This is a genomic window from Inquilinus sp. YAF38, assembly GCF_052113205.1.
Taxonomy (GTDB): Bacteria; Pseudomonadota; Alphaproteobacteria; order DSM-16000; family Inquilinaceae; genus Inquilinus.
On sequence record NZ_JBFRCU010000064.1, the window covers coordinates 1 to 43,468 of the forward strand.

At 67.9% G+C, this 43,468-nt stretch carries 38 protein-coding genes and 3 pseudogenes; 19 read left to right on the forward strand and 22 right to left on the reverse strand.

Features of this window, described 5'->3' with window-relative positions; translation table 11 throughout:
• Nucleotides 1-215, reverse strand: a pseudogene (locus AB4Z01_RS24510) (hypothetical protein); the annotation flags it as partial.
• 164 nt (nucleotides 216-379) lie between these two features.
• On the opposite strand from AB4Z01_RS24510, the gene AB4Z01_RS24515 reads away from it, so the two are divergent.
• The 5 genes and pseudogenes from AB4Z01_RS24515 to AB4Z01_RS24535 all read left to right on the forward strand — a co-directional run bounded on the left by AB4Z01_RS24515 (nucleotide 380) and on the right by AB4Z01_RS24535 (nucleotide 6,413).
• Nucleotides 380-859 carry a hypothetical protein gene (locus AB4Z01_RS24515; protein WP_441698452.1) on the forward strand — a complete coding sequence of 160 codons (480 nt, stop codon included), beginning with the start codon at nucleotides 380-382 and terminating at the stop codon, nucleotides 857-859.
• A gap of 34 nt (nucleotides 860-893) precedes the next feature.
• A complete protein-coding gene (mgrA, locus tag AB4Z01_RS24520) occupies nucleotides 894-1,937 on the forward strand; it encodes an L-glyceraldehyde 3-phosphate reductase (protein ID WP_441698454.1) in 1,044 nt (347 codons plus the stop codon).
• 169 nt (nucleotides 1,938-2,106) lie between these two features.
• Nucleotides 2,107-2,408: pseudogene (locus AB4Z01_RS24525) on the forward strand (Tn3 family transposase).
• Entirely contained in the window at nucleotides 2,405-5,137 is a 2,733-nt protein-coding gene (locus AB4Z01_RS24530) for a DEAD/DEAH box helicase (RefSeq protein WP_441698456.1), read from the forward strand. The pseudogene AB4Z01_RS24525 and the gene AB4Z01_RS24530 overlap by 4 nt, the downstream one beginning before the upstream one ends.
• A 4-nt stretch (nucleotides 5,138-5,141) precedes the next feature.
• A complete protein-coding gene (locus AB4Z01_RS24535) occupies nucleotides 5,142-6,413 on the forward strand; it encodes an SWIM zinc finger family protein (protein ID WP_441698458.1) in 1,272 nt (423 codons plus the stop codon).
• Nucleotides 6,414-6,473: 60 nt separating this feature from the next.
• On the opposite strand, the gene AB4Z01_RS24540 is transcribed toward AB4Z01_RS24535, so the two are convergent.
• The 5 genes from AB4Z01_RS24540 to AB4Z01_RS24560 form a co-directional block, all read right to left on the reverse strand.
• Nucleotides 6,474-7,907, reverse strand: a complete 1,434-nt coding sequence (locus AB4Z01_RS24540; RefSeq protein WP_441698460.1) for a glycoside hydrolase family 15 protein — start codon at nucleotides 7,905-7,907, stop codon at nucleotides 6,474-6,476.
• Nucleotides 7,908-8,052: 145 nt separating this feature from the next.
• Complete coding sequence (locus AB4Z01_RS24545; RefSeq protein ID WP_441698462.1) at nucleotides 8,053-9,345, reverse strand: glucoamylase family protein; 1,293 nt, start codon at nucleotides 9,343-9,345, stop codon at nucleotides 8,053-8,055.
• Complete coding sequence (locus tag AB4Z01_RS24550) at nucleotides 9,342-11,195, reverse strand: ABC transporter ATP-binding protein/permease (protein ID WP_441698464.1); 1,854 nt, start codon at nucleotides 11,193-11,195, stop codon at nucleotides 9,342-9,344. Before AB4Z01_RS24550 ends, AB4Z01_RS24545 begins: the two co-directional genes overlap by 4 nt.
• A 627-nt stretch (nucleotides 11,196-11,822) precedes the next feature.
• Complete coding sequence (locus AB4Z01_RS24555) at nucleotides 11,823-12,755, reverse strand: 3-keto-5-aminohexanoate cleavage protein (RefSeq protein WP_441698466.1); 933 nt, start codon at nucleotides 12,753-12,755, stop codon at nucleotides 11,823-11,825.
• Between the two features lie 17 nt (nucleotides 12,756-12,772).
• Nucleotides 12,773-13,717, reverse strand: a complete 945-nt coding sequence (locus tag AB4Z01_RS24560; RefSeq protein WP_441698468.1) for a 3-hydroxyacyl-CoA dehydrogenase — start codon at nucleotides 13,715-13,717, stop codon at nucleotides 12,773-12,775.
• A 145-nt stretch (nucleotides 13,718-13,862) separates the two neighbouring features.
• Here AB4Z01_RS24560 and AB4Z01_RS24565 point away from each other — a divergent pair, with 145 nt between their 5' ends.
• Together AB4Z01_RS24565 and AB4Z01_RS24570 are read left to right on the forward strand one after the other, a co-directional pair.
• Nucleotides 13,863-14,639 carry an SDR family oxidoreductase gene (locus AB4Z01_RS24565; protein ID WP_441698470.1) on the forward strand — a complete coding sequence of 259 codons (777 nt, stop codon included), beginning with the start codon at nucleotides 13,863-13,865 and terminating at the stop codon, nucleotides 14,637-14,639.
• A 179-nt stretch (nucleotides 14,640-14,818) separates the two neighbouring features.
• Entirely contained in the window at nucleotides 14,819-16,543 is a 1,725-nt protein-coding gene (locus AB4Z01_RS24570) for a DUF4344 domain-containing metallopeptidase (protein WP_441698472.1), read from the forward strand.
• Nucleotides 16,544-16,550: 7 nt separating this feature from the next.
• Here the strand turns inward: AB4Z01_RS24570 and AB4Z01_RS24575 are convergent, their stop codons facing one another.
• Nucleotides 16,551-17,450 (reverse strand): LysR substrate-binding domain-containing protein, encoded by a 900-nt coding sequence (locus AB4Z01_RS24575; RefSeq protein ID WP_441698474.1) that lies wholly within the window; start codon nucleotides 17,448-17,450, stop codon nucleotides 16,551-16,553.
• Nucleotides 17,451-17,553: 103 nt separating this feature from the next.
• On the opposite strand from AB4Z01_RS24575, the gene AB4Z01_RS24580 reads away from it, so the two are divergent.
• Genes AB4Z01_RS24580 through AB4Z01_RS24595 form a run of 4 tightly spaced genes read left to right on the forward strand, consistent with a single transcriptional unit; the run spans nucleotide 17,554 to nucleotide 19,916 of the window.
• Nucleotides 17,554-17,955 (forward strand): tautomerase family protein, encoded by a 402-nt coding sequence (locus tag AB4Z01_RS24580; protein ID WP_441698476.1) that lies wholly within the window; start codon nucleotides 17,554-17,556, stop codon nucleotides 17,953-17,955.
• Nucleotides 17,952-18,359, forward strand: a complete 408-nt coding sequence (locus AB4Z01_RS24585) for a cupin domain-containing protein (RefSeq protein WP_441698478.1) — start codon at nucleotides 17,952-17,954, stop codon at nucleotides 18,357-18,359. Before AB4Z01_RS24580 ends, AB4Z01_RS24585 begins: the two co-directional genes overlap by 4 nt.
• An 18-nt stretch (nucleotides 18,360-18,377) precedes the next feature.
• Nucleotides 18,378-18,956 carry a DUF4865 family protein gene (locus tag AB4Z01_RS24590; RefSeq protein WP_441698480.1) on the forward strand — a complete coding sequence of 193 codons (579 nt, stop codon included), beginning with the start codon at nucleotides 18,378-18,380 and terminating at the stop codon, nucleotides 18,954-18,956.
• 39 nt (nucleotides 18,957-18,995) lie between these two features.
• Complete coding sequence (locus AB4Z01_RS24595; RefSeq protein WP_441698482.1) at nucleotides 18,996-19,916, forward strand: response regulator; 921 nt, start codon at nucleotides 18,996-18,998, stop codon at nucleotides 19,914-19,916.
• Nucleotides 19,917-19,926: 10 nt separating this feature from the next.
• Here the strand turns inward: AB4Z01_RS24595 and AB4Z01_RS24600 are convergent, their stop codons facing one another.
• Nucleotides 19,927-20,433 (reverse strand): RNA polymerase sigma factor, encoded by a 507-nt coding sequence (locus tag AB4Z01_RS24600; protein ID WP_441698484.1) that lies wholly within the window; start codon nucleotides 20,431-20,433, stop codon nucleotides 19,927-19,929.
• A gap of 383 nt (nucleotides 20,434-20,816) precedes the next feature.
• Between AB4Z01_RS24600 and AB4Z01_RS24605 the strand changes: the two genes are divergently transcribed.
• Complete coding sequence (locus AB4Z01_RS24605; protein ID WP_441698486.1) at nucleotides 20,817-21,125, forward strand: hypothetical protein; 309 nt, start codon at nucleotides 20,817-20,819, stop codon at nucleotides 21,123-21,125.
• Between the two features lie 52 nt (nucleotides 21,126-21,177).
• Here AB4Z01_RS24605 and AB4Z01_RS24610 read toward each other — a convergent pair whose 3' ends face one another.
• A complete protein-coding gene (locus AB4Z01_RS24610; RefSeq protein WP_441698488.1) occupies nucleotides 21,178-23,592 on the reverse strand; it encodes a glucose/quinate/shikimate family membrane-bound PQQ-dependent dehydrogenase in 2,415 nt (804 codons plus the stop codon).
• 184 nt (nucleotides 23,593-23,776) lie between these two features.
• On the opposite strand from AB4Z01_RS24610, the gene AB4Z01_RS24615 reads away from it, so the two are divergent.
• Together AB4Z01_RS24615 and AB4Z01_RS24620 are read left to right on the forward strand one after the other, a co-directional pair.
• A complete protein-coding gene (locus AB4Z01_RS24615) occupies nucleotides 23,777-24,649 on the forward strand; it encodes a diacylglycerol/lipid kinase family protein (RefSeq protein ID WP_441698490.1) in 873 nt (290 codons plus the stop codon).
• The gene (locus tag AB4Z01_RS24620) at nucleotides 24,646-25,479 is read left to right on the forward strand and encodes an inositol monophosphatase family protein (protein WP_441698492.1); all 834 of its coding nucleotides are present in this window, start codon (nucleotides 24,646-24,648) and stop codon (nucleotides 25,477-25,479) included. Before AB4Z01_RS24615 ends, AB4Z01_RS24620 begins: the two co-directional genes overlap by 4 nt.
• 207 nt (nucleotides 25,480-25,686) lie before the next feature.
• Here the strand turns inward: AB4Z01_RS24620 and AB4Z01_RS24625 are convergent, their stop codons facing one another.
• Both AB4Z01_RS24625 and AB4Z01_RS24630 read right to left on the reverse strand, forming a co-directional pair.
• Nucleotides 25,687-26,052 (reverse strand): response regulator, encoded by a 366-nt coding sequence (locus AB4Z01_RS24625; protein ID WP_441698494.1) that lies wholly within the window; start codon nucleotides 26,050-26,052, stop codon nucleotides 25,687-25,689.
• Between the two features lie 108 nt (nucleotides 26,053-26,160).
• On the reverse strand, nucleotides 26,161-27,621 hold the full coding sequence (locus tag AB4Z01_RS24630) for a PAS domain S-box protein (RefSeq protein ID WP_441698496.1): 1,461 nt from the start codon (nucleotides 27,619-27,621) through the stop codon (nucleotides 26,161-26,163).
• 303 nt (nucleotides 27,622-27,924) lie between these two features.
• On the opposite strand from AB4Z01_RS24630, the gene AB4Z01_RS24635 reads away from it, so the two are divergent.
• The gene (locus AB4Z01_RS24635; protein ID WP_441698498.1) at nucleotides 27,925-29,061 is read left to right on the forward strand and encodes a helix-turn-helix domain-containing protein; all 1,137 of its coding nucleotides are present in this window, start codon (nucleotides 27,925-27,927) and stop codon (nucleotides 29,059-29,061) included.
• A gap of 78 nt (nucleotides 29,062-29,139) precedes the next feature.
• Here the strand turns inward: AB4Z01_RS24635 and AB4Z01_RS24640 are convergent, their stop codons facing one another.
• On the reverse strand, nucleotides 29,140-29,691 hold the full coding sequence (locus AB4Z01_RS24640; protein ID WP_441698499.1) for a DUF4142 domain-containing protein: 552 nt from the start codon (nucleotides 29,689-29,691) through the stop codon (nucleotides 29,140-29,142).
• 150 nt (nucleotides 29,692-29,841) lie between these two features.
• Between AB4Z01_RS24640 and AB4Z01_RS24645 the strand changes: the two genes are divergently transcribed.
• Nucleotides 29,842-30,030: a DUF3008 family protein gene (locus AB4Z01_RS24645; protein WP_429229262.1), complete on the forward strand. Its 189-nt coding sequence runs from the start codon at nucleotides 29,842-29,844 to the stop codon at nucleotides 30,028-30,030.
• 47 nt (nucleotides 30,031-30,077) lie between these two features.
• On the opposite strand, the gene AB4Z01_RS24650 is transcribed toward AB4Z01_RS24645, so the two are convergent.
• The 3 genes from AB4Z01_RS24650 to AB4Z01_RS24660 all read right to left on the reverse strand — a co-directional run bounded on the left by AB4Z01_RS24650 (nucleotide 30,078) and on the right by AB4Z01_RS24660 (nucleotide 32,668).
• Nucleotides 30,078-30,302, reverse strand: coding sequence for a hypothetical protein (locus AB4Z01_RS24650; protein WP_441698500.1), 225 nt, complete (start codon nucleotides 30,300-30,302; stop codon nucleotides 30,078-30,080).
• Between the two features lie 72 nt (nucleotides 30,303-30,374).
• Nucleotides 30,375-30,671, reverse strand: a complete 297-nt coding sequence (locus AB4Z01_RS24655; protein WP_441698501.1) for a hypothetical protein — start codon at nucleotides 30,669-30,671, stop codon at nucleotides 30,375-30,377.
• Nucleotides 30,672-30,934: 263 nt separating this feature from the next.
• Nucleotides 30,935-32,668 carry an MFS transporter gene (locus AB4Z01_RS24660; protein ID WP_441698502.1) on the reverse strand — a complete coding sequence of 578 codons (1,734 nt, stop codon included), beginning with the start codon at nucleotides 32,666-32,668 and terminating at the stop codon, nucleotides 30,935-30,937.
• A 261-nt stretch (nucleotides 32,669-32,929) separates the two neighbouring features.
• Here AB4Z01_RS24660 and AB4Z01_RS24665 point away from each other — a divergent pair, with 261 nt between their 5' ends.
• On the forward strand, nucleotides 32,930-33,772 hold the full coding sequence (locus AB4Z01_RS24665; RefSeq protein ID WP_441698503.1) for a hypothetical protein: 843 nt from the start codon (nucleotides 32,930-32,932) through the stop codon (nucleotides 33,770-33,772).
• 101 nt (nucleotides 33,773-33,873) lie between these two features.
• Here the strand turns inward: AB4Z01_RS24665 and AB4Z01_RS24670 are convergent, their stop codons facing one another.
• Both AB4Z01_RS24670 and AB4Z01_RS24675 read right to left on the reverse strand, forming a co-directional pair.
• Nucleotides 33,874-34,221 carry a DUF3088 domain-containing protein gene (locus tag AB4Z01_RS24670; protein ID WP_441698504.1) on the reverse strand — a complete coding sequence of 116 codons (348 nt, stop codon included), beginning with the start codon at nucleotides 34,219-34,221 and terminating at the stop codon, nucleotides 33,874-33,876.
• A 10-nt stretch (nucleotides 34,222-34,231) separates the two neighbouring features.
• Entirely contained in the window at nucleotides 34,232-34,690 is a 459-nt protein-coding gene (locus tag AB4Z01_RS24675; RefSeq protein WP_441698505.1) for an Lrp/AsnC family transcriptional regulator, read from the reverse strand.
• Between the two features lie 138 nt (nucleotides 34,691-34,828).
• Here AB4Z01_RS24675 and alr point away from each other — a divergent pair, with 138 nt between their 5' ends.
• Nucleotides 34,829-35,974 (forward strand): alanine racemase, encoded by a 1,146-nt coding sequence (gene alr, locus AB4Z01_RS24680; RefSeq protein ID WP_441698506.1) that lies wholly within the window; start codon nucleotides 34,829-34,831, stop codon nucleotides 35,972-35,974.
• Nucleotides 35,971-37,296 (forward strand): D-amino acid dehydrogenase, encoded by a 1,326-nt coding sequence (locus tag AB4Z01_RS24685; RefSeq protein WP_441698507.1) that lies wholly within the window; start codon nucleotides 35,971-35,973, stop codon nucleotides 37,294-37,296. The genes alr and AB4Z01_RS24685 overlap by 4 nt, the downstream gene beginning before the upstream one ends.
• Nucleotide 37,297: 1 nt before the next feature.
• Here AB4Z01_RS24685 and AB4Z01_RS24690 read toward each other — a convergent pair whose 3' ends face one another.
• The 5 genes and pseudogenes from AB4Z01_RS24690 to AB4Z01_RS24710 all read right to left on the reverse strand — a co-directional run.
• Entirely contained in the window at nucleotides 37,298-38,830 is a 1,533-nt protein-coding gene (locus AB4Z01_RS24690; RefSeq protein ID WP_441698508.1) for a calcium-binding protein, read from the reverse strand.
• Between the two features lie 135 nt (nucleotides 38,831-38,965).
• Nucleotides 38,966-39,292, reverse strand: a complete 327-nt coding sequence (locus AB4Z01_RS24695; RefSeq protein ID WP_441698509.1) for a protealysin inhibitor emfourin — start codon at nucleotides 39,290-39,292, stop codon at nucleotides 38,966-38,968.
• A gap of 20 nt (nucleotides 39,293-39,312) precedes the next feature.
• Nucleotides 39,313-40,386, reverse strand: coding sequence for a M4 family metallopeptidase (locus tag AB4Z01_RS24700; protein ID WP_441698510.1), 1,074 nt, complete (start codon nucleotides 40,384-40,386; stop codon nucleotides 39,313-39,315).
• A gap of 68 nt (nucleotides 40,387-40,454) precedes the next feature.
• On the reverse strand, nucleotides 40,455-42,908 hold the full coding sequence (locus AB4Z01_RS24705; protein WP_441698511.1) for a hypothetical protein: 2,454 nt from the start codon (nucleotides 42,906-42,908) through the stop codon (nucleotides 40,455-40,457).
• A 269-nt stretch (nucleotides 42,909-43,177) separates the two neighbouring features.
• Nucleotides 43,178-43,468: pseudogene (locus AB4Z01_RS24710) on the reverse strand (glutamine--fructose-6-phosphate transaminase (isomerizing)); the annotation flags it as partial.

The window sequence follows — 43,468 nt, forward strand, 5'->3', positions numbered from 1 at the left end:
GGATTGGCGGCCTGGTTCGCGGCGGCGCGGTCGGCCAGCGCCAACTCGGTCTTCAGCTCGGCGATCTTGCGGTCCATGGCGTCCCGCAGCGTCTTCGAGGTGTGATTGCCGAGATGGACGCGCTTCTGCTCCAACTCCTGCAACTGCTTCTGCTTTTCCTCGCGGTTGCGGCGAATCGGGGCGCCGTCGGACCGCTGTCCGTCAAAAGAACGCATAACTGGCCCTACACTGGGTTTTCGAGAGGATGCCATGGGCACGGCCCGAGGCCGCACCGCATCCACGGAAGCGCTGGCCTAACCGATCCGGGGGCCATCGTGCAAGCTGGTATGTCGTCCATCCTCGCGCTAGGGTCGCTGCCTTACGACGGAGGGGCGGGGACGTGAAGCCATCGACACGCAGCTTGCGACTCTGGCGCGCCGCGGGCCTGGCGCTGCTGATCGGCCTGTTCGCCACGGTCCCGGCAGGGGCCGGCCCGAAGGACCACCGCTTCCGCATCACCGACGAACTCGGCCCCGACCAGGTCGAGGAGCTGATCGCGGTCGGCATCGACGGCCGCACCATCGGCGTCCTCCACGTCACCAAGGACGACCCGGTCGCCGAGCTGCAGGTCAAGGTGCCGGCCGGGCGGACGGTGCGCTACGAACTCTGCGGCTTCCTGGTCGTCCAGACGCCGGAGGGCGGCCGCCGCCAGCACCCGATCAACCACACCGGCACGATCGCGGATGCGGACGGGCGCGAGTTGCGCGCCTTCAACCAGAACAACGAGGTCTTCTACCTGCAGGACGGCGCGCCACAGGACGCCGGCGCAGCGAAGACCGCGATCGTCGGCACCGGGCAATGCGCCCAGCCGGTCGCCTGACGCCAAGACCACGATAGGTAGGACGGAAACAGCCATGCAGACGCCCTGGGTCGCCGATACGGCGCGCTACGAGACCGCCCGATTCCGCCGCTCCGGCCGCAGCGGGCTGCAGCTGCCGGAGATCTCGCTCGGCCTGTGGCAGAATTTCGGCGGGGTCGATCATGTCGAGACCGGACGCGCCGTGCTGCGCCGCGCCTTCGACCGCGGCGTCACCCATTTCGACTTGGCCAACAATTACGGCCCGCCCTACGGCTCGGCCGAGGAGAATTTCGGCCGCATCTTCGCCGCCGACTTCCGGCCCTATCGCGACGAGCTGCTGATCTCGACCAAGGCCGGCTACGACATGTGGCCGGGGCCCTACGGCAATTTCGGCTCGCGCAAATACCTGGTCGCCAGCCTGGACCAGAGCCTCAAGCGCATGGGGCTCGACTATGTCGACATCTTCTACTCGCACCGGCTCGACCCCGAGACGCCGCTGGAGGAGACGATGGGCGCGCTCGACCACGTCGTGCGCCAGGGCAAGGCGCTGTATGTCGGGATCTCCTCCTACTCGCCGGAGGCGACGCGCCAGGCCGCAGCGATCCTCAAGGATCTCGGCACGCCCTGCCTGATCCACCAGCCCTCCTATTCGATGCTCAACCGCTGGGTCGAGGACGGGCTGCTCGACACGCTGGAGGAGCTCGGCATCGGCTGCATCGCGTTCTCGCCGCTGGCGCAGGGCATGCTGACCTCGAAGTACCTCGACGGCGTGCCCGAGGATTCGCGGGCCAAGCGCGGCCGGTCGCTGCAGTCGAGGCTGCTGTCGGAGGGCAACATTGCCCGCATCCGCGAGCTCGACGGCATCGCCCGGCGCCGCGGCCAGACCCTGGCGCAGATGGCGCTGACCTGGGTGCTGCGCGACCCGCGCGTCACCTCGGCCCTGATCGGCGCCCGCTCGGTGGCCCAGCTCGACGACAGCCTCGACGCGCTGAAGGGCGCGCCGCTGACCGCCGAGGAGCTGGCGGAGATCGACCGGCACGCCCTCGACGGCGGCATCGACCTGTGGCGCGCCTCCTCGACCGCAAAGGCGGCGGGGTAGGGTAATGCGAACGTCGCTGGGATTCCGGCCACGCTGCCGACCGATCTGGGATGAGGTGGCCCGAGGCGGTGAGATCGGGAGCACGCGGTGAATCGGGATTTGGGTGCCGAAGCTCTGTCGCGCGGCGGACGAGGCGTTCCGCCGTGAGATCCACGACGGGCTGAACGTGGTGGAAAGCTGGAACAGCGCCAACGGCTTCATCTTCTCGGCAAGGGCGGCGAGATCGCCTCCAACCGCATGGAAGACCAGGAGATGGCCGTGCTGGCGCTGCACCCGCTGCGGAACTGCTTGGTCTATGTGAGCACGCTGATGCTGCAGCGGATCCTGTCTGAGCCCGGTTGGGAAGCGCGGCTGACGCCGGAGGACTGGCGCGGGCTGACGCCGCTGATCTACGTCCACATCAACCCCTATGGCCGATTCGACCCGGACCTCAGCCGCCGCATGGACTTCGAGCCGCGGATGGCAGCGTGACCGGCCATCCGTCCGACGGTCGGGCAGTGCCGATCAGCCTTCGCCTGACCCCACACGGCCATCTCATCGCGGAAGGCGCTGACGCAGCCGAGATCGCCGGCGCGTCCTCCATGGCGGCGCGCCTGGGCGAAGCGTTCGCCCAGGGCGCCGGACATGGCTTGCTGCGCCTCGGCGCGGGCGAGGTCGGCCAGCCCCTGCCACCAATCCTCGCGTGGTGGCGCGCCTTCGCAGCCCGCTATGTGACGGCACTCTGCCTGCACGCCGGAGGCGCGACGGAAGAGGCCTCGGTCTCAGCAGTCCTCGACGTTCCGGCGCCGGACGAGGCGGACCTCGGCACTCTGGTGCTGACAGCCCCGATGATGATCGGCGCCGAATACCTCACGCCGGAGGTGCTGCGGTCGCTCTGGGCCGAGATCGCCCAGGCGACGGCTGCCTGCCTCGCTGCCGCCGGCACCGACTTGCAGAGCTTCCTGAAGGCGCTCAACCCGGCCTGGAACCTGGTCGGCCGCGTGCATTTCAACCTGGCGGAGAACCGCAGCGATGCGGACAACCCCTTCGCCTTCATGGCCACCTACACCACCCACCTGTCGGCGCAGGCCAGGGCGCAGCACCTGCCGCTCGGCCAGGCCCTGCGCGAATACGCCGGCGCCGCCAACCGGGCCAAGCTGCTGTCACTGCTGCTGCCGGTGCAACGGGCCGCCGAGACCTGCTCCTGGCTCAAGCCGATGATCGACAGGGGGGAGATCTTCCATCCCCTGCGCTGGACACCGGGCGACGCCGCGCGCCTCCTCACCAGCGCCACCGACCTGGAACGAGCCGGGGTGGTGGTGCGCATGCCGGCCACCTGGCGCGCCGGACGCCCATCGCGGCCACAGGTTGCCGCCGTCGTCGGCAGCAACGCTCCTTCCGTGCTCGGCTTGGACGGCCTCCTGGACTTCACGGTCGAGATGACCCTCGGCGGCGAGACGCTGAGCGACCAGGAGATCGCCGCCCTGCTCGCCGGCACCGAAAGCCTCGTGCTGCTGCGCGGCCAGTGGGTCGAGGTCGACCGCGAGCGGCTTACCCGCACGCTGGACCGCTTCCAGGCGGCGGAGGCGCTGGCTCGGCGCGACGGCCTGACCTTCGCCATGGCGATGCGGATGCTGGCCGGCCTCCCCGCGGAGGAGACCCCCGACGACATCACCGCCGACTGGTCGCGCGTCACCGCCGGGCCATGGCTGGCCGCCGCCCTGCAGTCGCTGCGCGCTCCGAACGGCGGTGGAATCGATCCAGGCCCTGCGCTGCACGGCACCCTCAGGCCGTACCAGAAGGCCGGCGCCCAGTGGCTGCACCTGCTGTCCGGGCTCGGCCTCGGCGCCTGCCTGGCCGACGACATGGGGCTGGGCAAGACCATCCAGGTGCTGGCCCTTCTCCTGGCGCAGCGCCGGATGGCCGGCGCTGCTGCACCTCCTTGCCTCCTGGTGGCTCCCGCCTCGCTGCTGGCGAACTGGATGGCCGAGATCGAGCGTTTCGCTCCCAGCCTGACGGCAAGGATCCTGCATCCCTCGGCCATGACCGCCGAAGAGATGCGGCAGTTCTCTCCGGAGCAGAGCCAGGAGCTGGACCTGGCAATCACCAGCTACGGCACGCTCTTGCGCATGCCGATCCTGGTCGATATCGCCTGGCGGCTCGTCATCCTCGACGAGGCCCAGGCGATCAAGAACCCGAACGCCAAGCAGACACGGGCCGCCAAGGCCCTGAAGGCTCAGGCCCGGATCGCCCTGACCGGGACGCCGGTCGAGAACGATCTCGGCGACCTCTGGTCGATCTTCGATTTCATCAACCCGGGCCTCCTCGGCACCGCCAAACAGTTCGGCAAGGTCGCCGCCAAGCTCGCCGAACGCGACCACAACCCCTACGGCCCGCTGCGCGAGCTCGTCCGGCCCTACATCCTGCGGCGCATGAAGACGGACAAGTCGATCATCGCCGACCTGCCCGACAAGACCGAGGTCAAGGCCCATTGCCATCTCAGCCGCCGCCAGGCCGCGCTCTATGGCCAGGCGGTAGAGGATCTGGCCGAGACGCTGGAGGCCGCCGACGGCATCCAGCGCCGGGGTCTCGTCCTGGCGACGCTGATGCGCCTCAAGCAGATCTGCAACCACCCCTCGCAGTGGCTCCATGACGACGCCTGGGACGAGGCGGACAGCGGCAAGCTGGCCCGGCTGCGCGAGATTGCTGAAGCGGTGGCCGTCCGGCAGGAGAAGATGCTGGTCTTCACCCAGTTCCAGGAGGTCATCGCGCCGCTCGCGGCCTTCCTCGGCTCGGTGTTCGGCCGCGCCGGGCTCGTGCTGCACGGCGACACCGCCGTCGGCAAACGCAAGGATCTGGTCGCGACCTTCCAGGAGGATGAGACGGTGCCGTTCTTTGTCCTGTCGCTGAAGGCCGGAGGCTCCGGGCTGACCCTGACGGCGGCGTCGCATGTCGTGCATTTCGACCGCTGGTGGAACCCGGCGGTGGAGAACCAGGCCACCGACCGGGCCTTCCGCATCGGTCAGAACAGGAACGTCCTGGTGCACAAGTTCCTGTGCCGCGGCACCGTGGAGGAGAAGATCGACGCCATGATCGACGCCAAGCAGGGGCTCGCCGACGCTTTGCTGGCGAACACCAGGGAAATCACCCTGACCGAACTTTCCGACGACGCCCTCCTGCGGCTGGTCCGCCTCGACCTCGACGCCGCGATGAAGGACTGAGCCTATGTCGCGATACGACGACCACGGCGGCTGGGCCCCCTACGTCCCCGTCGCCGAGCGGCGCCGCAGGGCCGCCCGCGAGGTCGAGACGCTGCGCCGCAAGGGCCATCCCGTCGCGCCGGTGACGATCGAGGGTCGCCAGATCGCCACCACCTTCTGGGGCAAGGCCTGGTGTGACAACATGGAGAGCTATCACGACTTCGAGAGCCGCCTCCCCCGCGGTCGCACCTATGTGCGCAACGGCTCGGTGCTCGACCTGCAGATCGCCCGCGGCAAGGTCACTGCGCTGGTCAGCGGCTCGGAACTCTACCGCGTGGCCATCGCCATCACCGAGATCCCGAAGGCGAAGTGGGAGGCCATCCGCGCCGATTGCTCCACCGGCATCGACAGCCTGGTCGAGCTGCTACAGGGCCGCTTCTCCAAGGGCATCATGGAGCGCCTCTGCCGGCAGAATGCCGGGCTGTTCCCGAAGCCGACGGAGATCCGCCTCTCCTGCACCTGCCCGGACTATGCGTCGATGTGCAAGCACGTCGCCGCGGCGCTGTACGGCATCGGCGCCCGGCTCGATCACGCGCCGGAGCTGCTGTTCCAGCTGCGTGGCGTCGACGGCGGCGATCTGGTCGCCCAGGTCGACGCATCGTTGCCGATCTCGATCACGGACGTGACCGCCGACAAGGTGCTGGCCGCGGATGACCTCTCAGCGCTGTTCGGCCTCGACATGGCCGAGCAGCCGGCCGCGCCGCCAGAGCCGCCGTTCAAACGGCGCGAGCCCAACTCCCCGGCCCCGAAAGGTCGCCAGCCTGCCGCCAAGGCAAACCGGGCCAAGACGCCCGGCAATCCCGACACACCGTCCCTTATCCTCACTGTGGACGTATTCATCTCCGCTGCCGCGTCCAACGTCCTGGGCGTGGTGGTCGCCGATGGCGGCAGCCCCAAGCGCGACGTCACGACCACCCTGGAATTCGACTCGCAAACGCTCGGCGAGGCCCTGGCCCAGGCCCGGGAGTTTGTCGAACGCGGCATCGACGACCTGTTCGGCCCGCAATGGACGCGCTGGTTCCAAGCCTCTTATGGCTGGCAGCTCTCCGAGATCGGCTTCGATCCCGAGACGGGGCTGCACCTCCGTGAGCCGATCCCGCCAGATCCGTCAGCACAGCGGACGGTGGCCTCAGCACACCCAGCCATAAAGCCGCCGCGCAGAGCGCGCGCAAACGGTCGATTGAGCGACCAAAAACCCACCCCAGCAAAAACAAAGACAGCAAAAACAAAGACTTGATCCGCACACAAACCTGTCGCCAAATTGTGCTCAAAGGAAGAGGCAACGCAGTGCTGCTCGTCAGAGGCCGCTCGACGCTTGCCGCCGCGCCTGGACCGCAGTGATAAAGCCGGCATAGCTCCAGCCGAGATGCTTGGCCGAGGTCTGGGCGCCGGTGGCGCGGTCGAACTGTTCGGAGAGGGCACCGTCGGCCGGGGTAAAGACCTGGACCGTGGCCAGGAAGGCGTCGCCGCGGGCGATGAAGGCGGCGGCCAAGCGCCGGCTGCCGAGATCATCCGCCTGCGGTGGCTCGGCACCCAACACACGGGCAACGAAGCGGTGGTTGTCGGCAGTCAGAGCGAACTCCGTGCCGCCGGCCAGCGCCGCGGCCAGGCGATAGTGGAACTCCGCCGCCGCCAGGGTCGCGATGTACCAAGCGCCGCCGCCGTAGTAGCGGTCCTCACGATATCGACCCAGCGCCGGGGCCGGCCGCTCGGCATTGATCGGGAACAGGCCGGCGAACAGATCCTCCAGCGCAGCGAGCGTCGCCTGAGCCTTCGGGTCGAGCACGCTGTGCGGCTCGGAAGAGAGCCCGGCATGGAGCACGCCGAGGATCACGGCGATGTCGAGGTCGCGGTCCGGCACGCCGGACGCCGCCGGCAGCAGGCTGGCATAGGCACCGGCCTCGGGCCGCCAATGGCCGTCCGCCGCCGCAGCAAGCGCCGCCGAGGCCCCCCGGCACCGCTTGGCAGTCTCGGCGTCGCCTCGAGCCTCCAGCCACTCCGCGCCCCGACGCAGCGCCGCGCATTGCACGACGCCGGTGTAGTAGTCGTGGCCCAGGCTGTCCTCCCAGATCTCGAAGCTGGGCTCGGCGTGATGCGCCAGGACGAAGTCGAGGTCGATACGCAGCAGCGCGGCCGCCTCGTCCCGGACGTCCGGCTCCAGCACCCCGGCCTCCAGGCAGCGCAGCAGGGTCAGAGCCTGCAGCGCCGACCCGTCATGCTGCGGCCGTGACCAGTTCAGCGTGTCCAGCGTGCCGTCCGGATTGACCCGGACCTCGCCCCAGATCCGGTCGCCGGCGACGCCGCGCAGATCGGCCTCGGAGCGGACATGCTGCACGAAATCCGGGTCGACGCCCTGCTTTGGATCGCCGCGGGCCAGCACCGCGGCGCCGGTCAGCCCGCGCAAGCCGAGGCTGAAGCGGATGTAATCCCGGAGATGGCCAGCATCCGCGGCAGGCCGGGTGCCGTCGGCCACCAGGATCCGCAGCGCGTCCATCACCAGCGCCGAATCCCGAAACCAGTGGAAGAAATAGTCCGGGTCGGGGTCGTAGGCGCCCATCACCGCCGAGGCCACGACCGATCCCAGCCGCGGCACTATGCGCTGGCGGAAGGGTGGGCGCTCCTTCACCAGATGGGTGGCGGAGACGCCGAGCGTCAGGTTGCGGGCGGCGACAGCGTATTGCCGATCAAGCCAGCCAACCAATGAAGCTTCGCCCTTTCCATCGGATGTCATCGGTAGTCGTTCACTCCGGCTTCTAAAACCGTCATCGCGAGGAGCGGAGCGACGTGGCGATCCAGAGGATCGATCTCTGGATGGCCACGCCCCTTCGGGGCTCGCCATGACGATGGTGAGCGTAGAGCCTTGATGTTTGCCTCGGCTAGCGCTTGCCCAGATGCGGGCTCTCGAATCCGAGGGTGCGCAGGCCGCGCTGCACGTCCGGGTCGCTCATGAACAGCTTCCACAGCAGCCCGGTGCGGTGGTTCTCGATCATCACCACGATCGGGCCCTGGTCGATCGCCAGATAGGTGTCGGCCACCCAGTCGGCCTGTTCGGAGAAGGCGTCGACGAAGCCGTATTTGTCCCAGATCCGGTCTCCGAGCTTGTCATAGAAGTGCCGCAGCGCCCGCATCGACTGCTCGGGTGTGTAGGGCATCGCCGAGAGCGCCGCGGTCGGGGAGATGACGCCGAGGTCGTTGTCCGGCGCATGCGCCGAATAGCCGCCCGGGGTGTCGCTGGCCGTCAGGCCCCAGCAATCCGGCCCGTAGCCCTTGAAGCCGTTCGGGTTGCGGACGCAATGCTCGTGGTTGATCAGCGTGTGCCGGCGGTTCTGCTCCCAGTAGTCGGCGTACTGATCCTTCAGCCCGCGCGGGTCGAGGCCGAGAAAGGAGTAGTGGCTGAAGAACAGCGGCCCGCCATAGGGCATGCCTAGCGGCAGCTCGATGTCGTAGTAGCCGCGCTGGCTCAGGAAGTACCGGCCGACGGCCCAGCCGCGGTGATAGACCTCGGCATCGATGGCGTAGCGCGGCGAGGCGGCGGCCATGACATAGGTGATCAGGCACTCGTTCCAGCCGCGGATCTCATGGCCCAGGCCCCAGCCGTTGTTGGCGCCCCAGTGCCAGAACAGCACGTTCAGACCGCCGCGCGTGTACCAGCTCCACTCGGTCTCGTTCCACAGCCAGGCGATATGGTTGCGCAGCTCGGTCTCGTCGGCGGCATCGCGGTCGAAATAGCGGCGGGCGGTCAGCAGCCCCTGAAACAGGAAGGCGGTCTCGACCAGGTCGCCGCCATCGTCTTTGCGGCTGAACGAGACGGTGGCACCCGTGCGGCCGTCGAGGAAATGCGGGAACACGCCGTGATGCGATGTGGTGTGCTCGAGGTGGCGGACGATCGTCATCAGCCGCTCGACCGCGGCGGCACGATCGATCCAGCCGCGCTCGGCCGCGACGATGATGGCCATGATGCCGAAGCCGGAACCGCCGGTCGTCACCCAGTCGTTCGGCGCCTTGCCGGCGCGGTCGGTGCGGTCGGGGATCATGCCGCTGACCGGATGAGCCGCCTCCCAGAAGAAGCGGAAGGTCTGACGCTGCACGAGGTCGAGCAGGGCGTCGTCCGACAGCGCCGCGGCGCCCTTCTTGGAAGCGCGGCGGGCCGGTGCCGGTCGTTTGGTCATTCCATCGGGTCTCGGTGGTGGAGCAGGGGGGCGAAGCCGGCGGAGGAGGGGATGGCCCGCCGCGGCGGCCTGCCGATCGGGATCCGGCGCTCGCCCGTGACCTCGTCAGTCAGGTGCAGTCGCAGGACGCGGGTGTAGAAGCCGTTCTTGACCTCGCGCCGGGCGATGGTGATCACCGCCGTCTCCGGCAGCTCGCGCTCGAAGATCGACATCGCCGTCTTCCGCCGCTCCTCGTCCAGCGCGTCGACCATCTCGTCGATGAACACCCATTGCGGCTTATGCAGCAGCAGCCGGGCGAAGGTCAGGGTCTGCAGCTCATCGCTGGTCAGCTCCTTGTCCCAGTTCTTGACCTGGTCGAGCGAGACCTCGTGGTGCCCCATCTCGGTGCGGTTCAGCGCGGCGCAGATCTCGTCGTCGGTGAAGCTGGACGCGTCCATCGGATAGGTTAGGGCGTCGCGCAGCGGGCCGGGCGGCAAATAGGGCCGCTGCGGCAGGAACATGGTGCGGGCCTGAGGCGGCATCAGGATGCGGCCGGTGCCCCAGGGCCACAGCCCGGCGAAGGCGCGGAACAGCGTGCTCTTGCCGCCGCCGGTCCGGCCGACGATCAGCACGTGCTCGCCCGGCTTGATCTCGACCTGCTCGTCGTCCAGCACCGCCATGCCGCCGGCCGACAGCACGCCCAGCTTCTCGAAGCCCAGCGTGTCGCCGGCGCCCTCGGCGATCTCGATCTTGCGCGGCTCGCCGTTCATGGTCTCCAGCGTCACCAGCGTCTCGCGGAAGCTCATCACCCGCAGCAGCGTCGCCCGCCAGTCGGCCAGGTTGCTGAAATTGTCGACGAACCAGCGCAGCGCCTGCTGCACCTGGACGAAGGCGCCGACCGCCACCATCAGCTCGCCGAAGGTCAGGTCGCCGCCGAAATAGCCGGGCGAGGCAACCAGGATCGGGGCGACGATGGTGAACCAGCCATAGCCGGCGGTGACCCAGGTCAGGTTGGTGACGGCGCGGACATAGCGCAGCATCACCACGATGATCCGGTCGAGGTCGCCGTCCAGGCGCCGGCGCTCGTCCGCCTCGCCGCTGTCGAGAGTGATGCCGTCGACATGCTCGTTGACCCGGACCAATGCCGCGCGCAGATCGGCTTCGCGGGCATAGCGTTCGGCATTGATGTTGATCAGCGGCCGGCCGACGCGAAAGCTGACCCAGGAGGCGGCTGCGGCGTAGAGCAGGGCGCACCACACCATGTAGCCGGGGATCGAGATCGGCATGCCGTCGATCTTGAGGGCGATGCCCTGGGACAGAATCCACAGCACGCCGACGAAGCTGATCAGCAGCAGGGTCGACTGCAACAGGCCGATGCCGAGATCGGTCGACAGCTCGGTCAGGTGGCGCGCATCCTCATGGATGCGCTGGTCCGGGTTCTCGCCGATCTCACCGGCTCCGGCCAGGCGGAAGGCGCGCTTCGGCTTCAGCCACTCGCCGAACAGGTCGCGGGTCAGCCCGGCCCGCAGCCGCACCTTGAGCGTCTGGTTGATCCAGACCTGGGCAACGTTCAGCGTCAGCAGCACGCCGGCGATGAAAACGAAGACCACCAGCTGGTGCAGGAAGCCGCTCAGGCTCTTCTGCGCCAGCGCGTCATAGAAGGGCTGGTTCCAGGCGTTCAGCCGGATCTGCGCCCCCGCGGTCAGGGCGATGACGACGACGACGCCGGCAATGAGAACCAGGATGCGCTTCCAGTCGGGCGATGCCCGCAGCGTCCGGAACAGGGTCAGAAGCTGAAAGAGCAGTGTCTGACTGACGATCGAAGGGCCTTGACCACCAGCCATCTGCGACGCCTCGGGCGCCTGTGCCATTGAACCTGTCCGTTCCCTAACGCTTCTTGCGCCCCCTTTCGGGATGCTTGCCTCGATCATACGCATAGACGCGATATCGGTCGTGCACCGAATTGAAGCACCAGGTTTTGTGCGGGGTTGCGCGCCCATCACGACACGCGTTTCGCACGAATGTCGGCGGGAAAGCGGCAGACTCGGCGGGACATCTCCCGGAGATCGGCCGAAGATCGTCCAGCCTCACGACGTCCCGAAGCGGCAGAAGAAATCGCCCCCCGCCCCTTCAAATCGACAATCATGCCGCTTCTAATGATCTGCATATCAGAAACAAAATAACCATTACATTGAGAGATTGATGATGATCTCCGATTGAAGACTAGCTCTGCACTAAAAGTGTAACACGGAGCTCGGGCTGATCCTCTACCAATATCGGATGAAGCCGGCGAAACGAAGGCGGGGCTGCCACATTGTGGCGTGACGTGGGATTCCGGCCACAGCAATGACCGTCCCGCTTCGGCTCGCGGCGGTGCGGCCCGGTCGGGGTTCGGATTGGTGAGGTGCAGGGCCGTGTCCATACCCACATGGAAGCACGAGCCGCCGGCCCGGGCTGTGACTGCCGTAACAGCCCGGGGCCTGTGTCGTCCGATCGTGTCAGAAAGCCACGCGGTCGCCGCCCTTTAGCGCCAGCATCTCGCGGGCTTCGTCCGGCGAAGCGATCTCCAATCCCAGCCCCTCGATGATCTGGCGGGCGAGACGGACCTGCTGGGCGTTCGATTCCGCCAGCTTGCCGGGACCGGCCCAGAGCGAATCCTCGAGCCCGACCCGGACATTGCCGCCCATCGCCGCCGCCATCGCCGCGATCGGCAGCTGGCTGCGCCCGGCGCCGAGCACCGACCATTCGTACTGGTCGCCGAACAGCCGGTCGGCGGTGCGCTTCATATGCGCCACATCCTCCGGATGCGGGCCGATGCCGCCGAGGATGCCGAACACGGTCTGAACGAACAGCGGCGGCTTGACCAGGCCGCGCTCCAGGAAATGGTGCAGGTTGTAGAGATGCGAGGTGTCATAGCATTCGAACTCGAAGCGGATGCCGTCGTCGCTCAGGGTCCGCAGCACGAACTCGATATCCTTGAAGCTGTTGCGGAACACCAGGTCGCGCGACGCCTCCAGCGCCTCCGGCTCCCAGGAATGCTTGAACTCCTTGAACCGGTTGAGCATCGGGAAAAGGCCGAAGTTCATCGACCCCATATTCAGCGACGCCACCTCCGGCTTGAAGGTCTGGGCCGGCAGGATGCGCTCCTCGACGCGCATCCAGGGGGCGCCGCCGGTGGTCAGGTTCACCACGCAGTTCGAGCGCTGCTTGATCACCTTGAGGAAGGGCTCGAAGGCCTGCGGCGTCTGGTCGGGCTTGCCGCTCTCCGGGTCGCGGGCATGCAGATGGACGATGGCGGCCCCGGCTTCGGCGGCGCCGATCGCCGCCTCGGCGATCTCGGCCGCGGTCACCGGCAGGTGGGGTGACATCGACGGGGTATGGATCGCCCCGGTGACGGCGCAGGTGATGACGATCTTGCGGCTCTTGGCCATCTGGTCTGTCCTCCGGCTCAGGAAACGGTCGGGTCTTCGGGCTGCGCAGTCTTGTGGGCCTTCAGCGCCGCCAGGCGGCGGTCGCGCCAGGCGCTGCGGGCAGCGAGCCGATCGGCATCCGGGGTCTCGCCCCAGCCGGCCAGCAGCCGGGCGACGGTGGGGCCATCCCACACCTCCGGCTTGGCAGGATCGGCGGCGAGGCGGCGGTAGAAGCCGGTGTAGCGGTCGCAATAGTCGGGGATGCCGCCCGGCGCATTCAGCTCGATGGTGCCGAAGGGGCCGAGGAAGGACCAGCGCAGGCCGAGCCCGTCTTTCACGGTCTTGTCCAGGTCCTGCGGGCTGATCACGCCGTCGCCAACCAGCCGGAAGGCCTCGGCCAGCAGGGCGCCCTGCAGCCGGTTCAGCACGAAGCCGTCGACCTCGCGGTGGATCGTGACCGGCTCCTGCCCGATGGCGCTGTAGATTTGGCGCGCCCGATCGATCGTCTCCGGGGCGGTCCAGGGCGCGCCGCACAGCTCGACCACCGGCACCAGATGCGGCGGGTTGACCGGATGGGCCACCAGGCAGCGGTCGCGGCCAGCGAGGCCCTCGGTGAAGCGCGAGGCGACGATGGCCGAGGTGGAGGAGGCGAGGATCGCGTCGCGCGGCGCCAGCCGGTCCAGCTCTGCGAAGACCGCGCGCTTGATCTCAGCCTCCTCGGGCAAGTTCTCCTGGACCAGTTGGGCCTCAGCCACCGCCTCGGCCAGGGACCCGGCGGCCCGGACCCGCGCCGCGGCGCCGGCCGAGTCCTCGACCAGGCCATGGTCGGCGAGCTCCGCCAGCCCTTCGGCGATCAGCCCCGGCGCCGCCTCCAGCGCGGCGGCGCTGGAATCGGCCAGCCGCACCTGCCAGCCGGCGGCGGCGAAGACGATCGCCCAGGACCGGCCGATCAGCCCGGTGCCGATGATCGCGACGGTCGGCATGCCTCGTTCCCTCCCACAGTCTCGTTGTGCCAACGGTCCGACAAAGCGGGGCCTGGGTCCAGACCGCGATCGGCAACCCAGGCCGGCTTGGTTGTGATGGCCCGCCGGGATAGGGTTGCCGGCAACGAGCAAGGAGGAGAACGCCATGGATCTCGGCATCAAGGGACTGCGAGTCCTGGTCACCGCCGGCGCGTCCGGCATCGGGCGGGAGATCGTCCGCGCCTTCGTGGAGGAGGGCGCGCGGGTGCATGTTTGCGACGTCGACCAGGCAGCGCTCGAATCGCTGATGGCGGAAAGCCCGGCGATCAGCGCGACCCCGGCCGACATGTCCGACCGGACGGCCGTGGCCCGGCTGTTCGACGAGGCGCTGGCGGCGCTGGGCGGGCTCGACTGCCTGGTCAACAATGTCGGCATCGCCGGCCCGACCGGCCGGGTCGACGAAATCGATCCGGCGGAGTGGGACCGGACGCTGGCGGTCAACATCACCGGCCAGTTCAACTGCACCCGCCTGGCCGTGCCGCATCTGGCGAAGAGCGGCAACGCCAGCATCGTCAACCTGTCCTCCTCGGCCGGGCGGCTGGGCTTCCCGCTGCGCACGCCCTATGCCGCCTCGAAATGGGCGGTGGTCGGCTTCACCAAGTCGCTGTCGATCGAGCTCGGGCCCCTCGGCATCCGGGTCAACGCGATCCAGCCCGGCATCGTCGAGGGCGACCGCATCCGCCGCGTCTTCGCCGCCAAGGCGGAGCAGCGTGGCGTCACGGCCGAGGCGCTGCAGGAACAGTCCCTGGCGCAAGCCTCGATCCGGGAGATGATCCAGCCGCGCCAACTGGCCGACCAGATCCTGCTGCTGGCCTCGCCCCGCGGCCGTACCATCTCCGGCCAGGCGATCAGCATCTGCGGCGACCTGCAGTCGCTGGCCTGAGATCGGCGTCCCGCTGGATACTGATCTTCCTAGGCAGGGGCTTTTCAGACCTTCTCCGCTCGGTTCTCAATTGCGTGTGGTCTCGGCCTGATTCTCAACAAATTCGTCCAATATCAGGCCGTGAGAGGGTTTGGAGGGGAAAGATGGTGGGAAGGGAATCGGAACGCGGCTCTCGTCGCGTGAGGGCGGCGGTCGTTGCGGCCTTGATCGTCTGCGGCCTGCTGGGGGCGGCGTCCTCCGGCCTGGCCCAAACGCCGCGGCAGCAGGCCGGCTCCATCGGCGCGTCCGATCTCGACGGCATGCTGAACGTCCCCGAGAAGAAGCTGCTGCAGGAGGGGCTGATCTGGCTCGGCTACTACAATGGCTGGGCCGACGGCGTCCTCGCGCGCGGCACGCGCGACGCGATCTGGACTTGGCAGGAGCAGAACGGCGTCCAGCCCACTGGCCGGCTCGACGGTGAGCAGGCGCTCAGGCTCGCCGGCTCCGCCTTCTCGGCCAGGGATCGGTTCGGCTGGCAGCCGCTGGCCGATTCCCGCAGCCGGATCACCCTGTCCTATCCCTCGAAGCTGCTGACCGAGCAGAAGAACTCCGACATGGGCGGGCTGCTGCTGGACAGCGATGACGGCAACGTCTCCCTGATGACCGTCCGGATGACCGACATCAAGCCCGGCCAGATCGACGCCCTGTACGACGCGTTGGCCGGCGACCAGAAGTCCACGGTCACCTACGAGTTCCGGCGTGACACCCTGTTCATCCTCAGCGGCAACCGCGGATCGGGCAAGTTCTACGCCCGCTACGAGCAGCGCGGGGGCGAGATCCGCGGCTACGACCTGATCTGGGATGCCGCCCACGACAAGGAGATGGGTCCGGTCTCGGTCATGGTGTCGAACAGCTTCTACCCGTTCGGCTACGACACGCCGCAGGAGGATCCGAGCTATCCGACCCTGCAGGCGCTGCTGGACGCCAAGGAGCAGGCCGGCGGGGCCGGGCAGGGCGGAGGCGGCACCTCGGGCGGTACGGAACCGCCCCCGCAGCGGACCAGCGCCGCGGGCAACCCGAAGGGCGGCACGCCCTTCAGCTACGAGTACCAGGAGCCGAAGAGCCAGGAGATGCAGCGGGCGTACCAGTTCGTGCAGGACACGGACCTGATCCGCCAGATCCCCGAGATCCGGACCATGGACGGCATGTTCAACATGCCGCGGCCGCTGGCCTTCGTCGCCGGCGAATGCGGAGCTGTGAACGCCTTCTACTCGCCCAAGGAATCGATGATCGCCCTCTGCTACGAGATGGTCGATTCCCTGGTGCGAGAAGGCCATGCCCTGGCCAAGCAGACCGGGGGCGGCTCGGATTTCCAGACCGACTATGTGAAGCAGAACATCCGCTTCATCCTGCTGCACGAGACCGGGCACGCGCTGATCGACATCCTCGGCCTGCCCTCGACCGGGCGCGAGGAGGATGCCGTCGACCAGTTGGCGGCCGTGACGATGATGCTGAACAACTGGGACAACGAGGCGACCGACGAGGTCATCGCCTCGCTCAAGCTGGTCGCGCTCTGGTTCTCGGTGAATGGCAGCGGCGGCGGCAGCAACCAGGACGCCGACATGGCCCGCTACGCCGACGAGCATTCGCTGAGCGAGCAGCGCTATTTCAACCTGCTGTGCATGATGTATGGGCGCGACCCGGACCGCTATGCGCAGATCGTGCAGGACGGGCTGCTGCCCGAGGCGCGGGCAGGGCGCTGCCGGACCGAGACGGTCAAGATCTTCGAGGCCTGGAGCACGCTGCTGATCCCGCATTTCGCTTCGAACGCCAAATCCGACGGTGCCGGGGCGGGCACGGCCGGCACTGCCGCACAGCCGCAGGAAGAGCCGGAAGAAGACCCCTACGGCACGCTGAAGCGGTAGGCGAGCCTCACGCGGCCGCGGCGATGCCGGGCAGGGAGTCGCGGACCGACTGCGCCAGGATCGCGGCCAGGCGGGCGGCGACGGGATCCGGCTCGGCCTCAGCCCGCAGCAGCGTCAGGGGCAGCGACAGCAGCGCCGGCGCCGCGGCCGGATCCAGCACCCGGACGCCGGCGGGCAGGCCGAAATCGGTGCGGATGGTGACGCCGAGCCCGGCCGCCACTGCCGCCCACAACCCGCCGAGGCTGGGGCTGACGAAGGCCAGGCGCCAGGGGATGCCGGCGTGGTCCAGCGCGGTGGTCGCGGCGGTGCGCAGCAGGCATGGCGCCTCCAGCGTCGCCAGCGGCAGCGGCTCATCGGGCCGGCCGAAGCTGGAGCCGAGGTCGCCCGCAGCCGGCCCGATCCAGCGCATCGGCAGCTCGGCGATCCGCGCGGCATAGGGCAGGGCGCCGCCATCGCCCCAGGCCAAAGCGAGATCGAGCTGGCCGGAACCGACCCGGTCCAGCAGGTCGAAGCTGCGGGCGATCCGCGCCTCGATCCGCACCTTCGGATGGGCGCGAGCAAAGCGGCCCAGCACCGCCGGCAGCAGCGCCTCGCCGAAATCCTCGGACAGGCCGAGCCGCACCCAACCCTCGAGATCGGCGCCATGCACCGCGGCCGCGGCCTCGTCGTTGAGAGTGAGCAGCCGGCGGGCATAGGCCAGCATGGTCTCGCCGGCCTCGGTCAGGGCCAGGCCGCGCCCGGATTTCCGGAAGATCGGCCTGCCCGCCTGCTCCTCCAGCTTGCGCAGCTGGGCGCTAACCGCCGAGGTCGAGCGGCCGAGCCGCTCGGCCGCCTTGGCGAAGCTGCCGAGCTCCATCCCCGTGGCGAAGCTGCGCAGCACGTCGAGGTCGAAGGTGATCCGGCGCATATGGATCGTCCCGATTTTATGAACTGACCGTTCAGATCTTTCCGATTTTCCGGACAAACCTGCGGCGCTATCTGCTGGGCGTCAAGTCTGATGGAAGATCGCCATGCCGCTTACCCGCATCTCCCTCGCCAGGGGCAAATCGCCCGACGACCTCCGCGCCTTATCCGACAGCCTGCACCGCGCGCTGGTCGAGGCCTTCGACGTCCCACCCGACGACCGCTTCCAGATCATACAGCAGCATGAGCCGGGAGAGCTGGTGTTCGACCGGACCTATCTCGGTGGCCCGCGCTCCGACGATTTCGTGCTGTTCCAGATCACTGCCGGCCGGCCACGCAGCGCCGCGACCAAGGCGGCGTTCTACCGGCGCCTGGTCGAATGCCTGGCCGAGGTGCCGGGCATACGGCCCGAAGACGTCATGGTGGTGATCTCGACCACTCAACTCGACGATTGGTCCTTCGCCGGCGGCGTCGCCTCGATGGTCCAGGATGGCGGGGGCGCGCGATGATGGCCGACACCACGCCGGGCAATCCCGGCGAGATGACCATCCGCCGCGCCGGCACGGCGATCACCCGCGCCCCAGACGGCATCGCCAGCGGCCCGTTCTGGGTCGAGACGCTGCTGCAGGGGCGTCACGACGGCGAGATGACGGCGATGCGCGCCACCCTCGATCCCGGAATCCGCACCCGCTGGCACAGCCATCCCTTGGGGCAGTTGCTCTACGTCCTGCACGGCGTCGGCCTGGCCCAGCGCGCCGGCGGAACAGTGGAAGAGGTGAGGGCGGGGGACTGCGCCTGGTTCGCGCCCGGCGAGCGGCACTGGCATGGCGCCGCCGCTGACAGCGTCTTCGCCTATGTCAGCATCCAGCCGGTGCAGGACGGAACGGCGGTGCATTGGATGGAGCCGGCCTGACCGGCCTGGAGGATTTGCATGTATGCGATGCAGTACGAGATCACCCTGCCGGCCGATTACGACATGCAGGTCATCCGGCGCCGGGTGGCGGTCCGAGGGCCGGCGCTCGACGCCTTACCCGGGTTGGGCCTCAAGGCCTATCTGATCCGCGAGCGCGGGGTCGACGGCGCGCCGGTCAACCAGTATGCGCCGTTCTACCTCTGGGCCTCGACCGCGGCGATGGGCCGCTTCCTGTGGGGCGGCGGCGGGTTCGGCGGCATCGTCGACTCCTTCGGCCGGCCGGCGGTGCGGCACTGGACCGGAATCGCCTGCCTGGCAGGACCGGACCGGAGTGGCACCTCGCGATGTGCTACCCGCCACGCTGAGCCGCTGCCGGAAGATGCCGATCCTGCCGGCCTCGTCGCCGAGGCGGTCGCGGATCTGGGCCGGCGCGCCCGTCTGCCCGGCGTGCACACCGCGGCCCTGGCAGTCGATCCGCAGTCGTGGGAGCTGGTGCGCTTCACCCTGTGGACCACGGCGCCGGCGGCGGACGGAGAGCGGTACCAGGTGCTGCATCTCTCGACGCCGCAGCTGGGCGAGATCACCAGCTCGGCATGACGGGCCCGGCCAACGGGATGACGATGCCAGATTTCAGGCGTGACCCAGGTCACCTCCGGCTTTGCCGCTCGGGTGCGATGGTCCGGGCACAGCACAGGCGGCGGGACCCACCGCTGCCGGAAACTGGAGTCAGAAGCCTTGCTTCAACATCGGATGTCCCCGGCCGAATACCTCGTCACTTCCTGGTCGCAGACCGAGTCCAGCACGCCGACGCGGCTGGACCTCGACACCGCGAACAGCAACCGGGCGATCCGCGTCCTGGTCGCCGACGACGACCCGGCGATGCGAGAAACGATCGTCGATTACCTTGAAAACCACGGCGTGCGCGCGGTCGCGGCTGCGGGGCGCCAGGAGATGGCCCGCCACATCGCCCGGGGCGAACTGGATGTGGTGATCCTGGACCTGCAGCTCGGCGAGGGTGCCGGGCTCGAATTGCTGCGCGAGGTGCGGACGCACTCCGCCATCCCGGTGATCATCGGCATTGGTCGCGGTCAGGAGGAGGTCGATTGCGTCATCGGGCTGGAGCTCGGCGCCGATGATTATCTGAGCAAGCCATTCGGTCTGCGGGAGCTGCTGGCGCGAATCCGGGCGATCTTGCGCGGGCGGGACCTCGCGCGGGCGGCGCCGCAACGAACCCCCGAGCGTGGCCGCTGCCGCTTCGGCGGCTGGCAGCTCGACCGCCGCCTGCGGCGGCTGACCGACGCCCAGGGGGCCGAGGTGCCGCTGTCAAAGGCTGAATATGCCCTGCTTGTCGCCTTCGTCGCGGCGCCGCAGCGACCACTCTCGCGCGAGCAACTGCTGCAGGCGACGCGGATCCGGGAGGATGTGTTCGACCGCACCGTCGACGTGCAGGTGCTGCGGCTGCGCCGCAAGCTGGAGGCCGACCCCAACGCCCCGAAGATCATCCGGACCGAGCGCGGCGTCGGCTATATCTTCACCCTGCCGGTCGAGGTGTTGTGATCAATCGGCCTTAGTGAACCGCCCGGTCCTCGCCGCGCAGGGCGTTTCGGGCCCGCGCGAGACGAGACCGGATGGTGCCGATCGGAACATGCAGCCGTTCGGCCGCCTCTTCGTAGGAGGCGCCGTTGATCGCCACGAGGTGCAGCACCTCGCGATGGCTGCGCGACAGGGAGGGCCAGCGTTCCTCCACTTCGCGCACCTCGATCGTCTCGGTCTGGTTGGCTGGGGCGGGCAGGTCCCAGCCCTCAATCGGCACCATCTCGGTCTGGTTGCGCTTGCCCGCGACGAATTTCGAGAGGTGGAGGCGGCGCATCATGACGATGAGCCAGGCCACGATGTTGCTGCCGGGCCGCCAGAGATGAAGCTTCAGGGCGGCCCGCAGCAGGGTCTCCTGGATCAGGTCGTCGGCATCCGCCCGGTTGCGGGTCAGGCTCACGGCATAGCGCCGGAGGTCCGGAATGCAGGGAGCGACGGTCGCGAGGAACTGTCGCTCGGTTGCGGCTGAGATGGCCGGCATCGGGGAGCGTCCGTGTTGCGACTGGATACCCAACGAAACCGATAGGTGGCCGGACTGTTCCCTTAAAAAATCTCATCTTCCAAGCCTTCGGCGCAATAAACTCCCGCCTCGGTTGTCGTACTTCGCTGCGATGCCTCAGATCAGCGGCCCCGGGCTATCAATTGATAAGCGATTTAAGGTGTGCCAATCCGCCAGCATGATCCGCAAGATATACAAATCGGCATTTGTCTGAGTTGATGAATCCTTGTGCAGTTGATCGTCCTCTGGCGGTTCTGCCTTCGTCGCGGCGCCAGCGGAACAATCGCCGGGGCATTGCCATTGCCTCATTGTCCTCCGCCGAAGCGCGGCGGAAGGCGACCCTGCCAGCCTATAGGGGAAGTCCAGTGAAACTCGTCCTACTCGCCGCCGCGGCAGTTCTCGCCGCCGCCCCAGCTTTTGCCGACTGCCGGTCGGACGCCCAAGTGCAGGCGGAGAAAGTCCGCACGGCACAACAGCTTCTGAGCAACCAGGCCAGCGCGCCGATGACGGAACAGTGCCGGACCGGCTCTACCCTGATCGCCGAGGCCAAGCGCCTCAACACGATCAATCGCAACTGCCAGGGGCAGTTGCAGCTGACGGCCCAGGACCTCCAGCGGGCCGACCAGCGGATCCAGGCGGCGGACCAGGAATACGCCACCCAATGCGGTAGCTGATCCCTCTCCCGCRCCGACAGGGCCGGTCCCAAAAGGACCGGCCCTTTCCATATCAGCGCGGCAGCGCATAAGCGATGATCGAGTCTCCGGCCCTGGTGCCGAGCGAGCCATGGCCGCCGGCGACCACCACCACGAATTGCCGTCCGCTCTGCTCCGAACGATAGGTCATCGGCGTGGCCTGGCCGCCCGCCGGCAGCCGGTCCTCCCAGAGCTGACGGCCGCTGGTCACGTCATAGGCGCGGACATATTGATCGAGGGTCGAGGTCAGGAAAGCGACGCCGCCCGCGGTCATGATCGGCCCACCCAGGCTGGGCACGCCCATGCGGATGGGCAGGGGCACCGGCGAGCTGTCGCGGATGGTGCCGTTCTTGTGCCGGTAGACGACCTTGCCGCTGCGCAGGTCGACCCCGGCGACAAAGCCCCACGGCGGCGCCTGGCAGGGCAGGCCGAGCGGCGACAGGAAGGCATTCAAGGCCACCATGAAGGGCGCGCCGTAGTTCGGGTTGACGCCGCCGGTCTCCTGCGTGCCCTGGATGTCCGACCCGCCCGCGGGTCCCTGCGCGCTCTCCTGTTTGCCCCCGGCATTCTCCCGCCGGATCAGTTGGTCGACGAAGGCCATGTAGTCCGGGTTGGCGAAGGCCACCTGGCGCACCGGGTCGACGGCGATGCCGCCCCAGTCGAAGATGCCGAAATTGCCGGGATAGACCAGCGATCCCTGCTCCGACGGCGGCGTGAAGATGCCGTCGTAGCGCAGCGACCGGAACTGGATCCGGCACAGCAACTGGTCGAACATGGTGGCGCCCCACATGTCGCGCTCCTCGAGCGGACGGTCGGGCAGGAAGGTGAGGGCGGAGAAGGGCTGGGTCGGCGCCGCGTGGTCGCCTTCCGCAGCGCCCTGCGGCACCTGCCGCTCCTCCACCGGGACGACCGGCTCGCCGGTGCGGCGGTCGAGGACATAGATGTCGCCGCGCTTGGTCGGCGCCACCAGCGCCGGCACCTTGCCGCGCGGCAGGTCGAGGTCGATCAGGCTGGGCTGCGAGCCGATATCCATGTCCCAGAGGTCGTGATGCACGGTCTGGAACACCCAGCGCGGCTTGCCGGTGGCGATCTCCAGCGCCACGATCGCGCTTGAGTACCGCTCGGATTCGGGCGTGCGCTTGCCGCCCCACTGATCGGGTGGCTGGTTGCCCATCGGGATATAGATCAGCCCCAGCGCCTCGTCTGCGCTGGAGATGCTCCAGCTGTTCGGCGAGCTGGCGACATAGGTCTCGCCGGGGCCGAGCGGCTCGGTCCGGTCCGGCCGCCCCGGATCCCAGGCCCAGACCAGCCGGCCGGTGGTGGCGTCATACGCGCGGATCACGCCCGACGGCATCTTCACCGAGACGTTGTCGCTGACATTGCCGGCGATGATGACGAGATCGCGGGTCACCACTGGCGGCGAGGTCGAGTAGTACATGCCCTCCTGCCGCTCCGGCATGCCCTGCCACAGATCGACCTGCCCGTTCTCGCCGAAGCCGGGGCAGGGTGTGCCGGTGTCGGCATCGAGCGTGATCAGCCGGGCATCGGCGGTCGGCATGAAGATCCGGCGGCTGCAGTCGCCGGACGTTGCTACCTGAGTGCCCGCCACCTCGTGATAGGAGACGCCGCGGCAGGTCAGGTGCTGCAGGGCTTTCGATTGCGAGATCTTCGGGTCGTAGCGCCACTTCTCGCGGCCGGTCTCGGCGTCCAACGCGATGACGAAATTGTGCGGCGTGCACAGATAGAGGGTGTCGCGGACCTTGATCGGCGTCACCTCATAGGTGGTCTCCCCGGGGTCGTCCGGGCCGCGGACGTCGCCGGTGCGGAAATTCCAGGCGACCTGCAGCTTGGCGGCATTCTCTGGTGTGATCTGGGTCAAGGGCGACCAGCGGTTGCCGTAGGAGGACCGGCCATAGGCGCGCCAGTCGCCATCCGGCACCCCGCCATAATCCTGCGGCACCTGGCCCTGCGCCGTCGGCAGCTCGCCCGGCCGATCGTGCCGGTCGGTGACCATCGCGGCGATCCCGGCCACGGCCCCGATCAGCAACGCGGCGGCCAGCGGCAGGCCGGCGCCACGCCAGGCCGCCGGCGGCGGATCCGCCGGGTGGCGCCGGAGGCCGCGGGTGATCCAGGGCATCAGCAGCCAGAGGCCGACCAGGAACACGATGTCGCCGCGCGCCGCCAGCGGCCACCAGTCGAGGCCGATCTCGGCCACCGCCCATGCAATCGTGCCGAGCACGACCACGGCATAGACCCACAGCGCCGCGGGGCTGCGGAACAGCAGCAGCAGGCCGGTCAGGACGAAGCCGAAGCCGGCCACGAGGTAATACCAGGACCCGCCGAGTTTGAGCAGCCAGACGCCGCCGGCGCCAAGGGCGAAGCCGAGCAGGATGATGACGAGCCCGGAGAGCCAGAGCACCGCTCGCAAGCTGCCGCTTCGTTCCGGCATCGACGTCTCCATATTTGGTCGGACTGAGGATGCCGCAACCGGCATCCGGGGACTGCAGTCCTGAGCGAACTTCCGAGTGAGCTTGCTCGTTCCAGGCCGGCGTCAAGGCGGCGCGGGTGCGGCCGGCAGACGCGCCGGGCCGAAGCGGACGGAACCGAAACGGCCGTGGCCGGATTGTTCGACCATGGAAGTATCTCTGTTTCACAATCCCAAAGCCGGCGACGGCGACTGGCCGGCCGACAAGCTGGTCCGCCTGCTCGAGATGTCCGGCTTCGCCCCGGTGCATTGCTCGACCCGCAGCAAGGAGTTGGAAAAAGCCCTGGAGAATCCGCACGACCTCGTCGTGATTGCCGGCGGTGACGGTGCCGTGGCCGAGATCGTGCGGGCGCTGCACGGCCGCAGCCACACCGTCGTGATCCTGCCGACCGGCAGCTCCAACAACATCGCGCGGGCGCTCGGCATCGTCGAGGAACCGCGCCACATCGTCGCCGGCCTGGCCAAGGCGAAGCGCACGCCGCTTCGGATCGGCGTGGTCGAGGGGCCGGAATGGTCCCGCAACTTCGTCGAGGCGGTCGGCATGGGTCCTCTGGTCGCCGCGATCGAGCAAGGCGCTGCCGGCGGCAAGGAGCACGGCTCCGACCTGCTCGGAGAACGCCGGGAAGATCTGCGCCGCATCGTCGCCGACTGCGAGCCGCTCGACGTCAGCATTGCCGTCGACGGCAAGCCGCTGGACGAGAAGATGCTGATGCTCGAGGTCATGAACCTGCCGATGATCGGGCCGAACCTGTTGCTGGCGCCGGAAGCCGACCCCGGGGATGCGCATCTCGATGTAGCCTGGCTGCCGGCGGCGAAGCGCCGGTCAATGCTGGCCTGGCTGAAGGATCCGGAGGCCAGGGGATCACCGCTGCAGCGGATAAGGGCCGAGCAGGTGAAGCTGCACCCGCGGGGCGGCAGCCTGCATGTCGACGACAAGGCGGTCGAGGGCGGCGAAGCCACGCTGACCATCCGTATCGAGCCCAAACCGGTGACCGTCCTGATCACTGGAGGTGAAGAATGACCAGCGACGACCTGCCCGCGGCCCAGTTGCAGCAATGGGAGGAGACGGCGATCGAGTTCGCCAGGCTCGCCGGGGCCGAGATCGTCGCCTCGCTCGGCCGGACCTTCAGCGTCCGCTACAAGACTGGGGCCGGGCAGGGGGATGATCTGCTGTTCCGCGACCCGGTCTCGGAGGTCGATCAGCGGGTGGAATCTCTGATCCGGCTGCGCCTGGCCGAGCTGTATCCCGACCACGGCATCATCGGCGAGGAGATGGAGGACCATCCGGCAGGTCCCGACAGCCCGGTCTGGGCGATCGACCCGGTCGACGGAACCACAAACTTTGTCAATGGCTTGCCGCTGTTTGCTGCGTCGATCGGCCTGCTGTATCGCGGCCGGCCCGTGATCGGCGCCGTGTGGTGCTCGACCAGCCACGCCCTGCGCTCCGGCGTCTATCACGCCTGCGGCCACGGTCCGCTGAGCTTCGACGGGGCGAAGCTGGAGGTCGGCCCGAACCCGGCGGTGCGCCGGCGGCTGGCGGGAGAGCCGCGGCTCGATCCCGGCACGGTGCTGCCCTGGGAAACCCGCAAGACCGGATCGGCCGCGATCGAATGCGCCTTCGTCGCCGCAGGCCTGCTGGAGGTGGCGCGGTTCGAGCGGCCGAATGTCTGGGATGTCGCCGGCGGGCTGTGCCTGGTCACGGCCGCCGGTGGCACGGCGTTCACGCTGTCGAACCAGGAGCGTGGCTGGGAACGCTTCACCAGCTTCGGCGACGATCCCCGCAGCTGGCACGGCCAGCTTGTGATCGGGCCCGAGGCCGCCGCCATCCGCCGCAAGGACGCCGTCGCGTGATCCGGTCCGGATCTCTTTGTTGAGGTTTGTGCTCTAAGACATTGATCTATTGCGGATAGACTGAGAGCTCACGTGAGAGTGAGCCGACGCACGGTCTGAGGACGCATCTCATTTTCCATAATATATATTATCCGACTTTTATATAGCCCCAATCTTTGCCCATAAGCCGCTTCTCTTGTCCCCCATGTTGGTTCCAGCCCCATTCGGCTATCGGTGGCCGGCGATGTCGGCGATCACGGCAGCGAGCTCGCTTTGGGTGTAGGGCTTGGGCAGCAGCCGGGCCTCCGGGACGCCGAGCCGGGCGCACTCCTCCGGCCCGGCCTGGCCACTGGTGTAGATCACCCGGACGCCGGGATGGATCTCACGCACCGCCCAGGCGAGCGTCCACCCGTCCGGGCCGGGCGGCATATGGATGTCGGTGAACAGGATCTGCAGCTCCCGTGCGGTTCTGGCCGCGGTGATCGCCGCCTCGCCCCCGGTCGCGGACAGCAACTCCAGCCCGAGCTGCTGGGCCGCGTCCTCCGCCATCATCCGCACGAAAGGCTCGTCTTCCACGATCAGGATCGCGGCCATGCTGTCGCTTTCGATCGATCCCGGCTGGTCAATTCCGGTGCCCGCCGTCGCAACGGCTCGGCCCGTGGTCTGGTTCCAAGCCTGCGACCAAGGTCTTGGTCGCAGCTTTCATCCGGCCAAGCGTTCAAGCGGAATGGTCATCAGGATGGTCAAGCCGTCGGCGTCCCAGCGACGCGTGATCTGACCCTGCAACTGGCCCTTGACGGTGCCGTCGATCAGCCAGGTGCCGAAGCCGTCATCTTTGGCGGTCCCACCGGCCGGTGGCCCGTCCCGCTCGGCCCAGCTCAGCGACAGCACCTCCGCCTCGACCGTCCAGACGACGGCGATGCGGCCCGACGCCGTGGACAGGGCGCCGTATTTGGCGGCGTTGGTCACCAGCTCGTGCAGCAGCAGCGCCAGGCTCGTCACCGCATGACCGCCGACGACCACCTCCGGTCCGGCAATGGTGACGCGCCCGTCATTCTGTTCCTCGAAGGGCGAGACAATGGTGCGGGCCAGAGCGTCGAGCGTGGTCGGCGTCACCGCCTGCTCGCGCCGCAGGTCCGGCAGGGTCAGGTCATGCGCGCGGGCCAGGGTGGCAAGCCGGTTGCGCACCTGCTCCGCCAGTTCCTGTGGCGTCCGCGCGGTGCGGGTGCTCAGGGTGATGACGGCGCCGGCCAGGGCGAACAGGTTCTTGACCCGGTGGCTCATCTCCCGCAGCAGCAGGATCTGGCGCTCCTGAGCCCGCTTCCGCTCGGTGATGTCGCGGGCGATCTTCGAGGCGCCGACGATCTCGCCTGTCCGGCTCCGGATCGGCGAGATCATCAGCGAGATCTCGACCAGGCTGCCGTCCTTGCGGCGGCGAATGGTCTCGAAATGCTCGACCCGCTCACCCCGGCGGATGCGGGCCAGGATCTCGGGCTCCTCGTCCAGCCGGTCCGGCGGGATCAGGATCGTGATCGGCTTCCCGATCGCCTCTTCGGCGGTATAGCCGAACAGGTGTTCGGCCCCGCGGTTCCAGTTTGTGATGACGCCGTTGAGGTCCTTGGCCACGATCGCGTCCTCCGAGGATTCCACGATCGCCGCCAGCCGCTGCGCGGCCTGCTCGCCGAAGGCACGCTCCGCGGCCTCGGCCAGCGCCCGCTGCTCGGTGCGGTGCCGGTCCGAGAGGTCGACCAGCATGTTCACGGCGCCGGTCAGCCTCCCCTCCCCGTCAAACAGCGGCGTGGGATAGGGGATGAACGGAACCCGCGTGCCGTCGGGCCGCTCGGCCACCGCCTCCATGCCCCGGATCGGCTTCCCTTGCTGCAGCGCCAGGGCCATTGGGCACTGGTCGTGCGGCAGCGGCGTGCCGTCCGGCCAGTACAGCTTCCAGGAGCCGCAGAACTCGCTTTTGCCCAGCTCCGGCCTGCAGCCCCACAGCTCGGCCGCGGCGTCGTTGTAGAAGGTGATGCGTCCGTCCGCGTCGGTGGTGTAGATCGCTGCCGGCAGCGCCTGCAGAATCTCCCGCGCTGCGTGTTCTCCGGCCGGGATGGCCGGCGCTGTCGATTCTGGAGTCGCAGGCGAAACAGCCTGGGGAGTGCCGCTCATTCGGTGCCCTCTGAAACCGGTATGCCCCACGCCGAAGCCGATGGGAATCGAGGGCCGCCGAACCAGCCGACCACGCGTCGCTGAATCTAGCGTAGCGCAACGCTGGGCTCAACATGGGAACGAAGCAAATGTGCCGGTCTTCGGCGATTAAAAAGCCAGCCGGATTAACATATGATATTTTTCGAGCCTGTATTCTGAGCGCGAGTTCCAACCGATAGCGAAGCGAGAACACGGACGTCCGGAACACTTGACCGGCCTGCGTGTTGATCGATCCGTCGAGACTCCAATTCATAGGGCTGACCCATGCCTGTCCGGGTGGTCGCTCCCCCCGCATCTTCCGGATCTCCAGCGCCGGCAGACATCGGCCGGCCCAACCGTCGCGACGCGCATGCCGCGGCGCGTTCGCAGCTCGATCTTCTCGCCCCGGCGGTCCGTTCGCGGTTGGCCGGCGCGGATCAGGTCCGCCTGGCGAAGGGACAGCGGACCGATTGGGGCGACCGTGACTGCCTCCATCTCCTCCGCTCCGGCTGGATGGCCCAGTTCCGCACCCTGACCGATGGTCGGCGGCACGTCCTGCGCTTTCTCATGCCCGGCGACATGGTCGGGGTGACCTCTCAATTCTCCGGATCGGCGCCCGCGCCCGCTGTCGCCCTGACCGATGCCCGGGTGGCGACCGTCCCGGTCGCGGAGCTGATCGACCCCGCCTCGGCCGCGGCCCTGCGCCAGTGCTGCGTCCTGCTGGCGATGGAGAACGTGCAGGCGCATGAGACCCTGCTGTCGCTGGGGTGCCTCAACGCCGAGGAGCGCGTGGCCGCCCTGCTCCTGGGACTGTACGAGCGGGCCTGGGCACGGGATCTCGTCAGCGACCGCGGCCTGCGGCTGCCGCTGACCCAGCAGGATATTGCCGATGCGCTCGGCATCTCGCCGGTCCACACCAACCGGATGGTGATGAAGCTGCAGCGCACCGGGTTGATCCGGCTCAAGGCCGAATGGCTGCAGATCCTCGACGGGCCGGGTCTTGAGGCGCTGGCGCAATGGACGCGGCCGATGGCCTGGACCAAAGGCTTGGATCGCGGCCCCAAGCCGATGGAACGCACCGCCCGGCGCATCCTGGTGGTGGAGGACGATCAGCTTCTGGCGCTGCAGATGCAGGCCATCCTCCGCTCGCTCGGCTTCGAGGTGCTGGGCCCGGCCGGCTCGCTCGAGACCGGCCTGCGCCTGGCCGAAGCCGGCGACGTCGACGCCGCGGTCCTCGACGTCCGGCTCGACCAGGGCCAACGGGTCTTCCCGGTGGCGCAGACGCTGCAGCGCCGCAGCATCCCCTTCTCCTTCATGACCGGCTACAGCGATCCGGAGCTCGACCGCTTCCAGGCTCCGGTCCTCCGCAAGCCGGTCGAGACCGGCAGCGTCGCCGCCGTGATCGAGCAGCTCATTCACTGATCGCGCAGGGTCCGAGCCCTCGGCACGAGTCGGTTGGGTTGGCCCAGGGCGAACCCAACGGCCATGAGCGGGCCTCGTTCAGCGCAGGCCGGACAGGATGGTCTGGGCCTCGTCGAGATGGTGGCTGACGATCGGCGTCAGCTCCGCCGCCACCGCCTTCAGATTCGGGTCGCCGCCGCTTTCGCCGTAGCTCTGCTGCAGCTTCAGCGCCTCCTGATGGCCTTCGACCTGGCCTTCCATGTATTGGCGATCGAACTCGCCGCGCGGAGCCGACCGCAGCGCCGCCAGCTTCTCCTGATGCTGCGGGTCGAGAGCGGTCGGCAGCTGGATTCTCAGGTTCGAGGCAGCAACGGCATTGCGGATCTTGGTGGTGGACTCGGTGTGATCCCGCACCATCGTCCGGGCGAAGCTGCGGACCTCGCTGCTCCGGGCCCGCCGGGTCGCGACCTTGCCGGCCTCGACCTCGAACAGGTCGCTCATCCCGGCGGTCTGCACGTAATTTGCCGGATCGATCTGTGGCGCCGGCGCCAGCGATGCCAGCATCTGCGCCGGCTCGCTGTCCCGGCTGCAGCCTCCGAGTACGAGCGCGCCCATGATCGCTGCCGCGGGCAGCACGAGAACGGCCTTCATCGCAAATCTCCCTGTTGGGGGCAGAATGTACGATTGCAACGGGACAGGTGCGGGGGGCGTTCCGAATCGAACCGGGACGCAGGGCGGCTTCGGAACCGGCCGGCGCTCCCCGCCGTTCCCGAGTCAGGCATTCCATTACGGAGGCACATCATGCCGGCGAAGTCGAAGTCGCAGCAGAAGGCCGCCGGCGCGGCCCTGGCCGCCAAGCGCGGCGACCAGAAGGTCGGCGAGCTCAAGGGTGCGTCGAAGTCGATGTACAAGTCGATGAGCGAGAAGCAACTCGACGAACTGGCCTCGACCAAGCGCAAGGGCAAGCCGGAGCACGCGTCGAAGTCATGATCCGCGTCGGCGGCACGGGGCGGCCGGGTATGGCCGTCCCGTGCGGCCTATTGATAGCGCATGGCCACGGCGACCGAGCCGGCCGCCACGCCCAGCGCGGCGGCGGCGCTCCGGTGCGGCTGAGGCTGGCTGCTGTTCGATCCCGTCGGATCGGTTGATGCTGCGAGAGCACCCGGCGCGGTCGGTCCGTCAACCGACGGGGAGTGAACAGAGCCGGGCGTGGCAACCAGGGCGGTCCCGGCGGCATAGGCAAACACGGTCGATCGGATCATTCCCCGGGCTCCGTGACTGGCGGCTGGTGAAACCATCTGCGTCAGAGAACGGGCCCGGGGCGCCGAAGTTCCTTACACCAGCCGCCCGATCGCGCCGGCCTGCTCGGAGTTGTCCAGCAGCTCCATCAGCTCCGATGGGGTGATGTCCAGCCCCTCCTCGTCCAGCAGCGCCATCGCCAGCGTACAGGCCATGGCGCTCTTCTCGTTGTCGGATAGCGGCTCGTGCTTGTGCATCATCAGCTGCCGCAGCCAGATCGCGAATTCGATCGGCGTCATCCGCCCGTCCCGTACCTGGCCGAGCAGGGTCAGCGTTAGATGCGCAGCGCTTTCGAATTCGAGCGCGGCGAAGGTATCGATCGGAGGTTTCATAACGGCGTGCCGCGTCTGTGACGGTCTTGCCATCGGCCGATGGTCACGTCCGGTTTCCAATGCATCGTTCGACTCCGCCAGACTAGCCCCGCCGGCCGCGGATGGCCACCCGGTATCAACCAAATTCCGAGTCCGAAGATGACGCTCGAAACTCCTCGTCCGGCTGCGTTTCCTTTGCCTTCTACATCCAGAGTTGTGGATTCCGAGATCGGATTGAAAGGAATACGGAACGAAGCGGGCCTGATATTGTGCGCCGGGCGGCTCTAGTCCGAACCGGCGGGCTGCAGCGCCGCCGCCTGCCCGGGCTTGGCCGCGCCGCCGGTCGGAGGCTTGGCCGCAAGCATCCGACGGCCGCGCCGGCGCCAGCTGATGGCGTGGCGCACCGCCGGCGGCGGCGGCCCCTGATGCAGCCGCCCGACCCGGTCGATCAATTCGCGCTCGGCGACCGTCAGCCGGGCCAGCAGCCGCAGATGCTCGTACCAGCTGTCGACGAAATAGACCTCGCTCCATTTCAGCCGGTCGGCGGCGTCGCGAAACAGCGACCAGCGGCTGGCGCCGTTGCGCAGCCGCACCTCGCGCAGCCGGATGGTGGCGCGGACGAAGTCGCGCTCCTGCTCCGCCCCGATGCGGTATTCGACCACCACCATCACGGCGTCGCGGCGCGGGTCGATCTGCAGGGCCGGAAGCTCCAGCTTGCGCGCCGGCGCGGCGCGCAGGTCGACCAGGGCGATGTCCGGGATCTTCAGTCGCAGCGCCCACAGCGCGCCGACCAGCAACGCCACACCGCTGGCCGCGAGCGTGGCGGCGACACCCACGTTCCCGGCCATGGCGCCCCAGGCGACCGAGCCGAGCGCCAGCCCGCCATACAGCGCCATCTGGTAGATCGCCATGGCCCGGGCCTTGACCCAGTCCGGCACCAGCAGCTGCACCGCGGTGTTGTAGGTCGATACCACAGCGATCCAGGCGACTCCGCCGACGAACAGCACCGGCACCAGCACGGCGGTGATGTGCACGGTGCCCAGCGCCAGCAGCACCGCCGCGAAGACGAAGGCCGAGCACGAGATCAGCCAGCTGGTGCCCAGCCATTCCCGCGCCGGGTGCACCAGGAAGCCGCCGCAGACGGCGCCGATGCCGAGCGCGCCGAGCAGCACGCCGTAGCCGATTGCGTCCTGGCCGAGCTGGTCGAGCGCCAGCAGCGGCAGCAAGGCCCAGACCGAGCTGGCGCAGAAGCCGAAAATGAAGGACCGCGTCGCCACCCGCCGCGTCACCAGCGAATGCCGGGCGAAGCGCAGCCCCGCGGTGACGGCGCCGCGCAGCGTCTCCGGCGGCAGGGTCGAGCGCGCCGGCCGCCAGCCCCAGGACCAGATCGCCGCCAGCAGCCCGGTGAAGCTGGCGGTGGCGATCAGGAACACCCATGGGGCGCCGAGCCAGGCCAGCAGGAAGCCGCCGATCGCCGGTCCCAGCGCGCGGGCGACGTTGTAGTTGATCGAGTTCAGCAGCACGGCGCTGGCCACCGCCGGCTTCGGCACCATGTCGCCGACCGCCGCCTGCCAGGCCGGCCCTTCCAGCGCATAGCCGATGGCGATCAGGAAGGTCAGCCCGATCAGCCCGACCGGCTCCAGCAGGCCGAGGAAGCCGAGCACGGTGAGGCCGAGGCCGCCAAGAGCGCAGCACGCCTCCCCCGCCAGGATCATCTTGCGGCGGTCATAGATGTCGGCCAGCGCCCCGGTCGGCAGCGACAGCAGCACCAGCGGCACGGCGGTCGCGACCTGGATCAGGGCGATCAGGAACGGGCTCGCCTCGGTGACGGTCAGCTCCCAGGCGGCGGCGACCGACTGCGCCCAGTCGCCGAGATTGGCAAACAGGCCGGTGAGCCAGACCAGGCGGAACACCGGATGGGACAGCGCCTCGACGAACGGCAACAGCAAGCCGGACGGCGCCGGCTCGGCGGCGCGCTCAACCCGCAGATCGTCCTTAGCGCCGACAGCTTGCTGCATCCGATCCAGCCCCGCTTGCCCGAGGTCTCCACAACTCTAGGCATGGCTGGTTCGTCCGCGCAAAGGGCGCGGTGACGACTTCCGGCCCGACATAGCGACTTTCGGCTTTCAGATAGCCACTTCCGGGCCCTTCAGAGAGCTACACTTCGCTCTAGGTATTCGAATTTTGAAAGCTCAAAATACATTCGAGTTTGCGACGCATGCCGACCGTTCTAAGATGCCGGGACCAGCCGGTCGGGCCGGCACAGGGGAGGCCGAAGAATGCGCGATCGTCCGGGCCATGGCGTGACGCTGTCCTACTATGATTTCGGCCAGACGCCGTTCTTCGCGCTGCAGGCGGACCAGCGCGTCTCCTACTGCCTCTACGTCCCGCGGGACTATCAGGAGGACGGCGACAAGACCTACGGCCTGGCAGTGCTGATGCACGGCACCGGCCGCACCGTCACTGCCTATCGCGACGGCTTCATGGACTTCGCCGACGCCCATGACTGCATCCTGCTGGCACCGCTGTTCCCGGCCGGGCTGATCAAGCCGGGCGAGCTCTCCAACTACAAGCGCCTGGCCTTCCACGACATGCGCTTCGACCTGCTGCTGCTGGCCATGGTCGACGAGGTGGCGGCAAAGTACCGGGTCCGGGCTGAGCGCTTCCTGATGTTCGGCTTTTCCGGCGGCGGCCATTTCGTCCACCGCTTCCTCTACGTCCATCCGGAGCGGCTGCTGGGCGTCTCGATCGGCGCGCCGGGCTCGGTGACACTGCTCAATTGGGATTACGACTGGTGGGTCGGCCTGCGCGATTTCGAGACGCGTTTCGACCGGCCGGTCGATCTCGCCGCGATGCGCCGGGTCGCGGTGYAGATGGTGATCGGCGGCGACGACACCGAGACCTGGGAGATCGTCACCAAGCCGACCGATCCGGGCTGGATGGAGGGCGCCGACCTGGCCGGCGGCAACCGGCAGGAGCGGATGCGGTCACTGCGCAACAGCTTCGAGCGCCATGGCATCGCCGTGCGCCACGACATCGTCCCCGGCGTCGGCCATGACGGGCCGCTGGTGCTGCAGCCGGTGAAGGACTTCTTCGCCCGGACGCTGGAGGAGTCGAGCTGAAGTGGCGACAGGAGGGGGTTGCGTTTTGTCGTCATACTCGACCATTGGGTGATGAACTCATCCTGCCTGCCTCCGGGGCGTGTGGAAGGAGCCGTAGCCGATCAGGGATGCGGGTCGGGGAAGCCGTGACGCCGCGACAGCGCGGCGAGGATGCGGTCCTTGCCGGCGATGAAGCGGACTGCGCCATGGCTCTCCGCCTCGGCATCGGCCGGGCTCCCCTCGCCCAGCACCAGCAGCGGCACGGACTGGTTCTGCTCGCCGACCAGTGCCACCACGGACTGGCGCGGCCGCGGCCAGGCAATCCGCTCGACGTCCAGCCGTACCGCCAGCTCCGGGAAGGAGGCCAGCACGCCCTCCATCAGGGCGCAGTGCCAGCAGAAGAAGATCTGGCCGGGATAGGCCGGGTCGGTGAAGCCCGGGCGCAGCAGGAACAGGCGGTCGCGAGTCACGGCGGTCTCCTCAAGTCCCGGAATTGCCCCGGATCACGCTGCGCAGGGTGAAGGCGGACTGGATGCGGGAGACGCCGGGCATGCGCGACAGCTGCTCCTTGTGGATGCGCTCGTAATCCGCGGTGTCGCGGGCGACGACGCGCAGCAGATAATCCGACATGCCGGTCATCAGATAGCACTGGTCGACCTCCGGGCATTTCCGCACCGCCGCCTCGAAACGGGCGAGGTACTCCTCGGTCTGCCGCTCCAGCGTGATCTGGACGATGGCGATGGTCGGGTTGGCGACATCCGGCTCGTCGATCAGCGCGGTGTAGCCGCGGATGATGCCGGCATGTTCCATGAGCTGCCGCCGGCGCAGGCAGGCTGAGGGCGACAGCCCGACCGCCTCGGCCAGGTCGGCGTTGCTGATGCGCCCGTCGGCGCGCAGCAGCGCGATGATCTTGCGGTCGATGGTATCGAGCGAGTTCATGTGTGGTTTCTGCGAAAACCGGTGAATTTGCTGCGAACACCAGACCATCCGGCCGCAGAAGGATCAACGGAAATCAAGGATCGCCGAGGGCCCTCGGCCGTATTCTGAGGTCGTTGGATCCCCAGCGGTTCGGCCCCGATGACCACTTCCCTTCCAGACGCCTCCGGCGCCACTCTGATCGTCGATCTGGCCGCGATCCGCGAGAATTATCGTGCGCTGCGTCGCCGCCTCGGCGGCACCGCCTGCGGCGCCGTGCTCAAGGCCGACGCCTACGGGCTGGGCGCCGACCGCGTCGCCCCGGTCTTGGCCGCCGAAGGCTGCCGCCACTTCTTCGTCGCCCATCTCGAGGAGGGCATCGCCCTCAGGCCGCATGTGCCGGAGGCGGCGGAAGTGTTCGTGCTGCACGGGCTGATGCCCGGCTGCGAGGACATCGCCTCGGCGCACCGCCTGACCCCGGTGCTGAACAGTCTGGAGCAGGTCGAGGCCTGGACCGCCCTGGCGCGCCGCCTCGGCCGGGCGCTGCCGGCGGCGCTGCAGCTCGACACCGGCATGTCGCGCATGGGGCTGTCGCCGGCCGAGCTGGACCGGATCGCGGACGAGCCGCAGCGTCTGGCCAGCCTCGGCCTCCGCCTGGTGATGAGCCATCTGGCCTGCGCCGAGCGGCAGGACCATCCGGCCAACAACACCCAGCGCCTGCGCTTCGACGTGGCCCGCCGCCGCCTGCCCTCGGCCCCGGCGTCGCTGGCGAATTCCTCCGGCATCTTCCTCGGCCCCGACTTCCACTACGACATGGCCCGGCCCGGGGCCTCCCTCTATGGGCTGGCCCCGGTCTCCGGCGCGGCGAACCCGCTTCGCCCCGTGGTGCGGCTGCAGGCACGCATCGTGCAACTGCGCGGCATCGCCGCCGGCGACGGGGTCGGCTACGGCCTGACCTGGCGTGCGACGGGGCCGACCCGGATTGCGACCGCCGCGGTCGGCTATGCCGACGGCTTCCCGCGCAGCACCGGCATGGCCCATCTCGGCGACGTCGCGCTGCCGGTCGCCGGCACCGTGTCGATGGACTCGATCACGCTCGACGCCTCGGCTCTGCCGGAGGGCGCGCTGCGCCCCGGCGCCGTGGTCGACCTGATCGGCCCGCATCGTAGCGTCGACGCCGTCGCCGCCGATGCTGGGACGATCGGCTACGAGATCCTCACCCGCCTTGGCCGCCGCTTCCGCCGCGAGTACCGCGACGGCCAGCCATCCCCCTCCCCCGCCCTGGTTCTCGAAGGAGTTCCGTCGTGAAGGTCATCGTCCTCGGCGCCGGCGTCATCGGCGTGACCACCGCCTTCTACCTCGCCCGCGCCGGCCATGAGGTGACGGTGGTCGACCGGCAGGAGGGGCCGGCCAACGAGACCAGCTTTGCCAATGCCGGCCAGGTCTCGCCGGGCTATTCCGCGCCCTGGGCGGCGCCGGGCGTGCCGCTGAAGGCGATCAAGTGGATGCTGATGGAGCACAGTCCCTTCGTGCTGCGCCCGCAGCTGGACCCGCGGCAGTGGCTGTGGCTGGCGCAGATGCTGCGCAACTGCACCGCCGGCCGCTATGCCGTGAACAAGGAGCGGATGGTCCGCCTGGCCGAATACAGCCGCGACTGCCTGCGCCAGCTGCGCGCCGACACCGGCATCGCCTATGACGACAAGGCCCAAGGAACGCTACAGCTGTTCCGGACTCAGAAGCAGGTCGACGCCGCGGCCAAGGACATCGCCGTGCTGCGCGAGGCCGGGGTGTCCTACGAGGTGCTGGACCCGGCCGGCTGCGCCGCGGTCGAGCCGGCCCTGGCCGGGGTGACGGACAAGCTGGCCGGCGGCCTGCGCCTGCCCGGCGACGAAACCGGCGACTGCTTCAAGTTCACCAACAACCTCGCGAAGCTGGCCGCCGGCCTGGGCGTGACCTTCCGCTGGGGCGCCCGTATCGCCGGGTTGATGACCGATGGCAACCRCATCGGTGGCGTGGCGCTGGAGGGCGGCGAGACCCTGCGCGCCGACAGCTATGTCCTGGCCCTGGGCAGCTACTCGCCGCTGCTCCTCAAGCCGCTGGGCATCGAGATCCCGGTCTATCCGGTCAAGGGCTACTCGATCACCGTGCCGGTTACCGAGGCGGCGGGCGCCCCGGTCTCGACTGTGATGGACGAGACCTACAAGGTCGCGATCACCCGGCTGGGCGACCGCATCCGAGTCGGCGGCACCGCCGAGCTGGCGGGGTTCAGCAACAAGCTGTGGGACGCCCGGCGGCGGACGCTGGAGCATTCGGTCACCGACCTGTTCCCGACGGGCGGCGACGTCTCCCGCGCCAGCTTCTGGACCGGCATGCGGCCGATGACGCCGGACGGCACCCCGGTGGTCGGCCGCACGCCCTACGGCAACCTGTTCCTCAACACCGGCCACGGCACGCTGGGCTGGACCATGGCCTGCGGCTCCGGCCGGGTGATGTCGGACATCGTCTCCGGCCGCCGCGCCGAGATCGACCTGGAAGGGCTGGCGATGGACCGCTACCGCTGGGCCGACCTGACCGGCATCCGCGGCCCCAAGGGCCGACCGGTCGGTGCGCCGATCCCGCAGGCGGGATAAGTCACAGCACGAAGTCGGCGGCGATCAGGACGACCGTGCCGGTGAGCTGGATGTGGAAGTCGGAGGCGCCGTCGCCATTGACGTCCCCGGCGATGGTGGTGACGCCGCCGCCCGTGCTGTAGCGCAGCTGGCCGGCGACGCCGCCATAGGCGGCGGTGCCGATGAAGCTGAAACCCTGGTCGCCGGCGACGGTCGTGTTGGCGTCGATCCCCGCAAGGTCGATCCTGTCGCCCTGCGCATGGCTGAAATCGGTGATCCGGTCCGCCCCGGCCCCGACCGGGCTCTGCGCCGCAAAGCCGTAGACGAAGCGGTCGCCGCCGGCGCCTCCAGTCAACGTGTCCTTGCCGCCCGCCCCGGTGAGCACATCGTTGCCGCCCCAGCCCTGCAGCGTGTTGGCGCCGGTGTCCCCGACCAGGCTGTCATTGCCCAGGTTGCTGCCGGAGAGGTTCTCGATCCCGTCCAGGTAGTCGCCCGCGGCGTCGCCATTGCTGGCGGTATTGGCCGCCAGGCTGATCACGACCCCGACCGAGCTGGTATAGTAGCTGGCGGTGTCGTTGCCATTGCCGCCATAGAGGCTGTCCGCACCGGCGCCGCCGCGCAGCACATCATCGCCGTCGTTCCCGGAGAGATAGTCGTTTCCGGCGTCCCCCGAGAGGGTGTCGTTGCCGTTGTCGCCATAGAGTGAATCGTAGTCCCCGCCGCCGGAGAGCACATCGTTGCCGTCGTTGCCGGTGAGAGTGTTGCTGACGGCGTCTCCGGTCAGCACATCGTTGTGCGCGCTGCCGTAGACATTCTCGAAATTCGAGATGCTGTCGCCTTGCGCGTCGCCGCCGCTTGCGGTCCCCGACGCCAGATTCACCGCCACGCCGGCGGCGGAGGAACTGTAGGTCAGGGTGTCGGTGCCGGCACCGCCGCCGAGCGTATCGCCGCCGGCGCCACCTTCGACATAGTCGTTGCCTTCGCCGCCGTAGAGCGTGTCGATGCCGGCGCCGCCATAGAGATTGTCCTGGCCGTTGTCGCCGTAAAGGATGTCATTCCCGTCCTCACCGGACAGGTAGTCGCCGCCGTCGCCTCCGGTGAGGATGTCGCTCCCCAGGCCGCCATATCCGTTGTCGCGGCCGCTGCCGCCGTGGAACGTGTCGTTCCCGGCATTGCCGGAAAAGCTGTCGTCGCCGTCTCCCCCGGTCACGACATCGTTGCCGGAGCCGAGAGCGAAGTACAGCTTCTCGAAGTTGCTGAACTGCACGCCGGTCGAGGCGGTCGTGGTGCCCCCCGAGTTGACCGTGACGGAGAACGCCGTCGAAGCGTTCCAATAGTAGAATTGGAGGACGTCCTGTCCGGTGCCGCCGTCGAGGATGTCGGCACCGCCATAGGTATAGACGAAGTCGTCGCCGTCCCCGGCGTTGATGGTGTCTATCGAGCCAGGCAGCGAATCGCCGTCGCTGATCGTGTCGTCCCCTCCACCGCCGGTGATCTGGTCGCTGGACGAGGTGCCATTGAGATTATCGTCGCCCGCCGTTCCATTGATGATCATTGCCTTGCCTCTCCGGAAACGCGTCACCGAAATTCAGTCTCGACTGGCAATTTCGCATCACATTGCGGCATTAATTCGGATCATATCACAATATGCAGGATGGCCGATGTCTGGCGCACCCGCGGGGGACGCGGATCATGGCCGCCGGTTTTCCCGTAGCGCCCGGACCTGGTCCTGCAGGCAGCGGATCAGGTCCTTCAGCGCCGGATCGGCGATCGGTTCGGGCAGCTCAAGCGTGCGGCTGCGGCCGTCCTGCTCGATGGTCAGGGTGAAGCAACGGGCGTCGGGCATCGGCAGGCTCTCCGCCGCCGCCGGGCGGTCGAGGACACGGGCATCGCGCACCAGCGCCTCGATCCGGGCGGCCTCCGCCTGCGGCAGCGCCGCGAGGTCCAGCACCACCGGCTCGGCCAACCCCGGCGCGTAGAACAGGCCCGGGCTCGACATCGCGAAGGTAATCCGCATCATCCGCTCCTGCCCGGCCGTCAGCCGGTCGGAACTCCGACCTGCTTCCAGGCGTCGGCCACGGCCTTGACCTCGACCCTTTTCGACCCGGGCAGCCGGCCCGCCACATCCACCGTCACCGCGGCGAAATCGGCGAACTTCGTGGTCTCGGTCACCCGGGCATCGCGCAACGCATCGTACCAGATCCGCCCCGCCCGCTCCCAGGCATTGCCGCCGATGGCGGTGGCGGCGAGGTAGAAGGCCCGGTTCGGGATGCCGGAATTGATGTGGACGCCGCCATTGTCCTGCATCGTGTCGACATAGTCGTCCATGTGGCCGGGCTGTCTGTCGCGGCCCAGCACCGGATCGTCATAGGCAGTGCCCGGCGCCTTCATCGAGCGCAGGCCGACGCCCTGCACCTTGGCGGTGAACAATCCCCCGCCGATGATCCAGTCAGCCTCCTCGGCCGTCTGCTTCAGCACCCATTGCCTGACCAGCGATCCCCAGACGTCGGATAGGGATTCGTTCAGCGCCCCGGGCTGCTGCATGTAGACCAGCGCGGCCTCGTCCTCGGTGACGCCGTGGCCGAGCTCGTGGCCGATGACGTCGAGCGAGGCGGTGAAGCGGTTAAACAGGTCGCCGTCGCCATCGCCGAACACCATGCGCTGGCCGTTCCAGAAGGCGTTGTTGTAGTCCTCGCCGTAATGGACCGTGGCGTCGAGCGCCATGCCGTCATCGTCGATCGAGTTGCGGCGATAGGCCTCAAGGAAGAAGTCGAAGGTGTGGCCCAGCCCGTCATAGGCCTCGTCGGCCGCGACGTCGCCGGATGGTCCCTGCCCTTCGGCCCGCACCAGCGTGCCCGGCAGGGTCTCGCCGTTGCCGGCAGTGTAGATGCTGCGCTGCCGCGATGGCGGCAGGGCCAGCCTGCGGCTGCGGCGCGCCGCCACCGACTGCGCCGCCGCCAATCGGACGCGCATGGTGCGGAATGTGGTGTCGACTCCGAGCGCCCGGTTGGCGGCCGCCTTCTGGGCCTTGCTGCCATTGGCGAGGATCTCCCGCAGCAAATAGGGCGGCAGGATACAGAAGAGCGAGTGACGATGGTGTCGGGTGCACATGGGACTCTCCCTCTTCCGACAGGCGATCATTCCCAGATGGGGTGCACCCGATAGAAGCCGCGGTGCCGTTATTCGTTCCCTGCCCCATCCCGTGCCGGCGGAGGCGCATATTCTGAAAGCCCGACGAAGGGGAAATAGGCGGCAAAGGTTGCGGCGAACAAAGTCGTCGCCAAGGCAATGGTCTGGTTCGTCACGCTGAGGTCCTTGGTCAGCTCGGCGACAACGTTGCCCAGCAGGAGAACGATATAGGTGAAGGCCTGACGTGCATGCGCGGCATCGGTCCCCTGGCGACGAACCTCGGCGAAGGTGTGCTTGAGCTTGAAGCCCACCTTGGCCCGGTATCGCTTGAGGCCCTGCACACCCTGATGGGCGTTCGGGTCGCCTGGCATCGCCGGCTCGAGGCCCTGCGCAATCCTGTCGAAGTACTGGTTGAAGGCACGGTACGAAATCGTCTCCATCAGCTCGACAGCCGTATAGGCCCCGACATATTTGGCCACCTCCTTGGCGGCTTCCCTTCCGACCAGGCCGGCCGCCTGGGTACCGGCGCCGCTATGCACCAGTCCTTGAGCGATCAGAATGGTCGTCAGCTGGGAATACACCGAGTACGCCAGATTGTCGCCGAGCACCGCCCGCATGTTCAGCAGCAGGTCGCCGCGACGATTCTGCGTGACCGGCATGAACAGGTTCGCCATGTCGCGCAGGCCTATAATCAGCGCCCTGGCAGCCGCGGGCGCCTGGGCCGCAACCCCGCCCCCCTTCTGGGCAGCGGCGGCGGTCGCCCCGATCATCATCAGCGTATTGGTGACGAGCGAAGCGTATTGCTTTCCTGTCGGTGCCATTCGGTCCGCTTCCGGTCGACTGGCGCTGGTGTCATAGACCAGGCCGCCAACCTTCACCACGACCGGCAGAAAATTCAGCCCGATCAGCAATGCGGCGAGATCCTGTTGCGTCTTGTCGCTGCTTGCGGCGATGCCATAGGAAGCCGCTTCCCGGATGGTGGCGAATGTGGTCAGCAGCGCGGCGTCGCGCAGAATGATCTTCCCGATATCCACGGTTGCACGCAGCATGCTTGCGCTTGCTGCCGCATCCGTCCCCTCCGCCCCGGCCGCCTCGGCGTCGACGAGGAGTTGCTCCATTCTCTGCCGCGTCTCCCGGAGATCCGACGGAGCGGTCTCTCCCTCGACATCCGTCTCCTGCGGTTGCGTCGTTGTGGGCGCCGCGGTTATCTCGTCGTCCTGAAGCGATTCAGGCAGTTGCTGGATGGCGCGACGGAGCGCTTCGCCGTCCAGTCGCTCCAAAGTCTGCATAAGTTGATTAATTTTTCCATCTAGCTCAGCATTTTGTTGATCCAGCGTAGTTTGATTTTGCTGAATCTCATCATTTTTATTTCTACTTTCCAGTATCTTGGATTCGATGTCCGAAATTTTCTCCTGATTCTGAGAAATTTTATTTTTAATGTCTTCTATGTTCCTTTCATATACTTTAATTATTTCATCGGTATTTCTAATTTCTTGTTCCAGTTCTTCGATTTTATTGTTCGCATTTATTGATTCCTGCATCTTCAAATGAAATTCGTCGTCAATGGACTGAAGTTCACTGATCGCAGAATCCCGGCCATCCGCAAGGTTGCCCAGAGCGTCGATGACGCGGGTCACCTGCTCTGTCTCGGTTGTCAGACCTGCCACCTTGGTCCCGATCCGATCGAGGTCTTCCTCGCTGGTTTCCACGGCTTCGGAACGCTCGGCCTCAAGGGCTCTGAGCCTTGCAATTTCCGCCGCATATCCCTGGTCCTGCGGATCTTCAGGCGGGGGGCCGAGGGCCTCGATCTCGCGCTGCAGGGCCTCGAGGCCTGCGATCGCATCGGTGTTCCGCCCCCTGGCTGCCTGCTCTTCCGCCTGCGCCTCTTCCGTCCGCCCCGCCAGATCGTCGAGCTCCCGGCCGAGAGCGTCGCGCCGTTCGGCGATTAGAGCCTTCAAGCGGTCTAAGTCCTTCGTTTCGCCCGCTTCGCCCACCGCGATTCCCTGGGCATCCAACGCGGCGCCGACCTCCGTCCACCGTTCTTCGAGTGTATCGAACAACCTGTCGAGCTCGACCTCATAACCGTCCAAGGCCTCACGTTGCGCTTCAACCTGTTCCAGCAGCTCAAACGAGGCGTCCTGCTGCCTGCTCATATCCGTGAATGCTTGCTCCTCCGCCGTAGCAAGCCGCTCGAATTCACTGAGATGGTCGTTCTGCGTCTGCTGGAAGCCGTCCAGACTCTCGAAAAGCGCCATCTGCTCTTCTGTGCCTGTCAGCCGATTGTCGAACAGGGTTTGCGATTCTTCGAGGCGGGTGGTGAGTTCTTCATCCGTGTCGCGCCGGGCCAGCGTCCGAAGGCGCCGCGCGTCGACGGCGGTCCGTATCCGGGCAGGGTCGGTGTCCGTCAGCCGAGCCAACCAACTGATCAGTTCCGGGCCGACCGGCGGTTGCCCTTGGCTCGAGCTACTTCCGCCAATTGTCGGCTGCTGTGAACTGTCCGCCATCCTTACTCTCCCAACGCTGCCCGGAGAACCGAGATTGTTACGCCTGACACAATCCCGGCAGGATTGGCCCGAAGGGCACCGATGGGAATTCCGCTTTTGTTATGGGCCGATGCGCGACCCGGATGTCCGCGCCGGCCCTCCCGCCAAGCGAGACCGTTCAGAACAGCAATCCATCCCTTTGCCGTCATTCTTGCGATTGCGTCATTGCAGGATCGCCGAGCAATCCGCCGCTTTCGAAGACCCCTCGGCCTTGATCCAGGCGGAGTCCCCTACTCCACCGTGACGCTCTTGGCGAGGTTGCGGGGCTGGTCGACGTCGGTGCCCTTGGCGACGGCGGTGTGATAGGCCAGCAGTTGCACCGGCACGGCGTAGAGGATCGGGGCGACGAAGGGGTCGACGGCCGGCAGGTCGATCGCCGCGACGGGGCCGGGTCCGAGCTTCTCGATGCCCTCGCGGTCGGAGAAGAAGATCACCTTGCCGCCGCGGGCCATCACCTCCTGCACGTTCGACACCGTCTTGTCGAACACCGGGTCGCGCGGCGCCAGCACGATCACCGGCAC

Bases quoted from the DNA above. Each gene is read 5' to 3' on its own strand.
- AB4Z01_RS24575 (WP_441698474.1), bottom strand. From the start codon at position 17,450: ATGCGCCGGATCACCTTCGACCTCGACGTGCTGCGCAGCTTCGCCACG.
- AB4Z01_RS24625 (WP_441698494.1), bottom strand. From the start codon at position 26,052: ATGGCCGCGATCCTGATCGTGGAAGACGAGCCTTTCGTGCGGATGATG.
- AB4Z01_RS24580 (WP_441698476.1), top strand. From the start codon at position 17,554: ATGCCGCTTACCCGCATCTCCCTCGCCAGGGGCAAATCGCCCGACGAC.
- AB4Z01_RS24705 (WP_441698511.1), bottom strand. From the start codon at position 42,908: ATGGCGGACAGTTCACAGCAGCCGACAATTGGCGGAAGTAGCTCGAGC.
- AB4Z01_RS24545 (WP_441698462.1), bottom strand. From the start codon at position 9,345: ATGACCAAACGACCGGCACCGGCCCGCCGCGCTTCCAAGAAGGGCGCC.
- AB4Z01_RS24690 (WP_441698508.1), bottom strand. From the start codon at position 38,830: ATGATCATCAATGGAACGGCGGGCGACGATAATCTCAATGGCACCTCG.
- AB4Z01_RS24620 (WP_441698492.1), top strand. From the start codon at position 24,646: ATGACCAGCGACGACCTGCCCGCGGCCCAGTTGCAGCAATGGGAGGAG.
- AB4Z01_RS24660 (WP_441698502.1), bottom strand. From the start codon at position 32,668: ATGCAGCAAGCTGTCGGCGCTAAGGACGATCTGCGGGTTGAGCGCGCC.
- AB4Z01_RS24535 (WP_441698458.1), top strand. From the start codon at position 5,142: ATGTCGCGATACGACGACCACGGCGGCTGGGCCCCCTACGTCCCCGTC.
- AB4Z01_RS24615 (WP_441698490.1), top strand. From the start codon at position 23,777: ATGGAAGTATCTCTGTTTCACAATCCCAAAGCCGGCGACGGCGACTGG.
- AB4Z01_RS24630 (WP_441698496.1), bottom strand. From the start codon at position 27,621: ATGAGCGGCACTCCCCAGGCTGTTTCGCCTGCGACTCCAGAATCGACA.
- AB4Z01_RS24655 (WP_441698501.1), bottom strand. From the start codon at position 30,671: ATGAAACCTCCGATCGATACCTTCGCCGCGCTCGAATTCGAAAGCGCT.
- AB4Z01_RS24585 (WP_441698478.1), top strand. From the start codon at position 17,952: ATGATGGCCGACACCACGCCGGGCAATCCCGGCGAGATGACCATCCGC.
- AB4Z01_RS24635 (WP_441698498.1), top strand. From the start codon at position 27,925: ATGCCTGTCCGGGTGGTCGCTCCCCCCGCATCTTCCGGATCTCCAGCG.
- AB4Z01_RS24640 (WP_441698499.1), bottom strand. From the start codon at position 29,691: ATGAAGGCCGTTCTCGTGCTGCCCGCGGCAGCGATCATGGGCGCGCTC.
- AB4Z01_RS24650 (WP_441698500.1), bottom strand. From the start codon at position 30,302: ATGATCCGATCGACCGTGTTTGCCTATGCCGCCGGGACCGCCCTGGTT.
- AB4Z01_RS24695 (WP_441698509.1), bottom strand. From the start codon at position 39,292: ATGCGGATTACCTTCGCGATGTCGAGCCCGGGCCTGTTCTACGCGCCG.
- AB4Z01_RS24600 (WP_441698484.1), bottom strand. From the start codon at position 20,433: ATGCCGGCCATCTCAGCCGCAACCGAGCGACAGTTCCTCGCGACCGTC.
- AB4Z01_RS24590 (WP_441698480.1), top strand. From the start codon at position 18,378: ATGTATGCGATGCAGTACGAGATCACCCTGCCGGCCGATTACGACATG.
- mgrA (WP_441698454.1), top strand. From the start codon at position 894: ATGCAGACGCCCTGGGTCGCCGATACGGCGCGCTACGAGACCGCCCGA.
- AB4Z01_RS24700 (WP_441698510.1), bottom strand. From the start codon at position 40,386: ATGTGCACCCGACACCATCGTCACTCGCTCTTCTGTATCCTGCCGCCC.
- AB4Z01_RS24675 (WP_441698505.1), bottom strand. From the start codon at position 34,690: ATGAACTCGCTCGATACCATCGACCGCAAGATCATCGCGCTGCTGCGC.
- AB4Z01_RS24555 (WP_441698466.1), bottom strand. From the start codon at position 12,755: ATGGCCAAGAGCCGCAAGATCGTCATCACCTGCGCCGTCACCGGGGCG.
- AB4Z01_RS24550 (WP_441698464.1), bottom strand. From the start codon at position 11,195: ATGGCACAGGCGCCCGAGGCGTCGCAGATGGCTGGTGGTCAAGGCCCT.
- alr (WP_441698506.1), top strand. From the start codon at position 34,829: ATGACCACTTCCCTTCCAGACGCCTCCGGCGCCACTCTGATCGTCGAT.
- AB4Z01_RS24540 (WP_441698460.1), bottom strand. From the start codon at position 7,907: ATGACATCCGATGGAAAGGGCGAAGCTTCATTGGTTGGCTGGCTTGAT.
- AB4Z01_RS24610 (WP_441698488.1), bottom strand. From the start codon at position 23,592: ATGCCGGAACGAAGCGGCAGCTTGCGAGCGGTGCTCTGGCTCTCCGGG.
- AB4Z01_RS24565 (WP_441698470.1), top strand. From the start codon at position 13,863: ATGGATCTCGGCATCAAGGGACTGCGAGTCCTGGTCACCGCCGGCGCG.
- AB4Z01_RS24645 (WP_429229262.1), top strand. From the start codon at position 29,842: ATGCCGGCGAAGTCGAAGTCGCAGCAGAAGGCCGCCGGCGCGGCCCTG.
- AB4Z01_RS24560 (WP_441698468.1), bottom strand. From the start codon at position 13,717: ATGCCGACCGTCGCGATCATCGGCACCGGGCTGATCGGCCGGTCCTGG.